This window comes from Kitasatospora sp. NPDC057692 (assembly GCF_042799475.1).
Lineage (GTDB): Bacteria > Actinomycetota > Actinomycetes > Streptomycetales > Streptomycetaceae > Kitasatospora.
This window is the reverse complement of record NZ_JBHVIV010000070.1, coordinates 1-48339: the sequence shown is the minus strand read 5'-3', so window position 1 is coordinate 48339 and position 48339 is coordinate 1. Positions and strand designations below refer to the sequence as shown.

38 protein-coding genes and 1 pseudogene are annotated in these 48339 nt (G+C 74.4%); 22 read left to right on the top strand and 17 right to left on the bottom strand.

The genetic code is table 11. The features are described from left to right. Positions 1 to 150 precede the first annotated feature (150 nt). Together ACFVFS_RS30690 and ACFVFS_RS30685 are read right to left on the bottom strand one after the other, a co-directional pair. The gene (locus ACFVFS_RS30690; protein WP_376097920.1) at positions 151 to 477 is read right to left on the bottom strand and encodes a hypothetical protein; all 327 of its coding nucleotides are present in this window, start codon (positions 475 to 477) and stop codon (positions 151 to 153) included. Between the two features lie 265 nt (positions 478 to 742). Next, positions 743 to 1507 carry a hypothetical protein gene (locus ACFVFS_RS30685; RefSeq protein ID WP_380628087.1) on the bottom strand — a complete coding sequence of 255 codons (765 nt, stop codon included), beginning with the start codon at positions 1505 to 1507 and terminating at the stop codon, positions 743 to 745. A 555-nt stretch (positions 1508 to 2062) separates the two neighbouring features. Between ACFVFS_RS30685 and ACFVFS_RS30680 the strand changes: the two genes are divergently transcribed. The 4 genes from ACFVFS_RS30680 to ACFVFS_RS30665 all read left to right on the top strand — a co-directional run bounded on the left by ACFVFS_RS30680 (position 2063) and on the right by ACFVFS_RS30665 (position 3895). Beyond that, positions 2063 to 2929 carry a helix-turn-helix domain-containing protein gene (locus ACFVFS_RS30680; protein ID WP_380628086.1) on the top strand — a complete coding sequence of 289 codons (867 nt, stop codon included), beginning with the start codon at positions 2063 to 2065 and terminating at the stop codon, positions 2927 to 2929. After that, positions 2922 to 3116 (top strand): DUF397 domain-containing protein, encoded by a 195-nt coding sequence (locus ACFVFS_RS30675; protein ID WP_376097905.1) that lies wholly within the window; start codon positions 2922 to 2924, stop codon positions 3114 to 3116. The genes ACFVFS_RS30680 and ACFVFS_RS30675 overlap by 8 nt, the downstream gene beginning before the upstream one ends. 64 nt (positions 3117 to 3180) lie before the next feature. Beyond that, the gene (locus tag ACFVFS_RS30670) at positions 3181 to 3327 is read left to right on the top strand and encodes a hypothetical protein (protein WP_380628085.1); all 147 of its coding nucleotides are present in this window, start codon (positions 3181 to 3183) and stop codon (positions 3325 to 3327) included. Between the two features lie 139 nt (positions 3328 to 3466). Continuing rightward, on the top strand, positions 3467 to 3895 hold the full coding sequence (locus tag ACFVFS_RS30665; protein WP_380628084.1) for a hypothetical protein: 429 nt from the start codon (positions 3467 to 3469) through the stop codon (positions 3893 to 3895). A gap of 63 nt (positions 3896 to 3958) precedes the next feature. On the opposite strand, the gene ACFVFS_RS30660 is transcribed toward ACFVFS_RS30665, so the two are convergent. Further along, entirely contained in the window at positions 3959 to 4444 is a 486-nt protein-coding gene (locus tag ACFVFS_RS30660) for a GNAT family N-acetyltransferase (RefSeq protein ID WP_380628083.1), read from the bottom strand. A 166-nt stretch (positions 4445 to 4610) separates the two neighbouring features. On the opposite strand from ACFVFS_RS30660, the gene ACFVFS_RS30655 reads away from it, so the two are divergent. Together ACFVFS_RS30655 and ACFVFS_RS30650 are read left to right on the top strand one after the other, a co-directional pair. Continuing rightward, complete coding sequence (locus ACFVFS_RS30655) at positions 4611 to 5273, top strand: hydrolase (protein WP_380628082.1); 663 nt, start codon at positions 4611 to 4613, stop codon at positions 5271 to 5273. A 100-nt stretch (positions 5274 to 5373) separates the two neighbouring features. Further along, positions 5374 to 6210 carry an alpha/beta fold hydrolase gene (locus ACFVFS_RS30650; protein ID WP_380628081.1) on the top strand — a complete coding sequence of 279 codons (837 nt, stop codon included), beginning with the start codon at positions 5374 to 5376 and terminating at the stop codon, positions 6208 to 6210. Positions 6211 to 6304: 94 nt separating this feature from the next. Here ACFVFS_RS30650 and ACFVFS_RS30645 read toward each other — a convergent pair whose 3' ends face one another. The 4 genes from ACFVFS_RS30645 to ACFVFS_RS30630 all read right to left on the bottom strand — a co-directional run bounded on the left by ACFVFS_RS30645 (position 6305) and on the right by ACFVFS_RS30630 (position 10550). After that, the gene (locus ACFVFS_RS30645; RefSeq protein WP_380628080.1) at positions 6305 to 7075 is read right to left on the bottom strand and encodes an alpha/beta fold hydrolase; all 771 of its coding nucleotides are present in this window, start codon (positions 7073 to 7075) and stop codon (positions 6305 to 6307) included. A 118-nt stretch (positions 7076 to 7193) separates the two neighbouring features. Next, on the bottom strand, positions 7194 to 8042 hold the full coding sequence (locus tag ACFVFS_RS30640; protein WP_380628079.1) for a helix-turn-helix domain-containing protein: 849 nt from the start codon (positions 8040 to 8042) through the stop codon (positions 7194 to 7196). A gap of 146 nt (positions 8043 to 8188) precedes the next feature. Next, positions 8189 to 9019, bottom strand: coding sequence for an alpha/beta fold hydrolase (locus ACFVFS_RS30635; protein WP_380628078.1), 831 nt, complete (start codon positions 9017 to 9019; stop codon positions 8189 to 8191). 283 nt (positions 9020 to 9302) lie between these two features. Beyond that, positions 9303 to 10550, bottom strand: coding sequence for a PucR family transcriptional regulator (locus tag ACFVFS_RS30630; protein WP_380628077.1), 1248 nt, complete (start codon positions 10548 to 10550; stop codon positions 9303 to 9305). 357 nt (positions 10551 to 10907) lie between these two features. Here ACFVFS_RS30630 and ACFVFS_RS30625 point away from each other — a divergent pair, with 357 nt between their 5' ends. Continuing rightward, entirely contained in the window at positions 10908 to 11363 is a 456-nt protein-coding gene (locus ACFVFS_RS30625) for an SsgA family sporulation/cell division regulator (protein ID WP_380628076.1), read from the top strand. A gap of 36 nt (positions 11364 to 11399) precedes the next feature. On the opposite strand, the gene ACFVFS_RS30620 is transcribed toward ACFVFS_RS30625, so the two are convergent. Both ACFVFS_RS30620 and ACFVFS_RS30615 read right to left on the bottom strand, forming a co-directional pair. Further along, positions 11400 to 12767: a glucose-6-phosphate dehydrogenase gene (locus ACFVFS_RS30620; RefSeq protein WP_380628075.1), complete on the bottom strand. Its 1368-nt coding sequence runs from the start codon at positions 12765 to 12767 to the stop codon at positions 11400 to 11402. Then, positions 12764 to 14593, bottom strand: a complete 1830-nt coding sequence (locus ACFVFS_RS30615; protein WP_380628074.1) for a glycoside hydrolase family 15 protein — start codon at positions 14591 to 14593, stop codon at positions 12764 to 12766. The genes ACFVFS_RS30620 and ACFVFS_RS30615 overlap by 4 nt, the downstream gene beginning before the upstream one ends. A gap of 240 nt (positions 14594 to 14833) precedes the next feature. Between ACFVFS_RS30615 and ACFVFS_RS30610 the strand changes: the two genes are divergently transcribed. Further along, the gene (locus ACFVFS_RS30610) at positions 14834 to 15883 is read left to right on the top strand and encodes a lactonase family protein (RefSeq protein WP_380628073.1); all 1050 of its coding nucleotides are present in this window, start codon (positions 14834 to 14836) and stop codon (positions 15881 to 15883) included. A gap of 52 nt (positions 15884 to 15935) precedes the next feature. On the opposite strand, the gene ACFVFS_RS30605 is transcribed toward ACFVFS_RS30610, so the two are convergent. From ACFVFS_RS30605 to ACFVFS_RS30595, 3 genes are all read right to left on the bottom strand, one after another. Next, positions 15936 to 16391, bottom strand: a complete 456-nt coding sequence (locus ACFVFS_RS30605; protein ID WP_380628072.1) for a universal stress protein — start codon at positions 16389 to 16391, stop codon at positions 15936 to 15938. A 119-nt stretch (positions 16392 to 16510) separates the two neighbouring features. Then, complete coding sequence (locus ACFVFS_RS30600; protein ID WP_380628071.1) at positions 16511 to 17644, bottom strand: NAD(P)/FAD-dependent oxidoreductase; 1134 nt, start codon at positions 17642 to 17644, stop codon at positions 16511 to 16513. 34 nt (positions 17645 to 17678) lie between these two features. Then, on the bottom strand, positions 17679 to 17873 hold the full coding sequence (locus tag ACFVFS_RS30595) for a DUF6059 family protein (RefSeq protein WP_380628089.1): 195 nt from the start codon (positions 17871 to 17873) through the stop codon (positions 17679 to 17681). A 471-nt stretch (positions 17874 to 18344) separates the two neighbouring features. On the opposite strand from ACFVFS_RS30595, the gene ACFVFS_RS30590 reads away from it, so the two are divergent. From ACFVFS_RS30590 to ACFVFS_RS30545, 10 genes are all read left to right on the top strand, one after another. Continuing rightward, entirely contained in the window at positions 18345 to 21236 is a 2892-nt protein-coding gene (locus ACFVFS_RS30590; protein ID WP_380628070.1) for an ATP-binding protein, read from the top strand. 221 nt (positions 21237 to 21457) lie between these two features. After that, positions 21458 to 23167: an ABC transporter substrate-binding protein gene (locus tag ACFVFS_RS30585; protein WP_380628069.1), complete on the top strand. Its 1710-nt coding sequence runs from the start codon at positions 21458 to 21460 to the stop codon at positions 23165 to 23167. Next, complete coding sequence (locus ACFVFS_RS30580) at positions 23164 to 24099, top strand: ABC transporter permease (protein WP_380628068.1); 936 nt, start codon at positions 23164 to 23166, stop codon at positions 24097 to 24099. The genes ACFVFS_RS30585 and ACFVFS_RS30580 overlap by 4 nt, the downstream gene beginning before the upstream one ends. Then, complete coding sequence (locus ACFVFS_RS30575) at positions 24096 to 25322, top strand: amidohydrolase family protein (RefSeq protein ID WP_380628067.1); 1227 nt, start codon at positions 24096 to 24098, stop codon at positions 25320 to 25322. The genes ACFVFS_RS30580 and ACFVFS_RS30575 overlap by 4 nt, the downstream gene beginning before the upstream one ends. After that, positions 25319 to 26182, top strand: a complete 864-nt coding sequence (locus tag ACFVFS_RS30570; protein WP_380628066.1) for an ABC transporter permease — start codon at positions 25319 to 25321, stop codon at positions 26180 to 26182. The genes ACFVFS_RS30575 and ACFVFS_RS30570 overlap by 4 nt, the downstream gene beginning before the upstream one ends. 49 nt (positions 26183 to 26231) lie before the next feature. Beyond that, a complete protein-coding gene (locus ACFVFS_RS30565; protein WP_380628088.1) occupies positions 26232 to 28127 on the top strand; it encodes a dipeptide ABC transporter ATP-binding protein in 1896 nt (631 codons plus the stop codon). After that, positions 28120 to 29157 carry an LLM class flavin-dependent oxidoreductase gene (locus ACFVFS_RS30560; RefSeq protein WP_380628065.1) on the top strand — a complete coding sequence of 346 codons (1038 nt, stop codon included), beginning with the start codon at positions 28120 to 28122 and terminating at the stop codon, positions 29155 to 29157. Before ACFVFS_RS30565 ends, ACFVFS_RS30560 begins: the two co-directional genes overlap by 8 nt. A 191-nt stretch (positions 29158 to 29348) precedes the next feature. Continuing rightward, positions 29349 to 30170: a 2-oxo acid dehydrogenase subunit E2 gene (locus ACFVFS_RS30555; protein ID WP_380628064.1), complete on the top strand. Its 822-nt coding sequence runs from the start codon at positions 29349 to 29351 to the stop codon at positions 30168 to 30170. Further along, positions 30167 to 31258 (top strand): alpha/beta hydrolase, encoded by a 1092-nt coding sequence (locus ACFVFS_RS30550; RefSeq protein WP_380628063.1) that lies wholly within the window; start codon positions 30167 to 30169, stop codon positions 31256 to 31258. The genes ACFVFS_RS30555 and ACFVFS_RS30550 overlap by 4 nt, the downstream gene beginning before the upstream one ends. A gap of 109 nt (positions 31259 to 31367) precedes the next feature. Continuing rightward, positions 31368 to 32858 carry an FAD-dependent monooxygenase gene (locus tag ACFVFS_RS30545; RefSeq protein ID WP_380628062.1) on the top strand — a complete coding sequence of 497 codons (1491 nt, stop codon included), beginning with the start codon at positions 31368 to 31370 and terminating at the stop codon, positions 32856 to 32858. Here the strand turns inward: ACFVFS_RS30545 and ACFVFS_RS30540 are convergent. Further along, on the bottom strand, positions 32848 to 33471 hold the full coding sequence (locus ACFVFS_RS30540) for a TetR/AcrR family transcriptional regulator (protein WP_380628061.1): 624 nt from the start codon (positions 33469 to 33471) through the stop codon (positions 32848 to 32850). The genes ACFVFS_RS30545 and ACFVFS_RS30540 overlap by 11 nt on opposite strands. Positions 33472 to 33601: 130 nt before the next feature. Here ACFVFS_RS30540 and ACFVFS_RS30535 point away from each other — a divergent pair, with 130 nt between their 5' ends. From ACFVFS_RS30535 to ACFVFS_RS30520, 4 genes are all read left to right on the top strand, one after another. Continuing rightward, on the top strand, positions 33602 to 35095 hold the full coding sequence (locus ACFVFS_RS30535) for an MFS transporter (RefSeq protein ID WP_380628060.1): 1494 nt from the start codon (positions 33602 to 33604) through the stop codon (positions 35093 to 35095). A 171-nt stretch (positions 35096 to 35266) separates the two neighbouring features. Next, positions 35267 to 36739, top strand: coding sequence for an FAD-dependent monooxygenase (locus tag ACFVFS_RS30530; protein WP_380628059.1), 1473 nt, complete (start codon positions 35267 to 35269; stop codon positions 36737 to 36739). Between the two features lie 144 nt (positions 36740 to 36883). Then, entirely contained in the window at positions 36884 to 38116 is a 1233-nt protein-coding gene (locus ACFVFS_RS30525; RefSeq protein ID WP_380628058.1) for a cytochrome P450, read from the top strand. Positions 38117 to 38157: 41 nt separating this feature from the next. Continuing rightward, on the top strand, positions 38158 to 38349 hold the full coding sequence (locus tag ACFVFS_RS30520; protein ID WP_380628057.1) for a ferredoxin: 192 nt from the start codon (positions 38158 to 38160) through the stop codon (positions 38347 to 38349). Positions 38350 to 38479: 130 nt separating this feature from the next. On the opposite strand, the gene ACFVFS_RS30515 is transcribed toward ACFVFS_RS30520, so the two are convergent. From ACFVFS_RS30515 to ACFVFS_RS30500, 4 genes and pseudogenes are all read right to left on the bottom strand, one after another. Next, positions 38480 to 39250, bottom strand: coding sequence for a BTAD domain-containing putative transcriptional regulator (locus ACFVFS_RS30515; RefSeq protein WP_380628056.1), 771 nt, complete (start codon positions 39248 to 39250; stop codon positions 38480 to 38482). A gap of 52 nt (positions 39251 to 39302) precedes the next feature. Beyond that, positions 39303 to 39785 (bottom strand): flavin reductase family protein, encoded by a 483-nt coding sequence (locus ACFVFS_RS30510; protein ID WP_380628055.1) that lies wholly within the window; start codon positions 39783 to 39785, stop codon positions 39303 to 39305. A 174-nt stretch (positions 39786 to 39959) separates the two neighbouring features. After that, positions 39960 to 44558 (bottom strand): annotated as a pseudogene (locus tag ACFVFS_RS30505) (type I polyketide synthase); the annotation flags it as partial. A 157-nt stretch (positions 44559 to 44715) separates the two neighbouring features. Then, positions 44716 to 48327 carry an SDR family NAD(P)-dependent oxidoreductase gene (locus ACFVFS_RS30500; protein WP_380628054.1) on the bottom strand — a complete coding sequence of 1204 codons (3612 nt, stop codon included), beginning with the start codon at positions 48325 to 48327 and terminating at the stop codon, positions 44716 to 44718. Positions 48328 to 48339 lie beyond the last annotated feature (12 nt).

The following is a 48339-nucleotide window of genomic DNA, read 5'->3' as shown; positions in this document are numbered from 1 at the left end:
ACACGCCAAATAAACCCCATGCGGGAAGCGTTGGTATTTCCAGAGGATTGGCCGCCCCGGGACCGTCCGCGCCGATGCGTGTCCGGTGCTCCCTGCCGAGCGACTAGAGAACACTACCCCTCCCCCGAGATCGGGGCAAGTTGTCGCTGGTCACAGCTCTCCCCGCCCGGGGCGGGGAGAGGGCAGCGGGGCCGGGACCCCCGTCCTGCGGTCCCGCCAGAGCAGCACCAGTACTCCGCCGACACCCACGAAGAGTGCGGCGGCGGCTCCGGCCACGGGGAGCAGCGGGCTCCCCGTGGCGACGCCCAGGGCCTCCGAGCCGGTCAGGGAGCCCGACGGTTCGGCCGGCGTCGAGACGCGGGCGACCCTCGGTGCGTCCGGGACCGGTTCCGCGAGGGTGCCGCAACCGCCGATGCCCGTCATCACCAGTACCGCGCCCCCTGCGGCGCACCTGGCCCGCACTCGTCCTCGTTCCACGGTCCCCCCACTCCCATCGCCGACGGCCACCCTCGCCCCGCCTGACCAAGCGTTCCCAGAACAGTGGGAGAACCGGACCCTCCGCACCCGGATTGCCCGATATTCACTTGTGCGTGTGACCCGCACCCCTCACAGAATCCCCACCCAGTTCGAGGCCTGCGCACAGAGTCCCCTGGCCCTCAGGTCCCGCTGACGCGATCCGCGGCTTCCGGGGTAAGCGGCGAGTGCTCCAGCAGCACCGCCGTGCGGAGGGCGGGCTCGCCGTTCAGCCGAGAAGAGGGTGGACGTCCGGCCACGGGTAGCCCAGCCGCTCGGCGAGCTCGGGCGAACCTCCCCAGACCTCGGCGGCGGCTCGGGGGTCGCCTGCGATGAGCCGTGCTTCGAGGTGCTCGGCCTGCTCCGACGGCTCGTCCGCGGTGATCGGGAGCACCATCCCGAACTGGAGCTGGTCGTTCTCGTCCCGGCCGCGGGGGTGTCTCAGGACGACGTCGATCCGATCGGGCTCCGTGCGGGTGGACCCGACGCCCTCCACCTCGCAGTCCCACCTGACGAGCCAGTCCTCCTGGCGCCTCAGTGCCGCCTCCAGCAGCCGGGCGACCACCCCGCCCGTCCACTCCCAGCTTCGGTCCGCGCCGGCTCGCCGGACCTCCGCCTCGTACTGGTCCACGGTGAACCGAAGCTCCGGCAGGTCCAGGTCCTGCCGGGCCGGGTCGCGCCAGCCGGCCCAGACGACGTGCTCGCCGTCACGCCCGACCGTCAGGTACAGGGCGCCGCAGCATTTCTCGTAGCCGCACCCGGACCACGCGATCCGAACCTCGTGGGGTGTGTCCGTGGCCTGCAGCGGCCCGCCGTCGCCGAACAGGTAGCGGGGGCCCACGCCCGCGTACGCGGGTCCGATTCCGTCGTACCTCTCGGGCACGTCGGCCAGGAAGTCCCGGCCGTTGACGATCGGGCGGACCCCGATGCCGCCCTCGCCGGGCGGTGGGCAGTCGATGTGCAGGGTGAGGTGGTCCGGTTGTCCTGTGGTCACCGGCCCATCGTTGCGGCGCCGGGCGGAGCTGTCAGCTGGATTTGGGCGGCCTGCCGACGGGGTGTGCCCGGGGCGGGCGGCGGGGTGGTCGTCGGGCCAGGAGATCCGGAGGGTCGCGATGACGCCGAGGAAGACGGTCGCGAAGGCGAGCGCGAGCAGGACCGCGAGGGCGGCGCGCGTCGGGGGCGGCGGTGAAGGTCACGACTCGGGCGGGGTGAAGGCGCGCATGAGGGAACCTCCGGGCGGGGTCGTGCGGTGGGGTTCGTCGTCGATCGGTCGACGGAGATGTCGCCGTGAGCCAGGCCAGGGCGGGGCTGGTGGATGCCACGCGTGGCTGCTCTGCGGTGCGAGAGGGCAGGAGGCGCCTACTGCCTGTGGATACATGCGTTACTGACGATCCATTGGATCGATCTGAGAAGGTCGATAGCCCAGAGACATGGCAAATTTTTCCCCGATTCAAGATGTTCCCCCTATCGTGTGGCCGCCCGGCCCTGGATAGACCACCCGATTGGCCGCGCGGCAGACTTGGGCTCGAACCCGCCCTGAAAGGAAGCCATGGCTCCACGCGCGAACCCCACACTCCATCAGCGGCGACTCGGGGCAGAGTTGCGAAGAATGCGTGAGCAGGCCGGCTTCGGCGGCAGCGAGCTCGGCCGCGCGGTCGGCATGAATCCCGCGCAGGTCACGCAGATGGAAGCGGGGAAGATCGGCATCAGCGTGGAGCGGCTGCGTACGGTCGCCGCGACGTGTATGTGCGTCAACGAGCCTCTGATCGCCGCCCTCGCGAACATCATCACGGAGCGCGAGAAGCCCGGCTGGTGGGAGGAGTACCGAGGAGTCCTCTCGACGGACTTCGTCGATGTCGCGGAGTTCGAGAGCCAGGCTCGACGGCTCACCACCTTCACGATGGCCTTCGTTCCCGGACTGCTCCAGACCGGCCGCTACGCCGCTGCGGTCTTCGCCGAAACCTTCCCACCTCTGCCACGCCACGAGGTCGACCTCAGGACAGCCTTCCGCATGCAACGGCAGCGCGTCGTCCGATCCGGCGCGACGCCATACTCGGCGTTCATCCATGAAGCGGCGCTACGCATGAAGTTCAGCGGTCCCACCGTTCTCGCCGAGCAACTCGACGCTCTCATCGAGGACTCCGAGCAATCGACCATCTCCATCCGAGTGATCCCGTTCGACGTCGACGCCATGCCGAGCTCCAACGAGAACTTCACCTACGCCGACGGACCGATCCCCGAGCTGGACACCGTACAGATGGACACGGGCCTTGGTGGCCGAATCTTCGACACCCCGGCCCACATCGCAAAGTTTCGATCCCTGCTCGCTCGATTCGACTCGTGTGCCCTCTCCGAGGAGGAATCCCGAGGCTTCATCGGATCCATCAAGAAGGAAGTGGCAAGCAAACATGCATAGCTCTGCTTGGCAGAAGTCCAGCTACTCCGCCGCAAACGACGAGTGTGTGGAGGTCCGTATCGCTGACGAGGGGATCGAGCTCCGCGAGTCCGACGACGCCGATGCCATCATCCGCACCACCCCTGCCAAGTTCGCCGCCCTCCTCAATCGCACCAAGGCCGGCGCGTTCGACCACCACGGCGGCTGACGCGACAATGATCGGCCCTCGCTCCATCGAGCGAGGGCCGACCCATGGCCACGGCCTCGACGCCATGAAGAGCCACCTCGCGGCTCACCCCTCGCCCCTGGCGCCGGCCGTACTGGAGCGGCTCCGCGAGCTCGCGTCGGAGGGCGCGTTCGGCGGTTTCTCGGTGGAGGAGCACGCGGGCGGCTACGACAGGTACTACGAGGACGACTGAGCCCGGCGGTGGCCGGTTGCTGACAGGGCGGGCGGCTATCCCCGTTCGTGGCGGCGTGTCACAATCCGACTAGAGCGATGTGACATGTCACATGTGTTCCTGGTTTCCACCGGGAACACCTAACGAGGGAGGAACCCCTTTGAAACGCTTTGCCGCTGTTCTCGCCGGCACCGCCGCCCTGGCCGCGCTGACCGGAGTCCAGTCCGCCTCCGCCAACCCCGTGGGCACCACCGTGTGCGGCACCCCGGGCGTACCGAACCACGTCACGGTCAAGGCCTGTATCAACATCAACCAGGGCCACGTCTACGCGTTCGGGCGCGCCACTCCGTACAGCTCGACCTGGCAGGACCAGCAGGTCTCCTTCCAGCTGAGCACCATCGGCATCACCAACCCGGCGCTCGGCACCGTCTACCCGACCGTCCTGATCACGGCCATCGGGCCGGCCCAGGAGATCGGCAGCGTCACCGGCGACGTGCCCTGCGGCTCGCAGGTGACCGCCACGTTCACCGTGACCCAGCCCGGCTGGTACCCGTCGTCCTCGACGGTCTCGACCGTCGTGAACTGCTGACGCGACCGACCGGAACCGGGGCCGCCCCTCGCTCGGCGGAGCGAGAGGCGGCTCTTCGCCGCTTCAGAGGCGGCGGAACATGAAGTGCTGGCCGACGTAGCCGTGCTCGGGGTGGTCGAAGACCCCCGGGACGGTGCCGATGACCTCGAAGCCGAGCGACCTCCACAGGTGAACGGCCGACTCGTTCGTCTCCACGACGGCGTTGAACTGGATGCCCCGGTAGCCCTGTTCGCGGTGCCAGGCGATGACGTACTCGCCGAGCGCGCGGCCGACGCCCCGGCCCTGGTGGGCGGGGTCGACCAGGAACGACGCGGTGCCGATGTGGGAGCCGCGGCCCGGCTTGTTCGGGCCCATCTTCGCCGAGCCCACGATCCGGCCCTCCGCCACGGCCACCACCGTGCGGCCCGGGGGCTGCTCCATCCACCAGGGCCTCGCCTCGTCGAGGGTCTGCCGCTCGGGGAAGGCGTACGTCCGGCCCTCGGCCATGATCGCGGAGTAGAAGGGGTAGATGCTCGGCCAGTCCTCGTCGGAGGCGGTGCGGATGTCCATTCGGGACACCCTACGGCGGGGCGTGCGCTGTCGGAACAACTGCCGGACGCAGAGCGAGCAGACCGGCCCGCCCTCCCGCACTAACGTCGCTTCCGTAAGCGCCCCGGGGAAACCGGAAAAGCGCCTGACGCACCGTCAATTCCCTGTGCTGATAAGGAAATGAACCATGGTTGACCTCGCCTCGGTCCACGCCGCCCCGAGCCCGGACCTGCTCACCCCCGAGAACTCGATGATGCTGTTCGTCGACCACCAGCCGCAGATGTTCTTCGGCACCGGCAGTGGCGACCGCACCGCGATCATCAACGCCACCACGGGCCTCGCCAAGGCCGCCAAGATCTTCAACGTGCCGACCGTGCTGTCCACCGTCGCCGCCGAGTCCTTCTCGGGCCCGATCCTCCCGCAGCTGAAGGAGGTCTTCCCCGGCCAGGAGATCATCGACCGCACCACGATGAACGCCTGGGAGGACGCGGCCGTGGTCGAGGCCGTCAAGGCGACCGGCCGCACGAAGATCATCCTGTCGGGCCTGTGGACCGAGGTCTGCCTGGTCCTGCCGGCGCTGTCGGCGCTGGAGCAGGGCTACGAGGTCTACGTCGTCTCCGACGCTTCCGGTGGTGTCAGCCCGCTGGCCCACGAGCACGCCCTGCAGCGGATGACCGCCGCCGGCGCCGTGCCCGTCACCTGGATCCAGGTGCTGCTGGAGCTCCAGCGCGACTGGGCCCGCGGCGAGACCTACCTCCCCGTCACCGAGCTGGTCAAGGAGCACGGCGGCACCTACGGCCTGGGCCTGGTCTACGCCCAGTCGATGATCAACCCGCACGCCGCCGGCTGACGGACCGCACCACCTCCGCCATCACGTGATCGGGCCCTGCCGCACCGGTGCGGCAGGGCCCGATCGGCCTCCACCACCCCCCTGAACCAAGGACTTCACCATGCCGTTCATCACCGTCGGCCAGGAGAACACCGCTCCGATCGAGCTCCACTACGAGGACCGGGGCACCGGCCAGCCGGTCGTCCTGATCCACGGCTTCCCGCTGAACGGGGACTCCTGGGAGCGGCAGAGCGCCGCTCTGCTGGACGCCGGCTACCGGGTCATCACCTACGACCGCCGCGGCTTCGGCAGCTCCTCGCAGCCGACCACCGGCTACGACTACGACACCTTCACCGCCGACCTGCACACCCTCCTGGAGACCCTGGACGTCCGGGACGCCGTGCTGGTCGGCTTCTCGATGGGCACCGGCGAGACCGCCCGCTACGTGGCGAAGTACGGCACCGAGCGGATCGCCAAGGTCGCCTTCCTCGCCTCCCTGGAGCCGTGGCTGCTGAAGAACGACGAGAACCCCGAGGGCGCCGCCCCGAAGGAGTTCTTCGACGGCGTCGTCGCCGCCGTGAAGGCCGACCGGTTCGCCTTCTACACCAACTTCTTCAGCGACTTCTACAACCTGGACGAGAACCTCGGCACCCGGATCAGCGAGGAGGCCGTCCGCAACAGCTGGAACGTCGCCGCGAGCGGCGGCGCCTTCGCCGCCTCGGCCGCGCCGAGCACCTGGTACACCGACTTCCGTGCCGACGTCGCCAGCATCGACATCCCGGCGCTGATCCTGCACGGCACCGGTGACCGCACCCTGCCGATCGACGCCACCGCGCGCCAGTTCCACAAGGCGCTGCCCGCCGCCGACTACGTGGAGATCGAGGGCGCCCCGCACGGCCTGCTCTGGACCCACGCCGAGGAGGTCAACGCCGCGCTGCTGGCCTTCCTGGCGAAGTAGTCAGAGGTCGTCGGAAGTACGGCCGTACCGCCCGCGCCCGGCCCCCGTGTTCGACGGGGCCGGGCGCGGTGCCATGCGGGGAGGGGGGTGCGGCTCAGCCGGCGGCGGCCGACCTGGCGGCGTCGTGGATGAGCTCCGCGACCGCCGTCGGCTGCGAGACGGCCACGGCGTGCGAGGCCTCGGGCAGCTCCAGGACGGTGGCGCCCGCGCGCTGGGCCGTGAAGCGCTGGACCGGCGGCGGCAGGGCGCGGTCGGCGCCGGTCACCAGGGCCCAGGAGGGCTTGGTGCGCCAGGCCGCCGCGGTGGGCGCGTCGGTGAACACCCGCTCGGCGACGGGCCGTTGCAGGGCGGCGAGGACCCGCGCCACCTCCGGGTCGAGGTCGGCGGCGACCAGCGGCCCGAAGCAGTCCCCGGGCACGGAGAGTTCGCCGGCCTGCCCGCTGCCGCCCGTCGCGTAGACGGTGCGACGCAGCCTGGGGATCAGTGGAGAGGGGGTGAAGCCGTCCGCGAGCGCCTGGTAGCTCTCGCCCGCCTCGGGGAGGTACGCGGCGACGTAGACCAGCGCCACGACGTTGGGGGCGGCCCCGGCCTCGGTGATGACGGCGCCTCCGTAGGAGTGGCCGACGAGCACCACGGGGCCGTCGATCCCGGCGAGGACGGAGCCCAGGTAGGCGGCGTCGTGGGCCAGTCCGCGCAGCGGGTTGGCGGCGGCGAGCACGGTCAGGCCGCGCCGGTGGAGTTCGGCCACGACGCCGACCCAGCTGGTGGCGTCGGAGCAGCCGTCGTGGACGAGCACGACGGTGGGTCTGGCGGCGGGTCTGAGGGTGGGTCCGGGGGTGGGCATGGCGGTGTCGGCCTTTCGCATGGCGACGGGCCGACGGGGTCCGCGCGGTCGACGGGCGGGCCCCGCCGGCCGGCGGGCTCGTGGAGGAGAGGGGGTGGGACCTCGTGGAGGAGAGGGGGAGGACCAGGGAGGAGGGGGGTCAGGAGGCCCGCTGCCCGGCGTCGGCGTGCGCGGCGTAGGCCTGCCACTCGCGCGGCGAGACGCCGTAGGCCTCCCGGAAGGCGCGGCTGAAGTGGGAGTGGCTGACGAAGCCCCAGCGGTGGGCGACGGCCGAGACGCTGATCTGGCGGCGGGACGGCCGCTCCAGCTCCCGGCGGCAGGCGTCGAGGCGCCGCCCGCGCACCCACTGGCCGACGGTCGTGCCGTCCTGCCGGAAGAGCTTGTGCAGGTAGCGCACCGAGATGTGCTGCGAGCGGGCGATCGACTCGGGCGAGAGCTCCGGGTCGGCGAGGTTCTCCTCGATGTGGTCGCGGATCCGCTCCAGGATCCCCGCCGACGCGGTCGGGTGGTCCGGGTCGACCCGTTCGAGCAGGTCGGCCACCAGGATGGCGACGATGTCGGAGACGCTGCGCGCGAGCTGGGCGGCGGGCCGGGCGTGGTCGGGGCGGCTCCGGGCGGCGAGGGTGCGCAGGACCTGGGAGGCCAGCGCGCCGATGCCCTCGTCGCCCCGGGCCAGCAGCCCGCCGGTGCGCCGGACGTCGCCGTGCCGGACGCCGAGGTAGAAGCAGGGGACGCGGAAGCGGAGCATTCGGCACCCGGGGTCGGACAGCAGGCCCGTCGGGTGCGGGGTGGTGCCGATCAGCAGGTCGCCGGGCTCCAGGGCGGTGCCGGTGCCGTCGCGGCGCAGCGAGGCCGCGCCCTGGAGGTGCAGGGCGACGTAGAGGCAGTCGTCGGGGTCGGCGCCGGGCGGCGGCGGGAGGATGTCGATGCACCCGGTGCCGCCGTCGTGGGCGGTGCCGTGGGGCTGGTGGTGGACGGTTTCGGGCATGGGTGAGGGACCCGACTGGATCACGGGAGGAACTCCGACCGGTTCGTGTGGCGCTGCGAGGGTTCTGGGGAGGGGGCGGCGCGGGAGGGGAGGGCGCTCAGGAGGGGAGGGCGCTCAGAAGGGAAGGGTGCGGGAGGGAGAGGGGCTCAGGAGAGGAACTTGTCCACGACGGCGTTGAACGCGCCGGGGTTCTCCAGGAACGGGAAGTGGGAGCTCGCGACGGACACCGGGAAGACGTGCAGTTCGGCCCCGGGGATCCGCCCGGCGATGAACGCCTGCGAGGCCGGGTCCACATGGCTCCCGTCGCAGCCGAGCACCAGGGTCGGGACGTCGATCCGGGGCAGGACGTCGCGCCAGTCCTGGGCGCAGTGGTCGAAGAGCAGCGGGACGCCCGCGTACGCCGGGGTGGCGCGGATCTGCCCGGTCACGAAGGCGAGCACCTCGGGGTCGGTGTTCCCGCTGAACATCGAGCGCACGAACGTCTCGCGGACCTCCGCCCCGTCCGGGCCGGCCAGCGCGGCGCCCAGCTCCAGCAGGCCCGCCACGTCGAAGATGGCGCCGGACTCGCGCTGCTCCGCCTCCGTCATCCACGGCACCGCCGCCACGGCGGCCGGCTGGTCGACGACGACGAGCCGGCGGATGCGGCCGGTGCCGTACTGGTCGACGAAGCTCCACCACACGGAGGCGCCCATCGACCAGCCCAGCGCGTCGAAGGCCGCCAGGCCCAGGTGGTCGGCCAGGCCGAGGACGTCCTGGGCCAGCCGGGCGACGCGGTAGCCGTGGCGGGGCTTCTCCGAGCGGCCGTGTCCCCGGAGGTCCACCGTGATCACGCGCCGGGCGGGGGCCAGCCCCTCGACCTGGTGGCGGAACATCTCCTGCGTCTGGCCCCAGCCGTGGAGCATGACCAGCGGGACCCCGTCGCCACCGCTGTCGCGGTAGGCCAGGCGCACTCCGTCGTTGGTGGTCAGTTCGTGCATGGTGCTCGCTCGCGTCCGTTCGTGTCGGTCGGTGGGTTCGCGGGGTTCGCGGGGTTCGCGGGGTTTGCGGGGTTCGCGGGGTTCGGTGGAGTCGGGGGCCCGGCGGGTCGCCGGAGGGGATGAGCGGCAGCTCGTGGTGACGATTCTTGCCGTCCGCGAGCGGCGGTGGCCACCGACCGGCGTAGGGATTGTCCGCCGGGGCTTCCTCGCTCTGTAGCAAGCGGCCGTCCTCTCTCTGTAGAAAGCGGTGTCGGACGGCGCCGCAGGTCAGGTCGTCAGGTCGTCAGGTCGGCCGCCCGGCGGGGGCGCGGACGAGGTCCCACAGGCGCAGCCCCGTGTGCAGGACCAGCCGGTGCGCACCGTCGTCGAGGTCCAGGCCGGTGATCTCCTGGATCTGCCGCAGGCGGTAGTAGAGGGAGGTGCGGTGGACCGCCAGGGCCTCCGCCGTCCTGGGCACCGAGCCGGCGTTCTCCAGGAAGACGCGCAGCGTCTCCTCCAGCCGGGCGTGGCCGCCGCCGTCCAGCAGCCGGCGCAGCGGTTTGGGGACGAGGGAGGCGTTGAGCGCGCTGTCGGGCAGCTGGAGGAGGACGGCGTACTCGCCGAGCCGCTCCCAGTCGCCGATGCCGTCCAGCCGGGGCAGCCGGCGGGCGGCGCGCACCGCCACCCGGGCCTGGTCGTGGGAGATCCAGGCCTCGTCGAGTTCCTCCCGGCGGCCGCCCACGCCGACCACCGCGGTCGACCCCTCGTCCAGGTAGGTCTCCAGCGAGCGGACGATGCCGCGGGACTGCAACTCCAGCTCGTCCTCGGCCGGTTCGCGCTCGAAGACCTGCACCAGGACCGCCCGGTCCTGGTCGATCGCGAACAGGCCGCGGGCGGCGCGGGTCTGCCGGAACGGCTCCAGGGCGCCGCGCAGCGCCACCTCGACCTGACCGGACGGCCCGTGCGGCCCGGAGACCGCCACGGCGGTCGCCACCACGTGCGGGCCGGCGGGCAGCAGGCCGTCGTCCAGCAGCTGCCGGCGGGCCACGCAGCGCTGCGCCGAGTCCGGGCCGACCAGCAGGTGCACGAGGTCGCGGGTCCGCTCCTCGGCGGCGTCCGAGGCCAGGCGCTCGGCGTACATCTCGGCGGCCACGGCGCGGGCGGTCCGGTCGACGGCGTCGGTGTCGGCCGCGGTGAGGGTCTCCTCCGCCGCCACGATGATGAGGATGCCCAGCATGTGGCCGCGTTCGCGGATCGGGACGCAGTAGCGCGGCTGGAGGCCCAGGTCGTCGCGACCGCCCAGGTAGCCCGGCCTGGTCCACCGCGCCACGCCCTGGGACAGCACGTAGCGGATGGTCTCGTCGTCCGCGATGCCCTGCAGCAGCGTGCGCACCCGTACCCGGTCCTCGTCACCGAAGTGGCGGCTGGTGCAGATCATCCGCACCAGCGGGTCGTCGAGGACGACCGAACGCCCCAGCTCCTCGGCCAGACCGTCCACCAGCGACTGCAGCGCCGCGCCGCCCTGGCGTCCGCGTTGGATCAATCTGTTCATCGTTGGCAACCTCCGGCCGCATTCATACAAGAGGCGAATCCGGGGGGCCAAGCGTCCGACAGAACGAGGAAAACCCTGGCCGCCGCCCGGAATCACTGCGGTTACCGGGCGGTACGCCCGCGTCCGACCCCGCCGCGGCGGCGAAGGGTGCGCAGATCGTCATACCGCGGTGCACCGCCGGAACAGGTCCCGCCGAAAGCTCTGCCTAACCTGGGCGGGAACCCGCCTCTCCCCTGTTCACCGGCAGCTCCCAGGGCCCGAGGCGAGAGCAGCCCGCCACCGCCCGGCCGGCGGACGGCCCTCTTCGCCCCGTACCGATCGGCGCCGCACCAGGCCCGACCCGACCCCGGAGACCCCATGTCCGCGCCCCACCCGCTCCCCAACCCGCAGCCCTGCCCGGAGGCCGCGAGCACCGACATCGTGCTCGAAGCCCGGATCGTCCTCGGCGAGGAGCAGTCCCTCGGCATCCCCGTGCGGTTCGGCTACCGCCGTGACGACCCGTTCGCCGTCGCCCTGGAGTTCCTCGGCGCCGCCGCCGAGGCGGGGACCTGGCAGTTCTCCCGCGAGCTCCTGTGGGAGGGGTTGCAGCGGCCCGCCGGCCAGGGTGACGTCCGGATCTGGCCGCCCTGCACCTGCCACGGCCGTGCCTCGCTGCGGATCATGCTCCAGGGGGAGGACGGCTCGGTGCTGGTCGACCTGCCGGCCCGGCAGCTGCGCCGCTGGCTGCGCCGGGAGAGCTTCGGGCTCGTCCCCGCGGGCACGGAGGGGACCCTGATCGACTGGGACGCGGAACTCGGCGGACTGACGGGCTGACCGGCTGACCGGCTGACCGGAACTGCCGGACGCGCCCTACGGGTACCGCGGGGCCGGTCCCTCCGAGCCGGCCGGATACTCCTCCAGCGGCACGAGGTCCCGCTCCCAGGCGGAGAGCACGGGTTCGAGGACCCGCCACGCCTCCTCGGCCTCGTCGCCGCGGATGGACAGCGCCGGATCCCCGGTCAGGACGTCCAGCAGCAGCCGGCCGTAGGCGGGCAGCTCGGCGGGGTCCATCCGCGCGGTCAGCGAGAGCGGGGCCAGCTCCTGGGCCCGGGCGCCGACCCCGGTGAGGTCGAGGGCCAGCCCCTCGGGTTCGAGCGCGAAGCGCAGCACATTGGGCCGGGCCCCGCCGCCCTGGCCGAACGGCAGGTGGGGCACCGGGCGGAAGCGCACCGCGACCTCCTTGCGGTCGGCGCCGAGCGCCTTGCCGCTGCGCAGCCGGAACCGCGTCCCGGCCCAGCGCCAGCCGTCGAGCTCCAGCTCCACCTCGGCGAAGGTCTCGGTCCGCCGCCGCGGGTCGACGCCCTCCTCGTCGGCGTACGCGGGGATGTCGCGGTCGCCGATCCGCCCCGGCAGGTAGCGGGCGCGGCGGGTGCGGTGCAGCACGTCGTTCTCGGTCAGCGGCCGCACGGACCGCAGGACGTCCACCTTGCGGTTGCGCAGGTCGCGCTCCCCGAGGGTGATCGGCGGCTCCATGGCGACCAGGCAGAGCAGTTGCAGCAGGTGGTTCTGGATCATGTCCTTGAGCGCGCCGACGTGGTCGTAGTACCCGGCCCGGCCCTCCAGCGCGAGGGTCTCGTCCCAGACGATGTCGACCTCGGCGATGTGGGTGCTGTTCCAGATCGGCTCCAGCACCCGGTTGGCCAGCCGGCTGCCGAGGACGTTCTGGACGGTCGTCATGGCGAGGAAGTGGTCGACCCGGAACACCGCCTGCTCCGGCACCAGGTCGGCGAGCAGCCGGTTCAGCTCCTGGGCGCCGGCGAGGTCCTCGCCGAACGGCTTCTCCAGCACGATCCGGCTGCCCGCCGGCAGGCCGGCCCGGTGCAGGGCGGAGACCGCGGCCGGGAACAGCGCCGGGGGCAGTGCCAGGTAGACGGCGACCGGCCCGTCCCCGGCGACGGCCGCGGCGACGTCGGCGGGGTCGGTGACGTCGGCCCGCAGGTACCGGGCGGAGGCCGTGACCCGTGCCCTGGCCTCGGCGGAGCAGTCCCCGGCGTGGCGGTCGAGCTGCTCGGCGGCCCACTGCCGGTAGCGCTCGGTGGACCAGTCCTCCCGGCTCGCGCCGGTCAGGCCCAGCCGTTCGCCGAGGTGTCCGCCCGCCCGCAGCGCGGCCAGCGCCGGCAGCAGGAAGCGCGCGGTGAGGTCGCCGGTGGCGCCGAGGACGGCGAGCCGCTCGATCATCGCCGCACCCCCGCCCGCGCCCGGGCCAGGTTCACTCCGCTGGCGGCGATCCCGATGTGGCTGAACGCCTGGGGGAAGTTGCCCATGAACTCTCCTGTGGACGGGTTGATCTGCTCCGACATCAGCCCCAGCGGGCTCGCCCGGGAGCACAGCGAGGCGTACAGCTCCTCGGCCTCCTCCGTCCGGCCCTGGCCGATGAGGTTGTCGACCAGCCAGAAGCTGCACAGCACGAACGCGCCCTCGTCGCCGGCCAGGCCGTCGGGGGACTCCTCGTGCAGGTAGCGGTACAGCAGGCCGCCGCCGGCGGACAGCCGCTCGGCGACGGCCGCGGCGGTCGCCACCATCCGCGGGTGGTCGATCGGCACCACGTGGCGCAGTGGGAGCGCGAGCAGGCTGGCGTCCAGGACGCCGCCGCCGTCCAGGTGGGCGCTGAGGGTCTTGGCGCCCTCGTCCCAGGACCGCTCCAGGATGAGCCGGCGCAGGTGGTCGGCCGAGGCGCGCCAGCGGGCGGTCCTGATCGGCAGGCCGAGCCGTCCGCCGATCTGCGCGGCCCGGTCGAGGGCGACCTGGCAGAGCCCGGCGGAGTAGGTGAAGACCCTGCCCTCGCTGCGCACCTCCCAGATGCCCTGGTCTGGCTCGCGCCAGGCCTCCTCGGCGGCGTCGGCGAGGGTGGCCAGGCTCTCCCACAGGGCGGGCTGGATCTCGCCGCCGGCGCGCAGCCACTGGTCGGCGCAGTCCAGGATCTCGCCGTAGACGTCGTGCTGGCGCTGGTCGGCCGCGCCGTTGCCCCAGCGCACGGGGGCGGAGCGCCGGTAGCCCTCCAGTTCGCCGTCCTCGGTCTCGTCCGGGACGGGGCCGCCGCGCAGGTCGTACATGATCCGGGGGCGGCCGCTGTCCTCGAAGGCGTCGAGCACCCAGCCGAGGAAGGCGTCGGCCTCGCCCCGGAAGCCGATGCGGCGCAGCGCGAAGACGGCGAACGCGGCGTCGCGGATCCAGGTGTAGCGGTAGTCCCAGTTGCGGATGCCGCCGATCGGGGCGGGCAGCGAGGAGGTGGGCGCCGCGACGAGCGAGCCGTTGGCCCAGTCGTCGCACAGTTTCAGGGTGATGGCGGCCCGTCTGACCAGGGGTTCCTGGGGGCCGTGGTAGTCGAAGTGGCGCATCCAGCGCCGCCAGGCGTCGGCGGTGCCGGTCAGCATGGCGTCGGTGTCGACCCGGTGGTGGCGGTGGAAGCGGCCCCAGGACAGGACGAGGTCGAGCCGTTCGCCCTGCCGCAGGTCGTGGGTGCTGTGCGGGCCGTCGAGGGGGCGGTTGGAGCGCAGGTGCAGCCGCAGGCCCGGGCGCCGGGTCGGGAGCACCTCCAGCCCGCTGAACAGCGCCCTGGTCCGGGCGCCGCCGCGCGGCTCCAGGTCCGCCCGCAGCCGGACGTGCCCGTCCACCACCACGGCGGAGCGCACGAGTTCGGAGCGGCCGGCGGGGGCGTCGTCGGTGAGGTCGGCGCCGGAGCGCAGCGCGAGCGCGTCGGTGAGGCGCACCAGGCCGGTGCGCGAACGCAGCTCGGTGACCAGGACGCCGGTGTCCGGCTGGTAGCGCTGGCGGGCCTCGACGAGGTCCTCCGGGGCGAGGGTGAAGTGCCCGCCGCGGGCGTGGTCCAGCAGTCCGCAGAAGAGGGGTTCGGCGTCGAACCGGGGCAGGCAGAGCCAGGGGACGGAGCCGTCCAGGCCGACCAGGGCGGCGGTGGTGCCGTCCCCGATCAGGCCGAGGTCCTCCAGCGGCAGGTAGCCCTGCCGCCGGACGACCGGCCGGAAGGGTGGATCGGGCTCGTGCATGCCGCCTCGCTTCCGCAGCGCCGGGGGAACGGGGGGAGCCGTCCGCGGGGACCGCCGGAAGGCGGGCGGGCGGCTCCTCCCACCGTCGCCGCAACCGTGCCGGAGCGCGACCCGGCCGCCGCGGCGGCGGTGCGTTCCGGTGACATCCGCGGGCCGCCCGGGGCGGCCGCCCGACCGGGGCGGCGGGGCCGCCTGCTAGCGTCGGAGCGCCGGTGGCGGACGAGGACGACGGAGGGTGCTGTGGAGGACAAGGGCGCGGTGCGGGCCTACATCGGGTCGTTCACCTCGGCGGGCGGGCGCGGGATCACCGTGGCGGAGGTGGACCCGGGCACCGGGGAGCTGACCGTGACCGGCACCGTCGACGCCGTTCCGAACCCCTCCTACCTCGCCCTCGGCCACGCGGAGGGCGGCCCGGTGCTCTACGCCGTCTCGGAGACGCTGCCGGGGGCGGTCGCCGCCTTCGACCTCTCCGGTCCGCTGCCCCGTCCGCTCGGCGCGCCCGTGCCGGTGCGCGGTGACGAGCCCACCCACCTCGCCCTCTCCCAGGGCCACCTGCTGACCGCCAACTACGGCTCCGGCAGCGTCAGCGTGCTGCCGCTCGCCGCCGACGGCGCCCCGCAGGCCCCGAGCGGCGTGCTGCCCAACGAGGGCAGCGGGCCGCACCCCGGGCGCCAACTCGCCCCGCACGCCCACCAGGTGCTGCCCGATCCGTCCGGCCGCTGGGTGCTCGGCGTCGATCTCGGCACCGACGCGGTGCGGATCCTCGCCCTGGACCCGGCGACCGGTGAACCGACCCTGCACGGGCAGACCGCGCTGCCGCCCGGCACCGGTCCGCGGCACCTCGCCTTCCACCCCTCCGGGCGCCTCGCGTACGTGCTGGGCGAGCTGCGCCCCGTCGTCACCGTGTGCCGCTGGGACGCGGCCGCGGGGGTGCTCGCACCGGTCGGCGAGGCCCCGCTGTCCCCCGACGGCTCCGGGGACGCGGGCCTGCCCTCGGCCCCGGTGGTCTCCCGCGACGGCCGGTACCTGTGGGTGGCGGTGCGCGGCACCGACACCATCGCGGTGCTCGCGCTCGACGCGGACGGCGAGCGGGCTCGGCCGGTGGCCTCGGTGCCGTGCGGCGGCGCGTGGCCGCGCGACCTGGTCCTCGACCCCTCGGGGACCCGCCTCTACGCGGCGAACGAGCGCTCGGGGGACGTCACCTGGTTCGACGTCGACGCCGCCACGGGCCTGCCCCGCCGGGCGGGCTCGCTGGCCGTCCCGGCGGTGTCCACCGTCCTGTTCGGCTGACGGGCCCCGCAGGCCGGAGCCCCCTCGCGCCGATGGGCGCGAGGGGCGGGCGTCAGCCGCCGTCGCGGAACACCAGCACCGGGCAGCCGGCGTGCCGGGTGCAGTGCTGGGCCACCGAGCCCAGCAGCATCCCGGAGAAGCCGCCCAGGCCCCGGCTGCCGACCACCAGCAGGGCCGCGCCCCGGGAGGCCTCGATCAGCGCGCCGGCCGGGGAGCCGTAGCGCGCCTCGATCCGCACCTCGGCCGCCGGCTGCGGTCCGACCGCCTCCCGGACGGCCTTGGCGGCCTCCCGGCGCGCCTTGCCCTCCAGCTCCGCCTCGTCGGTGCTCCCGGGCGGGAACCAGCCGCGCGCGCCGTGGAACGTCGGGTACTCCCAGGCGATCACCGCCTCCACCGCGGCGCCGGTGAGCTCCGCCTGCCGCACCGCCCAGCGGAGCGCCTGCTTCGACGGCTCCGACCCGTCCACGCCGACCACGATGCGGCCGGTCTCTCCACGCTGCTCCGCCATGCCCGCTCCTCGGCTCGACACCCCCTCCTCCACCCTGGCGCCGACCGCCCCGCCCGCGCAGTCCGGCAGGGCCGGACGGGGCCCGCCGTCACGCTCCGTCCAGGTCCGCGGGACGGGCCTCAGGGCGCGGCGGCCTCCTCCGCCAGGGCGCCGAGCAGCCGCAGGCGCGGGACCGGCAGCCGGTGGTTCACCGCGACCGCCGTCGCGCCGCCGTCGGCGTGCCGCCAGCGCAGCAGGGCGGCGCGCTCCTCGACCGAGCCGGCCAGCACCTCGGGCGCCCCGGCCGCCGGGAGCCGGCCGCTGATCTTCACGTCCAGGCCGAACTGCTCCGTCCAGAAGTACGGGTCGGGCCGGTAGGGCGGCGCCGCGTCGCCGTGCAGCAGGGCGGCCGCGGCGGCCCGGCCCTGCTCCACCGCGTTGGTCCAGTGCGGGGTCCGGCGGGTGCGGCCGTCGGGGGTGCGGCGGGCCACCACGTCCCCCGCGGCCACGATCCCCGGGGCCACCCGGCAGCGCCCGTCGGCCACCACGCCGCCGTCCAGCGGCAGCCCGGAGCCGGCGAGCCACTCGGTGTTCGGCAGGTCGCCGGCCGCCGTGACGACCACGTCGGCCTCCACGGTCTCCCGCCCGAGGCGCACGGCGTGCGGGCCGAGCGGGGTGACGCCCTCAGGGGCGAGCCGGAAGGCCACACCCCGCTCGCGCGCGGCGGCGACCACGAAGCCGGCCGGCCAGTCGCCCAGCAGGCGGGCGAGCGGCGGATCGCGGTCGATCACGGTGACGTCGAGCCCCAGGCCGCGGCAGGTCGAGGCGAGCTCCATGCCGAGGAACCCGGCGCCCACCACGGCGACACTGCGCGCCCCGGCCAGCCGCGCGGCCAGCAGCTCGGCGTCGTCGAGGGTGCGCACCACCAGCTCGCCCTCGCCGCCGAGCCGGCGGGCGCGGGCGCCGGTGGCGACGACCAGGCCGTCGTACGGGACCTCCGCGCCGTCGGCGAGGGTCACCACCCGGCGCGCGGTGTCGAGGGACTCCGCCCGGGCGCCGGTGCGCAGCTCGACGCCGTCACCGGGCTCCGGCAGCAGCACCGCGTCCCGCAGCGCCTCGCCCGAGCGCGCTCCTTTGGACAGCGGTACCCGGGAGTAGGGAGGATGGGCCTCCTCGGACAGCAGCACGAGCGAGCCGTCGTAGCCCTCGGCCCGCAGGCTCCCGGCGGCGGTGAGGGCGGCGATCGACCCGCCGACGACGACGATCCGCCTCATCGCGCCGCCTCCGGCGGGCGGCCGGTGTCCGGCGTCAGACCAACTGCGACCACAGCGCGCGCTCCTCGTCGTTCAGGGGGACGGGGGGGAGCAGCCGTTCCGGATGGCCGGGCGGCGGACCCGCGAGCGCGGGCTCCGAATGCTCCTCGGCAGGGGGGAGCAGGACCACTCCGAGTCCCGTGGAGCCCCAGCAGACCGCGAGCGCGGACCAGCCCGGGATAGCGCGCATGATTTTTCGCCCGATACCCGACCAGAATGTCCCCTGCATCACTTCTCCTCCGCCTTCGCTGCTTCCCTCCGCCGTCCGCGGCACGATGGCGCACCGCTCTTAAGCTCGCATTAAACGGACGACCGCCGGGACCGTGCCGCCGTCGCGGTCGGGACGCGGCCGTCGGGCCCGACCCCCGGAGCCCGGCGCTCGCGGTGTGCGCAGCCCGTGGCCGGGGCGTGAAGGAATAAGACGTCGACAAACTTTATGCAGGCATCAGGTTCGTGAACGAAGGAAACAGTGCGGAGAATACCGGGAACGCGGTCGGTGAAGTCGACCCGAATGACCGGAATCGTAAATTCCGTGTGACTCCTGTCGAAGAACCGTTCCGGAGCCCCCGGGCGAACTAGGATGCGAAGCACCACCCTTCGGTCACCCCGGCGCGCAGCGCAATTCCGGACATGTCAGCCCAAGCAGAGGAGATCGGAAGTCGTGTCGGCAACAGTGAGCTCCCCTGTCTGCTCCCGGCAGCCGTCCACCGCCCACTCCCCCGCCTTCCGGGCGCTCGTCGCCGGCCTCGACGCGCTCGCCACCGGCGCCGGCTCCGCCGCCGAGCTGCGGGGCGACCCCGGTTCCGGGAAGACCTGGCTGCTGTCCGCGCTCGCCGAGGAGGCCCACCGCCGGGGCATCAGGGTGCTCATGGGCTGCGCGACCGAGTACCAGTCCGCCAGCCCCTACCACCTGGTCGCCGACGCCTTCGCCAACCCGCTGGGCGACCGGTCGGGGCCGCCGTCGACGGCAGACCCCGCCGCCCTGGTCCGCACCCTCGCCTACGGGCCGTTCAACGGCCCGGACACCGCCGCCGCCCCCCGCACCGACCAGGGCTGCGAGTTCCTGCGGGCGGTGAACGGCCTGCTGCGCGACTGGTCGCAGGACGGCCTGCTGCTGATCATGGACAACGTGCACTGGGCGGACCCCGACTCGCTGAAGGTCCTCGACTACCTGCTGCGCCAGCGCATCACCATCCCGCTGTACCTGGTGGTCGCCCAGCGCCCCCGGCAGGCCGCGCCCCGGCTGCGCGGCACGCTCGCCCAAGGGGTGGAGCAGCGGACCGTCCGGCGGATCGAGCTCGCCCCGCTGACCCCGCGGCAGTCCGCCGCCCTGGTCGGCATGGAGCCGGACGCCCCGCTGCTGCGCCGGCTGCACCGGGAGAGCCACGGGGTCCCGCTCTACCTCAACGCGCTCGCCCGGGTCGCGGCCCGGGCCGGCCTCAACGAGCAGTCCGCCGCCGCCGAGCCCATCCCGGTGAAGGACGTGCCCGAGGAACTGGCCGCCCGGCTGCTCAGCGAGACCGGCGCGCTGGCCCCCGAGGAACTGCTCGTCCTCCAGGCCTGCGCGGTGGTCGGCAACGCGGTCGACAGTCTGGTCGACAGCCGGGTGGTCTCCCACGTCGCGGGCCTCGACGAACCGCGGACCTGCGAGATCATCGACACCCTGAGCGCCCGGGACCTGCTGCGCACCACGGACGAGGGGCCGCCGAGCATGGTCTTCCGCCACCCGCTGCTCCAGCGCGCGGTCTACGACGACCTCGCCCCCTGCTCCCGGATCAAGGCCCACCGCCGGGCCGCCGGCGCGCGGGCCACCCTCGGTGCCCCGGACCACGAGGTGGCCCGGGACGTCGAACGCTTCGCCTCCCAGCCGCTGCCGGAACAGGCCGCGCTCCTGCACCGCGCCGCGCACCAGGTGCTGGCCGCCGACCCGGCGACCGCCGTCCGCTGGCTGCGGCTCGCCCTGCAGGGCCTGCCCACCGGCCCCGAGCGCGGCCAGGTGCTGCTGGCCCTGGCCACCGCGCTGGCCTCGACGGGCGCGCTGGCCGAGAGCGACGAGATCCTCCTCGAACTGCTGGACGCGGAGCGCGCCGCCCCGGCCGGCCTGCGCAGCGCCGCCGTCGAACTCGGCGCCCGGATCAGGGCTGCCCTCGGCCACTACGTGGAGGCCCGCTCCGTCCTCGCCTCCGGGGCGGGCGCCGACCCGCTGCGGGCGGCGGGCGGCGACGGCGGGGAGCACGTCGCCGTCCTGCTGCTCCAGGGGTTCATCGACCTGCTCGCCGGTCGGCCGCCGGCCCGCGAGGAGGTCGACGAGGCGCTGCGGCTGGCCCCGCGCACGGCGGACCCGGCGAACCTGGCCGGCGCGTACGCGATGGACGCCCTGCACGCGGCGCTGACCGGCGACACCGCCCGGGCCGCCGCCGCGACCGACCTCGCCGTCGAGGCCGTCGACCAGCTGAGCACCGTGGCCCACCCCGAGTACCTGGCCGCCGTCGGCTGGAGCGAGCTGATCCTCGGCCGCCCGGCCTCCGCCGAGCGGCACCTGGCCCGCGGCGAGGCCGCCCTGCGGGCGACCGGCCAGGGCTACCTGCGGCCGGTCTTCCTGCTCGGCCTGACCTTCGGCCGGATCGGGCTGGCCCGCCTCGACGAGGCCCGCGACACCGCGGCCGCCGCCGAGGCCGCCGTCGCCGAATCCGGTCTGGAGTGCGGCCTGGCGAAGACCGTCGCCTCGGTCAGCGGCGTGCTGGGCGCGCTGACGGACCGGCAGGTCGGCCCGGCCGCGCCGCTCGTCTCGCAGAACGGCCACTGGAGCACCCTGGCCCGCCTCTGGCTCGCCGAGGCGGCCCAGCTCGCCGGCGACCACCAGCTCGGGCTGAACCTGCTCAGCCCGGTCGCGAGCGACCCGACCCTGCCCCAGCTGCCGCCTGCGGTCCGCCCCCGCGCCCATGAACTGCTGGCCGGCGCCTCGGCCTTCCGCGGGCAGCCGGCCGCCGTGTGGGCGCTGCAGGCCGCCGCCGCGGCCGCGGCCGGACCGGCCCACGACCAGGCCTTCGCGCTCACCGCCGAAGCGCACCTGGCACGGCAGAACGGCGCGTCCGGGCGGGCCGCCGCCCTCTACGAGGAGGCGGCCGGCCTGCTGGAGTCGAGCGAGGTCCTCTGGGCCCGGGCCTGGACGCTGGCGAACGCCGCCACCTGCCTGGCGGAGTCGGACGGCGCCTGGCGGGCCGAGCCGCTGCGGGCCAGGGCCGAGGCGATCACCGGTCGCGCGATCGTCCCGGAGCCGGTCGCCGTGCCGCGGATCCTCGGTGCGCCGCTGCCGCACCGGCCGGGCGAGGAGCCGGTCCGCCGGACCCGCGGCGGGGTGGCGCTGTCCGTGCTGACCGACCGGGAGCGCGAGGTCGCCACGATCGCCGGCGCCGGGCTGCGCAGCCGGGAGGTCGCGGAGCGGCTGCACCTGAGCCCGCGGACGGTCGACGTCCACCTGAACCGGATCTACCGCAAGCTCAACATCACCTCGCGCAGCGCGCTGGTGCGCCTGATGGCGGAGCGCAGCTGACCCGTCTCCGCCACAGGGCGGGGCGCGACCCGGTCGCGCCCCGCCCTCGGCGTGCGCGCCCCCGCCCCCTCGCCGGATCGTCATGACCTCCCGTCAGATCGGCTGTTAAGGACCGATTTAGAACCGGCGGCCAGAGTGCGGCAACGGACTGTCGGCATCGTCGGGACGACTCTGCCGCGGCCGTTCTCTCGAACCGGTCATGCGCACGAGGAGACGGAACCTTGCAGACCCCGAACCACTTGGTCGCCGCAGCCACCCCCGCGACCGCACGGGCCGCCGGCCGCGGCCCGCGCCACACGCCGCGGTCCGCGGCGCTGCTCTCCGCCGCCGTGCTGCTGATCGGACCCGCCGCGACGGCCTGCGGATCGGACACGGACACGGACTCCGGCTCCGGCCCCGCCGTCGCCGGCGGCACCCTGCGGTACGCCGTCGAGACCGAGCCCGCCTGCATCGACCCGCAGGTGAGCCCGCTGGACGTGGCCGCCCTGATCGACCGCAACATCTTCGACTCGCTGGTCGAGCTGGCCCCGGACGGCACCATCAAGCCCTGGCTGGCCGAGCGCTGGGAGATCTCGGACGACCGCACGGCGTACACCTTCCACCTCAGAACCGGAGTCACCTTCCACGACGGCACGGTGCTGGACGCCGCCGCCGTGAAGGCCACCCTCGACCACGCCGTCGACCCGAAGACCAAGTCGCAGTACGCCGTCGGCCTGCTCGGCCCGTACGCGGGGGCGGACGTCGTCGACCCGTCGACCGTGCGGGTGCGGCTGTCCCGCCCGTACACGCCGATCCTCCAGGCGCTCAGCACCGCCTACCTGGGCATCCAGTCCCCGGAGTCGCTCAAGCGGGACAACACCGAGGTGTGCGCCGCCCCGGTCGGCTCGGGCCCGTTCAGCTTCGCGGGCTGGACGAAGAAGCAGAAGATCGACCTCACCAGGAACGACAAGTACGCCTGGGGGCCGTCCTCGGCGAAGCACTCCGGCGCGGCCTACCTGGACGCCATCAGCATCCAGTTCATCCAGGAGGACTCCGTCCGCATCGGCTCGCTGACCAGCGGCCAGCTCGACGCCGTCGGCGGGATCTCGCCCTCCCGGGTCGCCGCGCTGAAGTCCAACGGCAAGCTCCAGTACCTCAAGGCCGAGGCGCCCGGCGGCGTCTACGCCGTGCACCTCAACAGCAACCGCGGGCCGCTCGCCGACCAGCGGGTGCGCACCGCCCTGCAGCGCTCGGTCAACCTCGACCAGCTCGTCTCCACCGTCTACTTCGGCCAGTACAACCGCGCCTGGAGCCCGCTCAGCCCGACCACCCTCGGCTACGCCAAGGTCCTGGAGAACACCTGGCGCTACGACCCGGACCTCGCCAACCGGCTGCTCGACGAGGCCGGCTGGACCGCGAAGGACGCGGACGGCTTCCGGGTGAAGGACGGCAAGCGGCTGACCCTCTCCTGGCCGTTCGGGGCGCAGCTGCTGCGCGAGCAGCGCGACGTCCTCGCCCAGGGCATCGCCGCCGACGCCAAGAAGGTCGGCATCGAGGTCAACCGCGAGGGCCTGGACACCGGCAGCTACACCAAGCGCGTGATGGCCGCCGACGCCGACCTCTGGGACGCGAGCACCGTCCGCGCCGAGCCCGACATCCTGCGCACCCTGTTCGAGTCCGAGCAGCTGCCGGCCAAGGGCGGCATGAACGTCCTCAAGGTGAACGACCCGCAGCTCGACGAGTGGCTGCGGCACGCCGCCGGCGCCCCGCACGGGGACGCCCGCGACGCCGAGTACGTCCAGGTGCAGAAGTACGTGGTCGACCAGGCCCTGGTCATCCCCGTGTACACCCCCTCGTACCTGCTCGGGGCCGCGAAGAGCCTGCGCGGTCTGAGCTTCGAGCCCACCGGCTACCCGCTGTTCTACGACGTGTCGAAGGGCAAGGGCGCGTGACAGGCACCCTCCGGTGGCTGGCGCGCCGGCTGGCGCTGTCGGTCCTGGTGCTGCTGGGCGCCGCCACCGTCTCGTTCGGCGCCCTCCAGCTGGCGCCCGGCGACCCGGTCCAGATCGTCCTCGGGGGGACGGCCGCCACCCCGGCGGCCGTCGCCCAGGTCCGGGCCGACCTCGGCCTGGACGACCCGCTGGCCGTCCGCTACGGCGACTTCCTCGGCCACCTGGTGCGCGGCGACCTCGGCCACTCCTTCCAGCTCAACGCCGACGTCTCCGACGTGATCCTCGACCAGCTCTGGCCGACGGTGCAGCTGGCGCTGGCCGGCTTCGCGATCGCCCTGGGCCTGGCGCTGGCGCTGGCCCTGTCGACGGCGGGGCGGCGCCCGCGGCTGCGGTTCCTCTCCTCCACCCTCGAACTGGTGCTCAGCTCCAGCCCGGGCTTCTGGATCGGGGTGCTGCTGCTCACCGTCTTCTCCTTCCAGTGGCAGCTGTTCCCGGCGACCGGCGGCGACGGGCCGGACGGCCTGGTGCTCCCCGCGGTCACCCTGGCGGTCGGCATGGTCGGGCCGTTCGCCCAGGTGCTGCGCGAGGGCATGGAGAGCGTGCTGCGCGAGCCGTTCGCGCTCAGCGCGCTGGCCCGCGGCACCGACCGGTCGGCGGTGCTGACCCGGCACGCGCTGCGGCACGCGCTGATCCCCCTGGTGACGCTCTCCGGGTGGGCCGTCGGCACGCTGCTCAGCGGCGCGGTGGTGATCGAGACGGTGTTCACCCGCCAGGGGCTCGGCCGGGTGATGGCCTCGGCCATCTCCGGCCGGGACCTCCCCGTGGTGACCGGGGTGGTCGTCGTCTCGGCCGTCGCCTTCGTCCTGATCAACCTCGTCGTCGACTGGCTCTACCAGGTCGTCGACCCCCGACTGAAAGAGGCACACCTGTGACCGCTCGCATCCTCCACGCGGACCTGGTGCTCCCCGACCCCGCCGACCAGGGCATCGCCGACGGCGCGGTCCTGGTGGTCGACGGCCGGATCGAACTCGTCGGGACGTACAGCGAGGTGCACCGCCGGACCGCTCCGCAGACACCCGTGCACCACTTCCCCGGGGCGACCATCCTGCCCGGGCTGATCGACTGCCACGTCCACCTGTCGATGAGCGGCGAGGGCGACGCGGTGGCCACGCTGGACGCCTCCGACGACCGGAGCCTGCTGCTGGCGATGGCCGGGCGCGCCCAGGAGCTGCTGAACACCGGGGTCACCACGGTGCGCGACCTCGGCGACCGGGGCGGCCTCGCCTTCGCCCTGCGCGACGCGATCGCCGCCGGGCGGCTGCCCGGCCCGCGCATCCTGGCGGCCGGCGCGCCCGTCACCGTCACCGGCGGCCACTGCTGGTACCTCGGCGGCCAGGCCGACGGGGTTGACGAGATCCGGGCGGTGGTCCGGCGCAACGTGCAGAACGGCGCGGACGTCATCAAGGTGATGGCGACCGGCGGCGGCCTCACCCCGGACGGACCGGCGCCGTGGGTGGCGCAGTACACCGACGAGGAGATCCGGGCGGCCGTCGAGGAGGCGCGCCGGTTCGGGCGCCCGGTCGCCGCCCACGTGCACGGCTCGGACGGGGTCCGGATCGCCCTGGAGGCCGGGGTCGACACCCTGGAGCACTGCACCTTCATCCCCCCGCCGGGCAGCGCCCGCGGGCCGGACGACGCCGCCGCCGAGCTGATCAAGAAGATCGCCGCCGAGGGGACGTCGGTCTGTCCGACCTTCAGCGCGGTGCTCAACGAGACCATCAAGCGGATCGGCGAGAGCGGTGTGCGCCCCTGGCTCGACCTGGTCCACCACCAGCACGAGCAGGGCGTACGGCTGCTGGCCGGGACCGACGCCGGGATCCCCGGCTCGGGCTTCGGCCAGTACGTCGACGGCCTGGAGTGGTTCGCCCGGGCAGGCCTGGACAACGGCAGCATCCTGACGGCCGCGACCTCGGCGGCCGCCGACGCGCTGGGCGTCGGCCACCGCACCGGCCGGCTGCGCAACGGCCTGGAGGCCGACCTGCTGGTCGTCGACGGGGACCCGCGCACCGAGCTGGCCGCGCTGCGCCGCTCCCTGCTGGTGCTCGCCCGGGGACGGGCGTTCCGGCCCCGGGGCGAGTTCGGCGGCCTGCGATGAGCGCGCTCTCCGCCGTCCGGCCGGCCCGCGCCCGCACCGCCCCGCGCCGCCCCCGCGGGGTGGCGGTCGCCTGGGCCGTGCTGGCGCTGCTGGCGGTGGCCGTGCTCTGGCCCGGGCTGCTGGCCCATCAGGCCCCGGACGCGGTCAACCCGCTGGAGGCACTGGAGGGCCCGAGCGGCCGGCACCTGCTCGGCACCGACCAGCTCGGCCAGGACCTCTACAGCCGGATCGTCCACGGCGCCCGGTCCTCGCTGGCCATCGGCCTGGGCGCCACCGGCATCGCGGTCGTCGCCGGCACCCTGCTGGGCGTGCTGGCCGCCGCCGGAGGACGGGCCGTCGACGAGGCCGTGATGCGGGTGACCGACATCCTGCTGGCCTTCCCCGGGCTGCTGCTGGCGCTGCTGGTGGTGGCGATGCTCGGCCCGGGCACCGGGAACGCCGTGCTGGCGATCGGCTGCTCGCTGACCCCCGGCTTCACCCGGCTCGCCCGCGGCCAGGCCCTGGTCATCCGGGAGTCCGGCTACGTCCAGGCGGCCACCGTGCTGGGCCGCCGCCGCGGCTGGATCTACCTGCGCCATCTGCTGCCCAACGCCGTCCCGCCGCTGCTGGTGTTCGCCACCGTGGGCGTCGGCAGCGCGATCATCGCGGGCTCCTCGCTGAGCTTCCTCGGCCTCGGGCCGAAGCCGCCCACGCCCGAGTGGGGCGCGATGCTCGCGCAGAGCCGGGACCTGCTGGACGTCGCCTGGGCGCCGGCGGTCCTGCCGGGCGTGGCCGTCACCGTCACGGTGCTCACCATCAACGTCGTCGGCCGCGACCTGCGCCGCCGTTTCGAAGGGCGGAACCCCGGTGCCCGAGACTGACACCCCCGAGACCGACACCTCCGAAACGCCGATCACCCCCGAGCCGCCGATCACCCCCGAGCCGCTGATCACCGTCGAGGGGCTGCGGGTCGCCTTCCCGGCGCCCGGGGGCCCGGTCACGGCGGTCCACGACATCGGCTTCACCCTGGCCGCCGGCGAGTGCCTGGCGATCGTCGGGGAGTCGGGCTCGGGCAAGACCGTCACCGCCCGCTCGCTGCTCGGCCTGGCCGGGCCGACCGCCACGGTCACCGCGGAGCGGCTGGAGCTGGCCGGCACCGACCTGCGGACGCTGTCCGAGCGCGAGTGGCAGCGCGTCCGCGGCGGGCGCATCGGCCTGGTGCTCCAGGACGCGCTGGTCTCCCTCGACCCGCTGCGGCGGGTCGGCCACGAGGTCGCCGAGGCGCTGCGCAACCACCGGCCGGGACCGCGCCGCGCGCTCTGGGACAGCGCGGTCGCCCTGCTGGAGGACGTCGGGCTGTCCGAGGCCCCGCGCCGGGCCCGGCAGTACTCCCACCAGCTGTCCGGCGGCCAGCGCCAGCGGGCGCTGATCGCCTCGGCCCTGGCGGCCGGCCCCGAGGTGCTGATCGCCGACGAGCCGACCACCGCGCTGGACGTCACCGTGCAGGCGCGCATCCTGGACCTGCTGGCCGCCCGGAAGCGGGCCGGCACCGCGGTGCTGCTGATCAGCCACGACCTCGCGGTGGTGGCCCGGCTGGCGGACCGGGTGGCGGTGGTGCACGACGGGCGGATCGTCGAGCAGGGCCCCACCGGAGCGGTGCTGCGCTCCCCCGCCCACCCGTACACCCGGCGGCTGCTGGCGGCCGTGCCCACCGCCGGCACCCGGGGCCACCGGCTCGCCGGGCCCGCCCGGCCGGAGAACGCCGCCGCGGCCGAGGGCGGGCCCGGCCCGAAGGAGGCGGCGGGCGGCTGCCACTACGCCCCGCTCTGCCCGGTCGCGTCCGGGGAGTGCCGGGCCGAGCGGCCCGCGCCGGTCGGGGTCGGTCCCGGGCACACCGCCCGCTGCCTGCGCCTGGACGCGCCCTGGAAGCCGTCCCCGGCCGTCCACCGGGCCCCGGCCGCCGCGGCCGGCACCCCGGTCCTGGAGGCGTCCGGGCTGTTCAAGTCCTTCCGGACGACCGGCCGCGGCCGGCACACCGCCGTGCGGGACGTCTCGTTCGTCCTGCACGAGGGCGAGACCCTCGGCGTGGTCGGCGAGTCGGGCTCCGGCAAGACCACGGTCGCCCGGATCGCGATGGGCCTGCTGGAGCCGGACGCGGGCGGGGTGCGGCTGCTCGGCGAGCCCTGGTCCGGCCGCCCGGAGACGGCGCGCCGCGAGCGGCGGCGCTGGATCCAGCTCGTCCAGCAGGACCCGCTGGGCTCCTTCGACCCGCGCTGGACGGTGCGGCAGATCGTCGGGGAGGCCCTGCCGGCCCAGGACCGCCGGCGGCGCGCCGCCGAACTGCTGGACCTGGTGGGGCTGGACCCGGCCCTGCTGGAGCGCCGTCCGCTGGAGCTGTCCGGCGGCCAGCGCCAGCGGGTGGCGATCGCCCGGGCCCTGGCGCCCGGCCCCAGGATCCTGGTCTGCGACGAGCCGGTCTCGGCGCTGGACGTGTCGGTCCAGGCGCAGATCCTGGACCTCTTCGGCGACCTCCGGGAGCGCCTGGGGCTGGCCCTGCTCTTCATCTCGCACGACCTCGGCGTGGTCAACCACCTGAGCGACCGGGTGCTGGTGATGCGCGACGGCGAGGTGGTGGAGAGCGGCCCCGTCGACGAGGTCCTCCACCGGCCCGCGCACGCCTACACCCGGTCGCTACTCACCGCGCTGCCGAGGGCGGAGGACGCCTGGAACCCCCCGGCGGCCCCCGCCCCCACGACCCCCACCTCCGACGGCCCCCGGGCCGACGGCGTCCCATCCCACCCGATGAACGGAACCTCCCTTGTCTGACGCCTCCTTCAAGCTGTCCGTCCTCGACATCACCCCGGTGCCGACCGGCTCGACCCCGGTGGACGCGATCCGCAACTCCGTCGACCTGGCGCAGCACGCCGACCGCCTGGGCTACCACCGCTACTGGGTCGCCGAGCACCACAACACCACCGGGGAGGCCAGCTCCGCCCCCGCCGTGCTGGTCGGGCAGATCGCGGCCGCCACCCGCTCGATCCGGGTCGGGGCCGGCGGGGTCATGCTGCCCAACCACTCCTCGCTGGTGGTCGCCGAGCAGTTCGGCGTCCTGGAGGCCCTGCACCCGGGCCGGATCGACCTCGGCATCGGCCGCGCCCCGGTCGACCCGCTCACCGCGCAGGCCCTGGAGCGCCCCGTCGGCGCGCAGAACGGCTCGCTGTTCCCGCGCCAGCTCTCCGACCTGCTCGGCTACTTCAGCGCCGAGAGCGGCGCCGAGCCGGTCACCGCGGTGCCCGCCTCGGCGGCCAACCACCCGCCGCTGTGGATCCTCGGCAGCAGCCCGTCCAGCGCCCAGCTCGCCGCCGCCCTCGGCCTGCCGTACGCGTTCGCCAACCACCTCAACGGCGACGCCTGCATCCCCTCGATGGAGCTGTACCGCCAGCAGTTCAAGCCCTCCGCCGTGCTGGAGCGCCCGTACGCGATCGTCACCGCCATGATGGTGGCCGCCGACACCGACGCCGAGGCCGAGCGGCTGTGGGGCACCCTCGGGCTGGCCGCGATCAAGATGCGCAAGGGCTACCTCGGCCCCTACTCCAGCCCGGAGGAGGCCGCCGCGTACCCGTACACCCCGCTGGAGCGCGAGTTCCTCGCCTCCCGGCTGGCCCGCCACCTGGTCGGCGGCCCGGAGGCGGTCCGCCGCAAGACCGAGGACTTCGTGGCCCGCACCGGCGCCGACGAGCTGATGGCGTTCAGCCTGGTCCACGACCACACCGCCCGGGTGCGCTCGCACGCGGTGCTCGCCGAGGCCTTCGGCCTCGCGGGGGCCGCCCGGCCCGCCCTCTCGCACGCGGGCTGACCAGCCCGATCCCGGCCGGGCGCAGCAGCGGATGCTAAGCCCGGCTTTAGCGCCGGGGCCGAATCTGGTGGGGGGAGCGGGCGACGGCATTCGATGCCCTCGTGCCAACGCCCGCTCTCCCCTTCGGCCAGGCCACGACGCTCGGGAGAGGAACGGACAGTGAACGTCATCGGGGAAACGGCGGTGCCGAGGTGACGGGCACCCACGTCCCGCGGCAGCGGCGGCACACGCTGTACTTCCTGGAGGAGATCCGCCCCTTCTCCCCGGTCTTCCTCGACACCGAGGTGGACATGGCCCGGGTCCTGGAGCACCGCGCGGAGCGGACCGGGCGGCGCCACTCGGTGATCGGCTACGTGCTGCACACCGCCGCCCGGGTGCTGGTGCGCCATCCGCAGGCGAACGTCGCGGTGCGCGGCGGCGTGCTGCCGAAGGTCGCGCCGAGCCCCGGGGCGCATGCCAAGATCGCCCTGGACAAGACCTGGGGCGGCCAGCGCGTGGTGCTCTCCGCGGTGCTGCCGGACCTCGACCGGGCGGACCTCGACGAGATCCAGGACAGGCTGGAGCACTACCGGGACTCCGACCCCGAGCAGCTGCCCCAGTACGCCGGCCTGCCGCTGCTGCACAAGCTGCCCCGCCCGATCGCGCAGACCGCCTTCCGCCGGGTGGTGCGCCCGCTGGCCGGCCGGGCCCAGCGGATGGGCACCTTCTCGGTGACCTCGCTCGGCCACCGGGCGGTGGACGGCTTCCACTCGGTGGGCGGCACCCCGGTGACCCTCGGCGTGGGCCGGATCACCGACCGCCCGGTGGTGCGCGACGGCGCCCTGGCGATCGCGCCGACCATGCGGCTGAGCCTCGCCTTCGACCACCGGATCCTCGACGGCGCCGAGGCGGCCGACATCCTGACCGAGGTCAAGGAGGGCCTGGAGTCCTTCGGGGCCGCGGAACCCGCCGGGGCCCCGGTGCCCGCCGACGCCCTGGTGCCCGCCGAGGCCCGTTCCGGGGGTGCCGGGTGAACGACGTCACCGAGCTCAAGCAGTTCGTCGTGGTGCACGCCAAGGCCCAGAACATCCCCGCCGAGCGCTACGAGCGGGTGCTGGAGCGGATCACCTCCGACGGGGACGGCCCCGGCTCCTGGGTGCACGAGTGGTCCCGCGACGGCGACGAGCTGGAGCTGGCGGGCAGGCTGCCCGAGGCGATCCGCAGCCACGCGATGGCCCGCTTCCCCTACGTCGACGGACCGGCCCGCCAACGCGCCCTGGACCGCTGCGTCGAGCTGTTCGAGCGCTGGCGGCGCACGCAGAGCGGCATCGAGCGGATCGACGTGGACCTGCCCGGCGGCCGGGTCGGCTGCTGGGCCGCCGGCCTGTCCGCCACCGAGCCCCGCCCGCTGCTGCTGGTGAGCGGGGGGATCGTCAGCATCAAGGAGCAGTGGGCGCCGCTGCTGGCCCTGGCCGACCGGCTGGGCATGGCGATGGTGGTCACCGAGATGCCCGGCGCCGGCGAGAACACCGTGCGCTACGACTCCGAGAGCTGGCGGATCCTGCCCGCGCTGCTGGACGCCCTCGCGGACCGCGCCCGGGTCGAGGAGACCTACGCGGTGGCGCTGAGCTTCAGCGGCCACCTGGCGCTGCGCGCGGCCGGCAGCGACCCGCGGCTGCGCGGGCTGGTGCTGGCGGGCGCGCCGGTGCACGACTTCTTCACGGACGCCGCCTGGCAGCGCGCGCTGCCCCGGGTGACCGTCGACACCCTCGCCCATCTCACCGGCGTGCCGGTCGAGGACCTCGGCACCGAACTGGCGGGCTGGGCGCTGAAGGACGAGGAGCTCGCCGCGCTGGACGTCCCGGTGGCGTGCACGGTGAGCCTGCGCGACGAGATCATCCCGGCCGGCGACGTCGAGCGGCTGCGGGCCGGGCTGCGCTCGCTGCGGCTGCACACCTACGACGACGTCCACGCCTCGCCCCGGTACGTCGGCGAGACCCGGCTGTGGAACGTGCGGTCGGTGCTGCGGATGCGGGGAGGCTACGGGGTGCCGCACGCACTCCTCGACGTCCTGCTGTTCCTGCTGGGCGCCCGCCGGCGGATCCTCGGCCCGCCCCGCTGAGGCCGACCGGCCCCGGCCGCCGCTCCGGGCCGCTCAGAGCCGTCCCACGCCGCTCCTGGCCGCTCCGGGCCGCCCCACGAACCGTCAGAGAAACCAGAGGAGTTCAACCATGAGTCGTACGGTCGTCATCGCCGGCGGGGGCCCCACCGGCCTGATGCTGGCCTGTGAGCTGCGCCTGGCCGGGGTGGAGGTCGTCGTCCTCGACAAGCTCCCCGAGGCGCCGCAGTGGTCGCGGGCCCAGACGTTCCAGGCCCGGTCGCTGGAGAGCTTCCGGCAGCGCGGGCTCGACTGGTTCGACGACTACGGCCAGGCCCGCACCTACAACTTCGGCCTGCTGGAGCTGAAGGACATCATCGCCCCGGAGCTGGTCGCCAAGCGCGTCCCGCAGCGGGACGTCGAGCAGCGCCTGGAGGAGCACGCGCTCAAGCTCGGCGCGGACGTGCGCCGGGTGCACGAGGTGGTCGGCCTGGTCCAGGACGAGGACGGGGTCACCGTCGAGGTGCGCGGCCCCTCGGAGGAGTACCGGCTGCGGGGCGCCTACCTGGTGGGCGCCGACGGCGGTTCCAGCACCGTGCGCAAGCTCGCCGGCATCGGGTTCCCCGGCACCTCCTCCAGCGTCAACGGGATCACCGGGGACGTCCAGCTGATCGACCCGGAGCAGTACGTCTATGGGCCGCAGCTCACCCAGGGCGGCGTGTACGCGCAGATCCCGATGGAGCCGGGGGTGCACCGGCTCACCACGATGGAGTTCGGCGTCGTCCCGCCGGACCGCGACCTGCCCCTCACCACCGAGGAGTTCGCCGAGGCGGTGCGGCGGGTGATGGGCATCGAGGTGCGGTTCGGCGAGCGGCACCTGCTGTCCCGGTTCGGCAGCGCGACCCGCCTGGCGGAGCGCTACCGGGCGGGCCGGGTGTTCCTGGCCGGGGACGCCGCGCACATCCACCTGCCGTTCGGCGGGCAGGGGCTGAACACCGGCGTGCAGGACGCCATCAACCTGGGCTGGAAGCTCGCGGCGGCCGTCCAGGGCTGGGCCCCGCCCGGCCTGCTGGACTCGTACCACGAGGAGCGGCACCCGGTCGGCGCCCGGCTGACCCTCAACACCCAGGCGCAGGAGGCCCTGCTGCACCCGCTGAACGAGGTGCAGCCGCTGCGCGAGCTCTTCACCGACCTCCTGCAGTTCGAGGAGGTCCGCGACTACCTGGTGGACGTGCTGACGGCGCTCGGCATCCGCTACCCGGTGCCGGGTGCCGAGGAGGCGGGTGGGCCGGCCCACCCGCTGCTCGGCCGCCGGGTGCCGCTGGTGGACCTGGAGACCCCGGACGGCCCGTCGAACGTCGCGCTGACCCTGCACACCGCGCGCGGCGTGGTCCTGGACACCTCCGGCCGGGGTCTGGCGGCCGCGGCCGCGGCGCCGTGGGCGGAGCGGGTCGACGTGGTGGAGGCCCGGCCGGCCGAGGGACTGCCCGAGGGCGTGCTGCTGGTGCGGCCCGACGGCTACGCGGCCTTCGTGGACCCGGAGGGCACGGACGGCCCCGGCCTGCGCGAGGCGCTCGGGCACTGGTTCGGCGAGGGCCGTCCGGTCTCCGGGGTCAGGGCCTGATCAGCGGCATCAGCACATCGTCGACCAGGGAGACGACGTACGCGTCGGGGATCGGCACACCGTCGGTGACGACCCGCCCGATGAGCATCGAGGGGCCGAGGCCCACGATCATCGGGGTGACCGCCTCGGCCCGTACGCCCCCCTGGTCGACGCCGCGCTCCAGCGCCTGCAGCAGCATCTCCCGGCAGGGCTGGATGACGCAGTCGCGCACCGTGCGGGCGCAGCCGCCCTCGACATCGGCCGCCGCCTCCGGCAAAACGGCGCCGTGGGCCGAGTTGAGGGCGGTCTGCATACAGCGCAGCAGCATCAGGACGTCGTCCCGGACGTTGCCCTCGGCGGGCAGCTCGCCGGGGATCGGCAGTACGTTGCGCAGCGCGTCGAGGACCAGCGTCTCCTTGCTCGACCAGCGCCGGTAGAGGCCCGCCTTGCCGGTGCGGGCGCGGTTGGCGACACCGTCCATGGAGAGCTTGCCGTAGCCGACGTTCCGCAGCTCCTCGAAGACCGCGTCGAAGATCGCCTTCTCCAGCACCGCGCCCCGGCGGCGGGTCTCGACGGCCCCGGACTCCTTTGCCGCGCCCGGCCGTTGGACGTTGCTGCCAACTACTGCGCCCATTACTCCTCCTGAATCGGGGTCAGCCGGGGACTCCCATTGCGGCGCCCACCCGGCACCCCTATAGTGAACCTCATTGTTCCTTATCTGGTCCATCGATGTCCCCTGACATCATCACTCCGTGGAGACACCCATGTCGACCTCGTCGACCTCCCCAGCCACGACCTCCGGAACCCCATCCACCGCGAGCGTCGGCGAGGCCAAGCGCGGCGGGACGATCGCCCTCCTGGTCATCCTGGCCTGCCAGCTGATGGTGATCGTCGACGCGACGATCGTGAACGTGGCCCTGCCGTCGCTGCAGAAGAGCCTGCACTTCTCGAACACCAACCTGGCGTGGGTCATCAACGCCTACACCCTCGCCTTCGGCGGTCTGCTGCTGCTCGGCGGCCGCGCCGGCGACATCCTCGGACGCCGCCGGGTGTTCATCGCCGGCATCGCGGTCTTCACCGCCGCCTCGCTGGGCGCCGGCCTCGCCAACAACGAGACCGTGCTGATCATCGCCCGCGCCGTGCAGGGCGTCGGCGCCGCGATCGCCGCCCCCAGCACGCTGGCCCTGATCGTCACCAACTTCCAGGACGCCGCGCGCACCAAGGCCATCAGCATCTACTCCACCGTCTCCGGCGCGGGCGCGGCGATCGGCCTGATCCTCGGCGGCGTGCTGACCGACTGGGTGTCCTGGCGCTGGGTGTTCTTCGTCAACATCCCGGTGGGCCTGGCGATCATCGTGCTCGCCCCGCGCTACATCAAGGAGCCCCCGCGCAACGCCGGCCGCTTCGACCTGCCCGGCGCCGTCACCGCCACCGGCGGCCTGGTCTCGCTGGTCTACGCCTTCATCCGGGTCTCCTCCAACGGCTGGAGCGACGGCACCGCGCTCGCCTGCTTCGCCGCCGCGGTCGTCCTGCTGACCGCCTTCATCCTGATCGAGCTGCGCACCGAGCAGTCGCTGCTGCCGCTGAAGCTGCTCAACGTCCGCAACCGGACCGCGGGTTACGGCAACATGCTGCTGCTCTCCGCCGCCATGTTCGGCATGTTCTACTTCCTCACCCTGTTCCTCCAGGACGTCCTGGACTTCAGCCCGCTGCAGACCGGCTTCGCCTTCCTGCCGCTGGCGCTGGGCCTCTTCTCGACCGCCCGCTTCGTCCCGAAGCTGCTGCCGAAGTTCGGCCCCAAGCCGCTCATGCTGACCGGCAACCTGATGATCACCGCCGGCATCGTCTGGAGCTTCCAGATCGACGAGGGCAGCACCTACCTGGCCGGCCTGTTCGGTCCGCTGCTGCTCTTCGGCATCGGCGCCGGCCTGAGCTTCGTCCCGCTGAACGTCACCATCCTGGCCGGCGTCCCGCCGCAGGACTCGGGCGCCGCCGCGGGCCTGCTCCAGTCGATGCAGCAGATCGGCGGCGCGCTCGGCATCGCCATCCTGATCACCGTCTTCGGCGACGCGACCCGCCAGGCCGCCAAGGACGCCGGCGCGGAGGTCGTGGCCAAGGCCGACCACATCCTCTCCGAGGGCATCTCCAGCGCCCTCGCCATCGGCACCGTGTTCAGCGCGGCCGCCGCGCTGGTCACCCTGCTGGTCATCCGGACCCCCAAGCCCGCGGCCGCCCCACTCGCCTCCGTCAAGAGCTGACGAGACGTCACCCACGCACCGCCGCAACCGAAGCAGGCCGAGCCTTCCCCTTCCCCGGGGGGAGGGCTCGGCCACCTCCGGTTGCGGCGGTCCCTGCTTAAGGGGTCATTAAGCCCTCGCGACCAGGATCGTCACGACCGTAGAAGCCTGTGTCGAATCGAGGAACCCAGCATGAGCCAGCCGGTCCTGATCGCGGGAGGCGGCCCCACCGGCCTGCTGCTCGCCGCCGAATTGGCGCTCGCCGGCGTCGAGGCGATCGTCCTGGAGAAGAGCACCGAACGCGTCGAGGCGTCCGCCGGCATGGCCCTGCACGGCCGCTCCCTGGAGCTCCTCGCGCAGCGCGGCGTCCGCGACCGGATCCCCGACGGCGACATCTTCACCTGGCCCCGCACCCCCTTCGCCTTCATCTGGCTCGACGTCGACGCGGTCGACCCGCGCGAGCACACCTTCGCCCACCCCCAGTGGCGCACCGAGCAGCTGCTGGAGGAGCGCGCCCGCGAGCTCGGCGCCGACATCCGCCGCGGCCACGAGGTCATCGGCTTCACCCAGGACGCCGACGGCGTGCGGGTGCGGGTCAGGACCCCGCAGGGCGAGCAGGAGCTCGCCGGCTCCTACCTGGTCGGCGCCGACGGCCCGGCCAGCACCGTGCGGGAGCTCGCCGGCATCCCGTTCTCCGGGGACGGCAAGACCTACCGCGGTGTGCTGGGCGACGTCGAGCTGGCCTCCGACTCCCACGAGGCCTTCAGCGGCGGCCTGACCGAGGAGGGCGTCTTCGGCGCCCTGCCGCTGCGGCCCGGCGTGCTGCGCCTGATGACCATCGAGTTCGGCGCCGAACCGCCCGCCGACGACGTCCCGGTCACCGAGGACGAGCTGCGCGAGGCCGTCGAGCGGGTCACCGGCAAGGCCCCCGACATCCGCCGCACCGACTTCCTGGCCCGCTTCGGCGGCCGCACCCGGCTCGCCGACCGCTACCGCGACGGCCGGGTGCTGCTGGCCGGCGACGCCGCCCACGTGCTCTTCATCTCCGGCACCCAGGGGCTGAACACCGGCCTCCACGACGCCGCCAACCTCGGCTGGAAGCTCGCCGCCGAGATCAACGGCTGGGCCCCCGCCGGGCTGCTCGACAGCTACGAGGCCGAGCGCCGCCCGGTCGGCGAGCGGGTCGCCCGGCACGCCCGCGCCCAGATGGCGCTGATGCACCCGCTGCACCGCGCCGCCCCGCTGCGCACCATGTTCGAGGAGATCGCCGGGATCACCGCGGTCAACGAGCACCTGCTGAAGCTGCCGACCGCCACCGGGTACGCGCTGCCGCGCCCCGAGGGCGAGGAGCGCACCGCGCACCCGCTGCTCGGCCGGCCCGTGCCCGACGCCGCGCTGACCGGCGCCGGCCACGCCTCCCTCGCCGAGCCGCTGCGCGGCGGCCGCGGGGTCCTGCTGGACCTCTCGGGCGGCGCCGCGGACCTGGCGGCGGCCGCCGGCTGGACCGCCCGGGTCGACGTGGTCGCCGCCGAGGCGGCCGAGGGCATCGACGCCCCGGCCCTGCTGATCCGCCCCGACGGCCACGTCGCCTGGGTGGACACCCCCGAGGGCGACCCGGCGGGCCTGCGCCACGCCCTGGCCCTCTGGTTCGGCGCGGGCGCCTGACGCACCCCTGCCGGGGCGCCGGCGGGCGCCCCGGCAGGGCCGCTTTAGGCCTCGGAAAGGTGACCGTTAGCCGGTGCGCCGAGCCTGGTCGGGACACCCTGCCGGCCGCCCGGGCGGCGAGACACCCCCTGAAGGAGTTCGACAATGACGGTCGTCGACGGCACCGGCGGACCCGCCGTGCAGGCACCCGCCACCCCGGAGGAGCGGGCCCGCCACTGGAGCCTGTACCAGCCGTGGCTGCAGGACCCGGTCGAGTACTGGGACGAGCTGCGCGAGCTCGGCCCCGTCATCCGCTCCGAGGAGGGCGGCGGGTTCTGGATCCTGACCCGCTACGAGGACATCGAGTGGGCCGCCCGCAACCCGGAGATCTTCTCCAGCGCCGAGCTGGTCATCCCGCACCGCCAGCTGTTCCCCGAGAAGCAGATCCCCATCCAGCTCGACGGCGAAGAGCACCGCCAGTGGCGCCGGACGCTGTCCAACCTGTTCGACCCCCGGGTGGTGAACCACTTCACCCCGCAGCTGCGCCAGGCCGCCGCCGAGGCCGTCGAGCCGCTGGTCGCCGAGGGCCGCACCGAGTTCATCCGGGACTTCGCCACCGTCCTGCCGGCCGAGGCGTTCCTGATCAACTTCGGGATCGGCCGCGAGCACCTCCAGCCGCTGCTCGACCACAAGCACTGGCTGCGCCACGTGGGCATCCCCAACGCCCGCAACGACGAGGACCTCCGCAAGGCCAACCAGCCGCTGTGGCAGTTCTTCAGCGACGCCGTCGACCGCCGCCGCGAGGAGGGCACCGAGGGCCGCGAGGACGTCATCAGCAAGCTGCTGGAGGCCGAGTACGACGGCCGCCGGCCCACCCAGGACGAAATGGTCAACGCCCTGTTCGTGTCCATGCTCGCCAGCCTGGACACCACCACCTCGGCGCTCGGCCTGATCTTCCTCTACCTGGCCGAGCACCCCGAGGTGCAGGACGTCATCCGCACCGACCCCGAGCGCATCCCCACCATCGTCGAGGAGCTGCTGCGCCACTCCCCGGTCTCCTCGACCGGCCGGCTGGTCACCCAGGACGTCGAGCGCCACGGCGTGACCCTGCGCAAGGGCGACCGGGTGCTGCTCTCCTGGGGCCTGTCCGGCCTCGACCCGCAGGTCTTCAAGTGCCCGCACCAGGTCGACTTCGAGCGCGAGTCCACCCGCCAGCTGGCCTTCGGCATCGGGCCGCACCGCTGCCTCGGCATGCACGTCGCGCGGCGCATCCTGCAGATCGCCCTGGAGGAGTGGCACACCCGCATCCCGAGCTACCGCCTCACCCCGGGCAGCACCCCGGTGCACCACTACTCGCCGGCCCGCGGCGTCCACAACCTCGACCTCACGTTCGGCTGAGCCCCCCCGGCCACCCCGACGTTCCGGAACGGAGCCACCAGATGAGGATCAGCGTCGACCGCGAGCGCTGCCAGGGGCACTCGATGTGCATCGTCCTGGCGCCCGACGTGTACAGCGTCACCGACGAGGGCTACAACGAGCAGGGCGACTTCGAGGTCGCCCCCGGGCAGGAGGACCGGGCCAGGCGCGGCGCCGGCGCCTGTCCCGAGCGCGCCATCACCCTGGCCGGCTGAGGCCGTGACCGTGGAACGGCGGTGGGGCGCCCCCGATCGGGGGCGCCCCACCGCCGTTCCGTCGTCCGCCGCCGTTCCGCCGCACGCCGCGGGACCGGCCCCCGCCCCGGGGGCCGGTCCGGGCGGCTGGTCAGCTGGCGCGCAACAGGTCCAGCCGGCCGTCGTCCAGCAGGATGGAGCGCTGCAGGTCGCGCAGCACCCGGCCGGGCTCGATGCCCAGCTCGTCGTTGAGGGTCTCCCGGGCGTTGGCGTAGGCCCGCAGCGCGTCGCTCTGCCGCTCCGAGCGGTACAGCGCCAGCATCAGCTGCCGGTGGAAGGCCTCGCGCAGCGGGTGCTCCGCCGTCAGGCTGTAGAGCTCGCTGACGAGTTCGCGGTGGCGGCCGAGCGCGAGGTCCGCGTCCATCCGCATCTCGATGCACTCCAGCCGGGCCTCCTCCGCCCAGGCGGCGAAGGAGTTGACGATCGGGCCGAGCCGCAGCTCGCTGAGCACCGGGCTGCGCCACAGCGCCAGCGCCCCGTCCAGCACGGCCGAGGCCTCCTCGTAGCGGTCGCGCTTCATGGCCGCCCGGCCCTGGGTCATCAGCTGCTGGAACTCGTGGACGTCCAGCGTGTCGTGGCCGAGGCTCAGCAGGTAGCCGGGCGAGCGGGTGGCGATCGGGTTCACCGCCCGGCCGGGCCGGTCGAGGAACTTGCGCAGCTGCGAGATGTAGACGTGCAGCGCGGCGGTCGCCCGCCGCGGCGGACTCTCCCCCCAGAGCTCGGCGGTGAACTGGGAGACCGTCACCACCTGCCCCGCGCGGATCAGCAGGACCGCCAGCAGCGTCTCCATCTTCCGCGCGCTGACGACGGAGACGGCCTCGCCGTCGCACACCCGCAGACCACCCATGATTTCGTACCGCATCGAAGACTCCCCGTTCTCCGTCGTACAAACTGAACTCGTCCCCCGTGCGCGCTCAGCGCGACAGGGTCTGGAACTGCCCGTCGTGGTACAGCAGCGGACGGCCGTCCTCGCGGTACTCGGTGTGCTTCGGCTCGGCGATCACCAGGGTGTGGTCGCCGGTCGACACCCGGTCGACCACCTCGCACACCAGGAGGGCCAGCACGTCGTCGAGCACCGGGACGCCGTACGGTCCCGGCCGCCACGCGGTGGGCGCCGCGAAGCGGTCGATCCCGCTCCGGGCGAAGGTGGCGGCCAGCTCCTGCTGCTCCTCGGTGAGCAGGTGCACCGCCACGTGCCCCGCCACCGCGAAGGCCGGCCAGGACGAGGCGGTACAGCTGAGTCCGAAGGAGAGCAGCGGTGGATCCGCGGACAGGGACACCACCGAGGTCGCCGTGAACCCGGCCGGGCTCTCACCACTGCTGGTGACCACGGCGACCCCGCTGGCGTGGTGACGGAAGACGCGGCGGAAGACATCACCGCTCACAGGTGCAGACATCATCGTTTCCCCCGATTTCGCACGGCATGGGCTGCAGACGCAACGAGCCCTGCCGTTTCCGGCAGGGCTTCGTCGCCTCTGGTTCCAGCTTCGCGTAGTTGAGGTGTTCGAACATCTGCGAAACTACTTACATACGTATGTGATTCGGGTAACGCCTCCTGATCTGCGGGAACGTCAGGCGGCGCCGAGTTCCTCCCGTAGGTACGCGACCAGCTCGGCCGGGGTGGGGTACTCCATGACCACCACCGGGGGCAGCTCCAGCGCCGTGGCCTCGCAGAGCCGGTTGCGCAGTTCGAGTGCGGTGAACGAGGAGAAGCCGCTGTCGACGAAGGTCAGGTCGACGTCCAGCGCGGCCGGGTCGCCGTGCCCCAGCACCTCCGCGGACAGACCGCGCACCAGCTCCGCCAGCACCTCCTCCTGGGCGGCCTGGTCCAGCCCGGCCAGCCGCTCCCGCAGGCCCCCGGCGCCGCCGCCGGGCGTCCCGCCGGCCGGGGCCGCCGCCTTCAGCAGCTCCTCGGCCTCCGGCAGCGCCCGCAGCACCGGGTCGAGGCCCGGCACCGGCAGCGCGCCCCAGTCGAGGTCCAGCACCACCTGAACGGCCGTCCCGCCCCGGGGGTCGATCCGGGCCAGCACCGGCTCGGGGGCCGTCACCCGCAGCCCCGCCGGGGCCTCGTCCTCCTCGCCCGGCCACGGACCCCTGACCACCGAGGTCGCGGGCAGCCCGGCGGCCCGGCGCCGCAGCACCAGCGCCTCCGCGTACGCCGCGCCGGCCGCCTCACCCGCGGTGCCCGGCTCACCGAGCAGGCCGACCGTCCCCGCGAAGAGCAGGAAGACCTCCAGGTCCAGCCCCGCCGTCGCCTCCTCCAGGGCGCGCAGCCCGGCCACCGAGCGGCTGAGCCGGGCCAGCCGGCCCTTGCGGTTGCCCGGATCGGCCTCGCGCCGCCCGCCGCCCGCGTACACCACCGCCGTGACCGGGAGGTCCTGCGGCGCCCCGGCCAGCAGCGCGGTCAGCGCGCCCGGCTCGGAGAAGTCGCCCGCACCGACCGTCACCCGGACCTCCGCCGCGGCCAGCTCCGCCAGCAGCGCCGGTCCCGGGTCGGCCGTCAGCAGCAGGCCGCGGGCGCCCAGGCCCGCCAGCCGGCGGACCACCGGCGCCGGCTGCTCGCCGACCACCAGCACGGTGCCGCGCGGACGCCAGGCCTCCCCGTCGGCCCCGTCCGGCCCCGGCGCCCGGACCAGCCGCCGGGCGAAGGTACCGTCCGGGCGGACCGCCAGCTGGTCCTCCTCGCCGGCGCCGCCGGCCAGGATCCGGGCGAGCCTGCGCTCCCCCGCCCCGTCCGGCACCCCGGCCACGTCGATCTGGCCGCCCGCGCGCAGGTGCGGCTCCGCGTACGCCGACACCAGCGCACCGCGCACCAGCGCCTGCTCCGGGTCCGGCGCCTCGCCCGCCACCGACACCGCGCCCGAGGTCACCGACCACAGCGGCACGTCGAGCGCCATCTCGGTCATCCGGTGCTCCAGCATCAGCGCGGTCAGCACCCCGCCCGGCAGGGTCGCCTCCCACGGGTGCGCCGCGGTGTCGAGGGCGAGCAGCGACAGCACGCCCGCGATCCGCGCGCCCGCCCGCTCGATCGCGGACGCCAGCCTCTCGCGCATCACGTCGGGCTGGTCGTCGGCCCGGCCCAGCACCACCCGCACCACCGTGCCGCCGCCGGCGGCCAGCACCCGCTCCGCCGCCGACGCCCACGGGTGGTCGGCGTCGGACTCCGGCAGGACGAACAGCCAGTCGCCCGCGGGCTGCGGCGACCCGCTCTCGGGGACCGGCTGCCAGCCCGCCCGGTAGCTCCAGCCGGCGCTGCGCCGCCGCTCGGAGAGCGCCGGCAGCAGTCGGTCGAGCGCGTCCCGGCCCGCCGCGTCCAGCCCCAGCGCCACCGCGAGGCCCTCGGCGTCGCCGCCGTCGACCAGGTTCCAGAAGCCCTCGTCCTGCGCCGCCGCGGACTCCTCCCCCGGCCGGGGCGCCTCCAGCCAGTAGCGCCGGCGCTGGAACGCGTACGTGGGCAGCTCGGCGCTCAGGTCGCGCCCGGTCCGCGGCGCCCCGGCCCGCCAGTCCACCGCGCCGCCGCGCGCCCAGACCTGGGCCAGGGCGCCCTGCACGGCGGCCGGCTCCGGGCGGTCGCCGCGCAGCAGCGGCGCCAGCAGCGCCGGCTCGGCCGCCAGGCCCTCCCCGGCCATCGCGGTCAGCACCGCGTCCGGCCCCAGCTCCAGGAAGGCCCGCACGCCCTGCGCCTCCAGGAAGCGGACGCCGTCCAGGAAGCGCACGGTGCCGCGGATCTGCCGCGCCCAGTAGTCCGGCGAGCGCAGCTGCTCCGACGTGGCCGCGACCCCGGTGACGTTGGAGACCACCGGGACGGCCGGCTCGTGGAACTCCAGCCCCGCGACGGCCGCGCGGAACTCGTCCAGGATCCCGTCCATGTGCGCCGAGTGGAAGGCGTGGCTGACCTTCAGCCGCTTGGTGCGGTGCCCCGAGGCCCGCCACGCGCCGGCCACCTCGGCCACCGCCGCGGCGTCACCGGAGATCACCGTCGCCCGCGGGCCGTTGACCGCGGCGACGGCCACCGCCTCGCCGCGGCCGGCCAGCAGGGCCAGGGTCTCCTCCTCGGAGGCCTGCAGCGCCACCATCGATCCGTCGCCGCGGGCCGACTGCATCAGCCGTCCGCGCGCCGCCACCAGCACGGCCGCGTCGTCCAGCGACAGCACCCCGGCGACGTGCGCCGCCACCACCTCGCCGACCGAGTGGCCGAGCAGGAAGTCCGGTGTCACACCCCGGTGCTCCAGCAGCCGGTACAGGGCCGTCTCGACCGCGAACAGCGCGGCCTGGGTGTAGTCGGTGCGGTCCAGCAGCGCCGCCTCGGGCGAGCGCGGCGCGGCGAACAGCACCTCCAGCAGCGGACGCTCCAGATGCCGGTCCAGCCGCTCCGCGACCTCCTCCAGCGCCCGGGCGAACACCGGTTCCTCCGCGTGGAGTTGACGCCCCATGCCGAGCCGCTGACTGCCCTGCCCGGTGAACAGGAAGGCCGTCGCGCCGTCCGGGCGGCCGTGGCCGCGCCCGGTGACGACGCCGGGGCCCGAGCCGTCCCGGGCCAGCGCCCGCAGCCCGCTCAGCCGCTGGGCGCGGTCCCCCGCGACGACCACCGCGCGGTGGTCGAACCCGGCCCGGCCCGCCAGCGCCCGGGCGACCTCGGCCGCGGTCACGTCCTCCCGCTCGGCGGTGAACTCCGCCAGCCGCTCGGCCTGCTCGCGCAGGGCCGCCTCGGTACGGGCCGAGAGCGGCCAGGCCGGGGCCGGGGCCGCCGGGACCGGCTCCGCGTCCGCCACCGGGGCGGGGGCGGGTGCCTCCTCGATGATCACATGGGCGTTGGTGCCGCTGATCCCGAACGAGGACACGCCCGCCCGGCGCGGCCGGCCCCCGTCCTCCCAGGGGCGCGGCTCGGTCAGCAGCTCCACCGCGCCGGCCGCCCAGTCCACCTGCGCGGAGGGCGCGTCGATGTGCAGGCTCTTCGGCAGCGTCCGGTGGCGCAGCGCCATCACCATCTTGATGACGCCCGCCGCGCCGGCCGCGGCCTGGCTGTGGCCGATGTTCGACTTGATCGACCCCAGTCGCAGCGGACGGTCCGCCGGCCGGCCCTGCCCGTACGTGGCCAGCAGCGCCTGCGCCTCGATCGGGTCGCCCAGCGTCGTCCCGGTGCCGTGCGCCTCGACCGCGTCCACCTCGGCGGCCTCCAGGCCCGCGTCGGCGAGCGCCTGGCGGATCACCCGGACCTGCGAGGGCCCGTTCGGCGCGGTCAGGCCGTTGGAGGCGCCGTCCTGGTTGACCGCGCTGCCGCGGATCACCGCGAGCACCGGGTGCCCGTTGCGCTGCGCGTCCGACAGCCGCTCCAGCAGGAGCAGGCCCGCCCCCTCCGAGAAGCCGGTGCCGTCCGCCGCGTCCGCGAAGGAGCGGCACCGGCCGTCCGGGGAGAGCCCGCGCTGACGGCTGAACTCCACGAAGAGCCCCGGCGTGGACATCACCGCCACCCCGCCCGCCAGCGCCAGGTCCGACTCGCCCTCCCGCAGCGAGCGGCTCGCCAGGTGCATCGCCACCAGCGACGAGGAGCAGGCCGTGTCCACGCTCACCGCCGGCCCCTCCAGGCCGAAGGTGTAGGAGACCCGCCCGGAGGCGACGCTGCCGGCGCTGCCGTTGCCGAGGAACGCCTCGTACTCCTCCGGGGCCCGCTCGAAGCGCCCCGCGTAGTCGCTGTACATGACGCCCGCGAAGACACCCGTCCGGCTGCCCCGCAGGGTCGCCGGGTCCACCCCGGCCCGCTCGAACGCCTCCCAGGCGGTCTCCAGCAGCAGCCGCTGCTGCGGGTCGGTCGCGATCGCCTCCCGCGGGCTGATCCCGAAGAAGGCCGGGTCGAACTCGCCCGCGTCGTGCAGGAACCCGCCCTGCCGGGTGTACGAGGTGCCGGCCCGCTCCGGGTCCGCGTCGTACAGCGCCTCCAGGTCCCAGCCGCGGTCCACCGGGAAGCCCGCCACCGCGTCGATGCCCTCGTCGACCAGCCGCCAGAGCTCCTCCGGGGAGCGGACCCCGCCCGGGAAGCGGCAGGCCATGCCGATGATCGCGATCGGCTCCTGCCGACCGGACTCCAGCTCGACCAGCCGCTGACGGGTCTTCTGCAGATCGGCCGTCACCCACTTGAGGTAGTCGACGAGCTTCTCTTCCTTGCTGTCTGCCATCGTGCAACGCCCTCCGGGCAACGTCCTACGGGTCTGCGTCCTACGGGTCTGCGGCCAACCGGTCTGCGTCCTACGGGTCTGCGGCCAACGGGTCCGCCTCCACCGGGCCTGCCGGACACGGGCCCGCGTCCTGCGGGCCCGTGTCCCGGTCCGATCAGCCGCCGGACCGTCCGAGCTGGGTGTCGATGAAGGCGAAGATCTCGTCGGTCGAGGCGTCCTGGAGCCGGTCCCCGGCCTCGTCCCCCTCGGCCCCGGTCCGACCCGGTGCCTCGTTCCACTTCAGCAGGACGTTCTGAAGCCGCGCTGTAATCGCCCCGCGCAGCCCCGCCTCCGACGGCACCGCCGCCAGGCTCGCCTCCAGCCGCTCCAGCTCCGCCATCGCCGCCGACACCGCCACCTCGGCCGGATCCGCCGGCTCCGGGGCGATCGAGTCCCGGACGAACGCGGCGAGCGCCACCGGGGTCGGGTAGTCGAACACCAGCGTCGCCGGCAGCCGCAGCCCGGTGGCCGCGTTCAACCGGTTGCGCAGCTCGACGGCCGTCAGCGAGTCGAAGCCGAGCTCCTTGAACGCCCGCTCGGCGTCGACGCCGTCCGCGTCCGCGTGCCCCAGCACGGCGGCCACCAGGCCCCGCACCAGGTCCAGCACCAGCGCGGTCTGCCCCGCCGCGTCCAGCTCCGCCAGACCCGCGAGCCCCGCGGCCCCGGACGGCGCCGCACCCCGGCGGCGCGCCCGCACCAGCCCGCCCAGCAGCGCGGGCAGCGATCCCCCGGCGGCCCGGGCGTGCAGGGCCGGCAGGCTCAGCTCCACCGCCACCAGCGCCGGCCGCTCCCCCGCCACCGCCCGGTCCAGCGACCGGTCGAACAGCTCCAGCCCCAGCTCGGCCGAGAGCGGCAGCAGACCGCCGCGCTCCACCCGGGCCAGGTTCGCGGCGTCCAGGTGGCCCGTCATCCCGCTGTCCTGCGCCCACAGGCCCCACGCCACGGAGGTCGCGGCCAGCCCGCGGGCCCGGCGGTGCTGGGCCAGCGCGTCGAGGAAGGCGTTGGCCGCCGCGTAGTTCGCCTGCCCGGCGCTGCCGCTCACCCCCGCGAAGGAGGAGAACAGCACGAAGGCGGCGAGGTCCAGGCCGTCCGTCAGCTCGTGCAGGTGCTGCGCCGCGTCGGCCTTGGGACGCCACACGGTCTCGAAGCGCTCCGGGGTGAGCGCGTCGAACACCCCGTCGTCCAGCACACCCGCCGCGTGCACCACGGCGGTCAGCGGGTGCTCGGCCGGCACGGACGCCAGGATCCCGGCCAGCACGTCGCGGTCGGCGACGTCGCCCGCGACCAGCTCCACCGAGGCGCCCAGGGCGGTGAGGTCCGCCAGCAGCCCCTCGGCGCCCGCGGCCGTCCGCCCGCTCCGGCTGACCAGCAGCAGCCGGCCGACGCCGTGCCGCTCCACCAGGTGCCGGGCGACCAGGGCGCCCAGCGTCCCGGTCGCGCCCGTCACCAGCACGGTGCCCTCGGGGTCGAGCCCGGCCCCCGCGGCGGCCGCCGGCGTGCTCTGCTGCGGCAGCACGGCCGCCAGCCGCGGCACGTACACCAGGCCCTCCCGCAGCGCGAGCTGCGGCTCGCCGACCGCCAGGGCCGCCGGGACGGCCTCCCGACTCTCCGGGCAGCCGTCCACGTCGAGCAGCACGATCCGGTCCGGGTGCTCGGACTGCACCGAGCGCAGCATGCCCCACAGCGGCGCGTGCGCGAGGTCCGGCACGTCCTCCGCCGCGCCGGCGGCGACCGCCCCGCGCGTCACCACGACCAGCCGCGAGCCGGTCAGCGCCCGCTCCGCCAGCCACTCCTGCACCAGGGCCAGCAGCTCGTACGCCGCCGCGCGGGCGCCGTCGTAGCCGGACTCCCGCTTCTCCGACGTCCGGGTGAGGAACACCGTGTCCGGGGCCGGGGCACCGGCGGCCAGGGCCGCCCGCAGCTCGGCGAGACCCGCGAAGGACGGGGCCGCGCCCAGGGCCTCGGTCAGGGCGAGGGGGTCCTCCCCCAGGACCGCCCGGAGCCCGGACACCGCGTCCCCGTCGGTCCGGGCGGGCACCCAGTCCACCGCGTACAGCGGACGGGCGCCCGGGTTCAGCGCGGCCAACTGGTCCGGGGTGATCTCCCGGACGGTGAGGGTGTCGACGCTGACGACGGGGGTGCCGGCCGGGTCGGTGGCGGCGAGGGTGTAGGTCGTGTCACCGGTGGCGCGCCAGTGCGCGCGCAGGGTGGTCACCCCGCTGGTGTGCAGGGTGACGCCGCTCCAGGCGAAGGGGAGCACGACCCGGTTCTCCTGCTGGTCGTCGAGGAGGAGGGTGTGGAGGGTGGCATCGAGCAGGGCCGGGTGGAGGCCGAAGCCGGTGGTGCCGGTGTCCTCCTGGGGGAGGGTGATCTCCGCGAAGAGGTCGCCGTCGGTGTGGCGCCAGGCGGTGCGGAGGCCCTGGAAGAGCGGGCCGTACTCGTACCCGCGGTCGGCGAGGCGGTCGTAGAGGCCGTCGAGGTCGATGCGCTCGGCACCGGCCGGCGGCCACACGGTGATGGCTGTGACGGGCTCGGTGACCTCGGTGGTCAGACGGCCGCCGGCGTGGTGGGTCCAGACGCCTTCGCCGTTCTCGGGGCGGGAGTGGACGGCGAGGGTGAAGCCGTCGTTGTGGTCGGGGGTGAGGGTGATCTGGAGGTGGACTCCTTCGTTCTCGGTGATGGCGAGGGGGGCGTGGAGGGTGAGGTCTTCGAGGTGTCCGGCGCCGAGGTGGTCACCGGCCGCGATGGCGAGGTCCACGAACGCCGTGCCCGGGAGGAGGACACTGCCGAGGACGGCGTGCTCGGCCAGCCAGGGATGCGTGGCGTGGGAGAGGCGTCCGGTGAACACGGCGCCGCCTTCACCGGCGAGGTCGACGGCGGCCGCGAGCAGGGCGTGCGAGGTGATGCTCTGCCCCAGGCCCGACGCGTCCCCCACGAGGGCGGGTGCCTCCAGCCAGTAGCGCTCACGCTGGAAGGCGTAGGTCGGCAGGTCGACGATGCGGCCCGCGGAGAGGGCGGGGACCTGGTTCCAGGCGACCGGAGCACCGGCCACCCACGCCTGGGCGAGGGAGTCGACCAGACGCGACCAGCCGCCGTCCTGACGCCGCAGCGTCCCGATCACCGTCGCACGCTCGCCCGACGCCTCCACGCTCTCCTGGACGCCGACGACCAGGACGGGGTGCGCACTCGACTCCACGAACAGCCGGAAACCGTCCGCCAGCAGCAGCCGCGTGACCTCCTCGAAACGCACCGTCTGCCGCAGATTGCGATACCAGTACCCGGCATCCAGCAGCGCGGTGTCGATCCGCTCACCGGTCACCGTCGAGTAGAACGCCACCTCCCCCGAACGCGGCACCACCGGCCCCAGCAGCTCGGCGAGCTCCTCCTCGATCAACTCCACCTGCGCCGAGTGCGAGGCGTAGTCCACCGGGATCCGGCGCACCCGCACCCCGTCCGCCTCCGCCGCCGAGAAGAACGCGTCCAACGCGCCCACCTCACCCGCGACCACGGTCGACGCCGCACCGTTCACAGCCGCCACACTCACACCGGACACATCGGCCAGGCGCTCACGCACCACCTCCGCACCCAGCGCAACCGACACCATCCCGCCCGTGCCGGCCAGCCGCGTCAACGCCCGCGACCGCAACGCCACCACCCGCGCACCATCCGCCAACGACAGACCACCCGCCACACACGCAGCCGCGATCTCCCCCTGCGAATGACCCACCACCGCATCCGG

What these genes read in the sequence shown, in the direction of transcription:
- ACFVFS_RS30680 (WP_380628086.1), top strand. Translation starts at nt 2,063, where the DNA reads ATGGCTCCACGCGCGAACCCCACACTCCATCAGCGGCGACTCGGGGCA.
- ACFVFS_RS30675 (WP_376097905.1), top strand. Translation starts at nt 2,922, where the DNA reads ATGCATAGCTCTGCTTGGCAGAAGTCCAGCTACTCCGCCGCAAACGAC.
- ACFVFS_RS30670 (WP_380628085.1), top strand. Translation starts at nt 3,181, where the DNA reads ATGAAGAGCCACCTCGCGGCTCACCCCTCGCCCCTGGCGCCGGCCGTA.
- ACFVFS_RS30660 (WP_380628083.1), bottom strand. Translation starts at nt 4,444, where the DNA reads ATGGACATCCGCACCGCCTCCGACGAGGACTGGCCGAGCATCTACCCC.
- ACFVFS_RS30655 (WP_380628082.1), top strand. Translation starts at nt 4,611, where the DNA reads ATGGTTGACCTCGCCTCGGTCCACGCCGCCCCGAGCCCGGACCTGCTC.
- ACFVFS_RS30650 (WP_380628081.1), top strand. Translation starts at nt 5,374, where the DNA reads ATGCCGTTCATCACCGTCGGCCAGGAGAACACCGCTCCGATCGAGCTC.
- ACFVFS_RS30645 (WP_380628080.1), bottom strand. Translation starts at nt 7,075, where the DNA reads ATGCGAAAGGCCGACACCGCCATGCCCACCCCCGGACCCACCCTCAGA.
- ACFVFS_RS30640 (WP_380628079.1), bottom strand. Translation starts at nt 8,042, where the DNA reads ATGCCCGAAACCGTCCACCACCAGCCCCACGGCACCGCCCACGACGGC.
- ACFVFS_RS30635 (WP_380628078.1), bottom strand. Translation starts at nt 9,019, where the DNA reads ATGCACGAACTGACCACCAACGACGGAGTGCGCCTGGCCTACCGCGAC.
- ACFVFS_RS30630 (WP_380628077.1), bottom strand. Translation starts at nt 10,550, where the DNA reads ATGAACAGATTGATCCAACGCGGACGCCAGGGCGGCGCGGCGCTGCAG.
- ACFVFS_RS30625 (WP_380628076.1), top strand. Translation starts at nt 10,908, where the DNA reads ATGTCCGCGCCCCACCCGCTCCCCAACCCGCAGCCCTGCCCGGAGGCC.
- ACFVFS_RS30620 (WP_380628075.1), bottom strand. Translation starts at nt 12,767, where the DNA reads ATGATCGAGCGGCTCGCCGTCCTCGGCGCCACCGGCGACCTCACCGCG.
- ACFVFS_RS30615 (WP_380628074.1), bottom strand. Translation starts at nt 14,593, where the DNA reads ATGCACGAGCCCGATCCACCCTTCCGGCCGGTCGTCCGGCGGCAGGGC.
- ACFVFS_RS30605 (WP_380628072.1), bottom strand. Translation starts at nt 16,391, where the DNA reads ATGGCGGAGCAGCGTGGAGAGACCGGCCGCATCGTGGTCGGCGTGGAC.
- ACFVFS_RS30600 (WP_380628071.1), bottom strand. Translation starts at nt 17,644, where the DNA reads ATGAGGCGGATCGTCGTCGTCGGCGGGTCGATCGCCGCCCTCACCGCC.
- ACFVFS_RS30595 (WP_380628089.1), bottom strand. Translation starts at nt 17,873, where the DNA reads ATGCGCGCTATCCCGGGCTGGTCCGCGCTCGCGGTCTGCTGGGGCTCC.
- ACFVFS_RS30570 (WP_380628066.1), top strand. Translation starts at nt 25,319, where the DNA reads ATGAGCGCGCTCTCCGCCGTCCGGCCGGCCCGCGCCCGCACCGCCCCG.
- ACFVFS_RS30545 (WP_380628062.1), top strand. Translation starts at nt 31,368, where the DNA reads ATGAGTCGTACGGTCGTCATCGCCGGCGGGGGCCCCACCGGCCTGATG.
- ACFVFS_RS30540 (WP_380628061.1), bottom strand. Translation starts at nt 33,471, where the DNA reads ATGGGCGCAGTAGTTGGCAGCAACGTCCAACGGCCGGGCGCGGCAAAG.
- ACFVFS_RS30535 (WP_380628060.1), top strand. Translation starts at nt 33,602, where the DNA reads ATGTCGACCTCGTCGACCTCCCCAGCCACGACCTCCGGAACCCCATCC.
- ACFVFS_RS30530 (WP_380628059.1), top strand. Translation starts at nt 35,267, where the DNA reads ATGAGCCAGCCGGTCCTGATCGCGGGAGGCGGCCCCACCGGCCTGCTG.
- ACFVFS_RS30525 (WP_380628058.1), top strand. Translation starts at nt 36,884, where the DNA reads ATGACGGTCGTCGACGGCACCGGCGGACCCGCCGTGCAGGCACCCGCC.
- ACFVFS_RS30520 (WP_380628057.1), top strand. Translation starts at nt 38,158, where the DNA reads ATGAGGATCAGCGTCGACCGCGAGCGCTGCCAGGGGCACTCGATGTGC.
- ACFVFS_RS30515 (WP_380628056.1), bottom strand. Translation starts at nt 39,250, where the DNA reads ATGCGGTACGAAATCATGGGTGGTCTGCGGGTGTGCGACGGCGAGGCC.
- ACFVFS_RS30510 (WP_380628055.1), bottom strand. Translation starts at nt 39,785, where the DNA reads ATGTCTGCACCTGTGAGCGGTGATGTCTTCCGCCGCGTCTTCCGTCAC.